Origin of the sequence: Streptomyces sp. NPDC045470 (assembly GCF_040646595.1) — a bacterium.
GTDB lineage: Bacteria > Actinomycetota > Actinomycetes > Streptomycetales > Streptomycetaceae > Streptomyces.
Window position 1 is genome coordinate 252,799 of record NZ_JBEZAN010000007.1, and the last position, 56,817, is coordinate 309,615.

The following is a 56,817-nucleotide window of genomic DNA, read 5'->3' on the forward strand; positions in this document are numbered from 1 at the left end:
GTCCTTGTAGTCGAAGGCGGCGGTGAAGCCGAGGGTGTCCGTCAGGTAGGTCACCTTCTCCGGTGATCCGGCGCTGCCGTACACCGCCGCGGCGCCGCGCAGCCGGGCGATCTGGCCGGCCAGGCTGCCGACCGCGCCGGCCGCGCCGGAGACGAACACGGTGTCGCCCGCCCGCAGACCGGCGATCTCGGTGAGGCCGACGTACGCGCTGAGCCCCGGCATCCCGAGCACCCCGAGATACGCGGAGTCCGGTACGTCCGCGATCCGCTCCCGTTTCGTGAAACGCGCGGCCGGCGCGACGGCCGCCGTGCGCCACCCGAGATCGCTGAGGACCAGGTCCCCCGGGGCGAGGCGGGCCGACCGTGACTCCACCACCTCGCCGACGGCGCCGCCGCTCATCGGCCGGCCCGGCCGGTAGGCCAGGGAACCGGAGTGTTCGGTGCCCATCAGGGCCCGCATGTACGGGTCCACCGAGAGGAACCGGTTGCGCACCAGGACCTCCCCCTCGGCGAGCGGTGGCAACTCTCGCTCCACCAGCCTGAAGTCGCCGGGCACGGGGCGTCCCACGGGCCGTGCGGCCAGCTGCCATTCCTGCGCCGTGGTCGGCATGTGCCGTTCCCCTCGTGAGCCGTGCGCGTGGCGGATGTCTGTCTCAGCCGGCCGCCGGCTGCGGCGCGCCCCGCTCGGCGCCTTCCTTCAGTACGAGAGTGAGCAGGCCCGGGAAGCGGCGGTCCAGTTCCTGCGCGCGCAACGAGTTGACCCGGCGGGTGCCTTCGTCCCGCTGGCTGATGACGCCCGCCTCGCGCAGCACCCGCAGGTGCCGGCTGAGCGCGGACTTGGCGATGGGCAGGTCGAAGGTGCCGCAGGGCACCGCCGACTCGGTGGCGAGCCGCAGGACGATGCTCAGCCGGACCGGGTCGGTGAGCGCGCTCATGACGGCGAACAGGTCGAAGTCCTGCTCGTCGGGGTGGAGCAGGGGGGAGGACGTACGGCTGGCCATGGCCTCAGTATCCCCCACCGGTCCCGTCCGTGACCGCCCCGGGATGCATGTTCACTTAAGCGTGAACATGGGTTACGGTCGTGAGTGTCGCTCGGTACCGAGCACCCCACCGCGTGACCGGTGAAAGGAAACCGCCATGCCCGCGCACCCTCCCTCCGCCGCCCCGATCGGCGTCGGCGTCATCGGCCTCAGCGCCTCCGGCGGCTGGGCCGCCCGCGCCCACCTGCCCGCACTCGCCGCCGTACCGGGATTCGAGCTGCGCGCCCTCTCCGCGACCACCCCGGAGTCCGCTCGCGCGGCGGGGGAGAAGTACGGCGTTCCGCTCGCCTTCGGCAGCGCCCGGGAACTCGTGCGGCGCGACGAGGTCGGCCTCGTGGTCGTCGCCGTGAAGATCCCGCACCACCGCGAACTGGTACGGGCCGCCCTCGAAGCCGGTAAAGCGGTGCTCAGCGAGTGGCCGCTCGGCAACGGCCTCGCGGAGACCGAGGAACTGGCCGCCGTCGCCGAGGCCCGGGGCGTCCGCACCTTCGTCGGACTCCAGGCCCGCTCCGCGCCGCCCGTCCGGTACGTACGGGATCTGATCGCCGACGGATACGTGGGGGAAGTGCTCTCCACCAGTGTCATCGCCTCGGGCCGCCGCTGGGGGCCGCGGTTCGAACCGGACGGCGCCTACCTCCTCGACCGCCGCAACGGCGGCTCCCTGCTCACCATCCCCTTCGGGCACACCGTCGACGCCGTGACCATGGCACTCGGCGAGTTCACCGACCTCGGCGCCGCCATGGCGACCCGCCGCCCGAAGGTGCACGACGAGGTGACCGGCGAACCGGCGCGGATGGACGTGCCGGACCAGATCGCCGTCAGCGGCGTGCTCGAAGGCGGCGCGGTGGCCTCGCTCCACTTCCGCGGCGGCCTGTCCCGCGCCACCAACTTCCACTGGGAGATCAACGGGACCGCCGGCGACCTGCTGGTCACCGGGGACTCGGGGCATCTGCAGTTCGGCCAGGTCACCGTGTACGGCGCGCGGGGAGAGGGGGCGCAGCCGGCGGAACTGCCGGTCCCCGGCTCGTACGGCGCGGCGCTCCCCGCGCTCGCCGGCCGCACCACGGAAGTCGCGTACACCGTGGCCCACGCCTACGAGCAGATCCACCGCGACCTCACGGACGGCACCCACCACGCCCCGGACTTCGCCCACGCCGTACGCCGCCACCGCCTGCTCGACCGCATCGAGCGCGCCGCCGGATTCTGACGGCGCGGCAGACCCGCCGGAGGTCCGGCGCCCGGGCGGTGGCGGCAGATCCGGACTCCGGGCGTCCGGGCCGCGGGCCGCTGTGTGTCAGCGGCTCTCCAGCTTCCACCACTGGCCCGGGCGGTCCCGGTCCTCCCACTGCTGGACGTTGGCCCCCGGCTCCGTGCTGTCGTCGGCGACCTCCAGCAGCAGCCCGCTGGCGTAGTTGGTCAGCGTGAACGTGCCGGGCACGGCCACGTCCTGCTCCAGCAGCCACTCCTGCGCGCCGTAGTTGTTGGCCTTCCACTGCTGGACGTTGGCGCCGTTCTCGGTGGAGGCACCGGTGACGTCCAGGCGCTTGCCGCTGCCCACGTTGGTCAGATGGCGCAGTCCGCTGCCGGGGTGGACCTCGGTGACCCGCCAGAGCTGGGCCGGTGAACCGTCCTCCGTGCCCTGTCGCACGTTCGCCCCGCTGCCCTTGCGGCCGTCCTCGACCTCCAGCAGCAGGCCGCTGCCCACATTGCGGAGCGCATACGCCCCCTCGCCGACCGCCGCAAGACCCTCGGCACCACTCACGTCCGCCCCTTTTTCCGCTGTCGCGGCCCGGTCGCCGCCATGTCGCTCAAGTGTACGAATACGGGTGGGGTGGACGGGGTTCCCGCGCCGGAAGGCCGTACGGGAGACGGCCGAACCATGATCATCGGGGGTGCCGGGAGGGCCGCTCGAAAATGGTCATGGTGCAGCCGCTGCGTTGACTGGCTCCGAGCCAATATACTCGGCATGGCTTCGGAGGCCCGTTCCCGTCGTGGGCGGGCTCCGGCCGAGGCTGCCTGGGTCGGGTGGTGCGGGGGATCGTCCGACTCGGGTCCAGCCGCTGCCCGGCCGCTCCTCCCGGCCCGCGATGAGCGGGTGGTGGGGGGAAGGGAGGAGCGGCGGGTGGAACGGCGCCGGGACAGGGGACTTGGCGCCGTTCCCCATGCCCGCGCGGGTGCGGAGCCGGTCAGGCCGGGAGGGCGCCCGGCACGCACGCCGCGCCTTCGAGGCGCAGCAGTTGTTCCTTGCGGCGCAGGCCGCCCGCGTAACCGGTGAGTGTGCCGTCGGCGCCGATGACCCGGTGGCAGGGGCGGACGATCAGCAGCGGGTTCCGGCCGATGGCGGTACCGACCGCGCGTACCGCCGCGCGCGGGGCGCCGATGCGGGCGGCGATGTCGCCGTAGGTGCACGTCTCGCCGTACGGAATGTCCTCCAGCGCCTGCCAGACGCGCTGCTGGAAGGGGGTGCCGCCGGACACGTACGCGATGCCGAAGCGGGTACGGGCCCCTTCGAAGTACGCGGTGAGCTGCGCGGCGATCTCGGTGAAGGCCGCGGGGTCGTGGGTCCACGCCCCGTCGACCGTGGCGCCGCCCTTCTGGTCCGGTACGGACAGCGAGGCCAGCGCGGTGCCGCCCGGCGCGGTGGCGGACGGCTCACCCACCAGCAGCAGGTCGCCCAGCGGGCTGCCGAGTGTCGTGTGGACCGTCGTGGCCGTCATCGTCCGGCCCCTTTCTCTGTTCTCCGTGCTCTTGAGCCGTTCACCGGCTCGTCCGTCACACCCACTGTGCCGCCGCGGTCACATGACGGCTGGCGGTATCCGGACGTCGCGTTCCCGCCGGTGGGGCGGGGGCGGAGGCTGTCGGCGTACCGCCTGTGGACGGCGCGTCCGGTCCACGGCGGCCGCGCGGGCGCTGCCGGAACCGGCCACCCGCCGGGCGGCCCCGCAGCGTATCGCGCCCTGGGCGGTGGCCGCCCGCGCCCGCGGCCCGCGGTCACCTGTCCGTCCCCGCGGCTCGGGTGGCGCCTGCCCGGGTCCCCGGCCCGGCCTCCGTTTCCGCTGCTCGCGGGCGCCATGACCGGCCCGCTTCCTGGGCATGATGACCATGCAGGACCCCGGCGGGCCGTGCGGCGGTGAGGCGGGGGAGCCGGGGCGCGGCCGGGCCGGGGACCGGTCGAGGGGCTCCGGCCCACCCGTTACGATCGGCGGCATCGTGGCCGTCGCCGGGAGGAAGAGATGGGCTTGTTCCGCCGTGGACCGAAGCGGGACCCGCGCGAAGCCCCGCGCGACGGGGAGTTCGCGTTCTTCTCGGAGCGGGAGGGCGGCGTCTTCCGCTCGCAGGTCCGGCAGGCGTTCGCCGAGCGCGGCCTGGAGGTCACGGTGTACGCGGGGGTCGTCGCCGACTCCGGCGGGCGGCAGTTCGGCCTGGGCAACCTCGCCGCGGTGTGCCACCGCGACCGGCGCGGCGAACGGGTGTGGCCCGCGATGATTCGCGACCACGTGGGCAAGGTGCTGCGCACCATGGACGGCCCGCAGCCGATGGAGACCCTGCCGGAGGACGAGATCCGGGCCCGGCTGTTCCCGCGGGTCGTCGCCGAGGAGACACTGCCGCCCGCCGAGTCCTTCCGGTACGGGCGGGCGCCGGCCCCCGGGCTGCGCGAGGTGCTCGCCCTGGACCTGCCCGAGGCGGTGCAGATGCTCGGCGAGGACTCCCTGGCCGACCTCGGTGAGGTGGCCGAGCTGCGCATCCGGGCGCTGAACAATCTGCGGGCGCTGCCGGTGGAAGGGCACGAGACGGTACGGCGCGGGGACGGCTCGTCCTTCGAAGTGGTGCTGGGCGACTCGTTCTTCACCGCCAGCCGGGTGCTGGTCCTGGACGACCTGGTCGAGCGGATCATGGGGACGCCGCTGACGGGGGACGGCGCGCTGGTCGCGATGCCGTTCCGCCACCAACTGGCCTTCCACCCCATCCACGACGCGCAGGTCGTCCCGGCGCTCCAGGCCATGGCGCAGTTCGCCGCGGCGGGCCACGAGGACGCGGCCGGGGCGATCAGCCCCCATGTGTTCTGGTGGCGGCACGGTGCGATGACGCGGCTGAGCGAGTCGGACGGGGACGGGCTGCGGGTGGTCGTGGACCTCGAATTCCAGGACATGCTGGAGCGGCTGGTGCAGGACGAGGCGTGAGCGCGGCGGACGGGCGGCTGTGCCGGGAGACGAAAACTTTTCGTAAAGTCCGCCTCGACGGGGAACCCCCTCCCCGGTCCGGTCGTTCAACGGGATGAGGCCCCGCGTCATCCCCCGTGCGCGGGGCCTCACCAGTTCCGTGGCCGGGGCCCGGCCGGTGCTCAGTCGCCGAGCCGCGCCCGCTCCTCCTCGCTGAACAGCCGCGAGCGGATCAGGAAGCGCACCCCTTCGGGAGCTTCGAGCGAGAAGCCCCCGCCGCGTCCCGGTACGACGTCCACCGTCAGATGGGTGTGCCGCCAGCGGGCGAACTGGTCCGCCGCCATCCAGAAGTCCACGGTCTCGGCGACGCCGGGCACGGGCAGCCGCCCCAGCAGCACGTCCGCCGCGCCGGTACGGAATTCGCCCGCCGGGTAACACATCGGGGAGCTGCCGTCGCAGCACCCGCCGGACTGGTGGAACATCAGCGGCCCGTGCGCCTCCCGGAGCCGCCGGAGCAGTTCTCCGGCCGCCGGGGTCAGGGCGATGCGCTCGGTACGGTGTCCGGTACCGTGCTCGGCCCCGGCGCTCATGGCGTCCTCCGGGACGGCCCCGGCCTCTCGGGCCCGTAGCGGTTCATGTGCCCCTCCTTCGCCGTTCGTCCGGACCAGGTGCGGTGCAACTCCGGGTGGATGCCGCGGAGACGGCCGGCCGGTGCTGCCGGGCCGGCGCTGCGAGCAGTGTAGTCAGGGGGTGGCCGGCCGCCCGGCAGGAGCGGCAAGCGACGGAGCACCGCTGCCGGGCCGCCCGTACCGCGCCTGTTCAGTGGACCGACAGGCCGCCGTCCACGAAGAGCGACTGCCCGGTGACGTACGCCGAGGCGCGGCTCGCCAGGAAGACCGCGGCGCCCGCGAAGTCCTCGGCGAGGCCGTTGCGTCCGGTCATGGTGCGGGCGGCCAACGCCGCCACCGTCTCCGGGTCGGACGACAGCCGGGCGTTGAGCGGCGTCATGACGAAGCCCGGCACGAGCGTGTTGCACGTGACGCCGTACGGTGACCATGCCTCGGCCTGGGAGCGGGCCAGCGACTCCAGCGCCCCCTTGGACACGCCGTACGCGCCGCTCTGGACGAACGCCCGGTGCGCCTGCTGGGACGTGATGTGGATGATCCTGCCGAAGCCCCGCTCGGCCATGCCGGGGCCGAAGCGCTGCCCCAGGAGGTAGGGCGCCTCCAGGTTCACCGCCATCGTGGTGTCCCACACCTCGTCGTCCAGTTCGCCCATCGGCGGCCGCAGGTTGACCCCGGCGCAGTTGACGAGGATGTCCGGTTCGCCGAACACGCCGGCCGCCCGGTCGGCGGCTTCGCGCACGCCCGCTCGCGTACCGAGGTCGGCGCTCACCCACGCCGCCCGGCAGCCGTCGGCCGTCAGCTCGTCGACCGTGGCCCGGAGTTCCGCCTCCTTGCGCGCCACGGCCACGACGCTCGCGCCGGAGCGGGCGAGCGCCCCACTGATGGAACGCCCGATCCCGGAACTGCCGCCGGTCACCACGGCGACCGTCCCGTCCAGCGAGAACAGTTCGGCGAGATAGGTGTGCGAAGTCATTGCCGCACCTTAGACGGGGACCGGGCGCCGGGGGCCGCCGGGGCGGCGGTACGGACCCGCCTCGGGCACGGCGGGACGGCGACGGCCCGGACACGCCCGGGAGCCGGGGCCGGACCGGCGGTCCGACGTCGTGGAACCGCGCCCTCGGCAGTGCGGAATCGGCCGCCGGGGATAGCGAACCAGCCGTTCTTGGCCCGGTTGACGACCGCAGCCCGGGCACGGCACGTATCAGGATGAAAGATGGAAGAACCTGTCGGGTGTAAGGACGTCCCGACATATTCATGTCTATGGGGAGGGCTGTCGATGCCGTTAACCGGTCGTGAAGCGGAGCTGGCCCGGCTGGACGGGTTGATCGGGCGGGCAGGCGGCGGCGTACCGGTGATCGTCGCGGTGCGGGGGGAGCGGGGCGTCGGCAAGAGCGCGCTGCTGGAGGCGGCTGCGGCCCGCGCCGCGGACGCGGGCTTCCGGGTGGGGACCGCCGCCGGGGGACCGGCCGTGCGGGACGCCCTGTTCGCCACGGCCCGTCAGGCCCTCGGCCGCCCGGACGACGGGACGGACACCCTGGACGGCTACGTCGCCCGCGGCCGGGAGGTCATGGCCCGCACGCCCCTCGCGCTGTGCGTCGACGACCTCATGGACGTGGACGCGTCGTCGGCACGGTGGCTGACGGCCCTGGCCTCGCTCGACCGGCCCGTACCGCTGCTGATCGTCGCAGCGGTCGGCGACGAACCGGCAACCGGCCGGACCGCCGGCGCGGCCGAACTCCTCGGCCGCGCCGAGCACCTGGAGCTGACCGGCCTGCCCGAGGCCGGGATCGCCGATTTCGCCGCGCGGCACTGCGGCCTCACCCTCGACGCCGCGGCCGCCGCCGTGTGCCACGAACTGACCGGCGGCAACCCCGGTCTGCTGCTCGCCCACCTGGCCGGCCGCCCCGGCACGGCCGTCACGGCGCGGGAGCTGCGCGGCGCGGCCGGACCGGAAGCGCTGCGATGTACCCGGCGGTGGCTCGACGACCTGCCCCGACCAGCCCTGGCCATGGCCAGGGCTGTCGCGGTTCTGGGCGACAGCGCGGAGGTCGCCCACGCCGCCGCGCTGGCCGAGCTGCCGGTGCCGGACGCCCTGCACGCCATCGACGCCCTCGTGGCCCGGCAGGTGCTCGCCAACCGGGTGCCGCCGGCGTTCCGGCACCCGCTGCTGGGCACCGTGGTGCTCGCCGGGATGCCCGTCGGCTCCCGGATCGCCGCGCACCTGAAGGTGGCCCGGTTCATGCGGGACGAGCAGTGGGGCGCGGAACGGGTCGCCCAGCAGCTCGCCGCGGCGGGCCCGACCGGGCTGGACTGGGCGGTCGAGCCGCTGCGTACCGCGGCACGCAAACTGCTGCACGAGGGGCGGGCCGAGGAGGCGAGCCGCTATCTGCGGTGTGTGCTGCGGGACCGGCTGCCCGCGGACGTCCGCTCGGCCGTCCGGCGTGAACTGGCCGAGGCCGAGACCTTCGTCGACCCGGACCACGCACTGAGCGAACTGGACACCCTGCTGCGCGAGTCCGAGGACCCCGAGGCTTGCGCCGAACTGGCCCTGGACGTGGCCGGCATGCTCATCGACCGGGCCAGGCCGGCGGACGCCGCCTCCGTACTGGACGAGACGGCCGAACGGATCGGCGCCGGCCACCCGGCGGCGGTGCGCAGACTCACCCTCCGGAAGGCGACCGTCTCCCTGCTCGACGCGGCCGGCCCCTCGGCCGAGGCCCGGCGGCTGGCGGACGCGGACACCGGCGCACCGGGGCCGGCCGAGGGCGGACGGAGCAGGGAACTGGCCAACCTGCGGGCCGCGATCGCCGCCGACCGGGGAGCGGACCGGGAAGCGGCCCTCGCGCCGGCGCGCGAGGCGCTGGCCGGCGCGGAGGGCGGCGACCTCGGGCGCCTCTGGCAGAGCTGCGCGACCCTGATCCGCGCCGACGAACTCGTCGAGGCGCGGGCCCACTGCTGGCGCACCGGCAGGCTCAGCCGCGCCATGTCGGGCCGGCGGGCCGGGCTGGCGGCGGACATCTTCCGCGCCCGGATCTGCCGGGTCGCCGGGGACCTGCCGGGTGCGGTGGCGATCCTGCGGCCGGTGGTCGAGGAGATCGGCCCCGGCAGCGCAGCGCTGCCGACCGTCACCGGCTTCGCGGTGGCCGGCCTGGTGGAGGCGCTGGCGCACTCGGGCGACCAGGACGAGGCCGCCGCGCTGCTGGCCGCGCACGGCCTCGCCGACCACGGCCCGGACGACGACCTGCGCGGCCGCTACGAGGGCCCGTACCTGCTCGCCGCCCGGGCGGCCCTGTGGCGGCTGCGCGGGGAGCCGGGCCGCGCGGCCGGGGACCTGCTGGCCGCCGGGCGGCAGTTGGTGCGCCGGGGCGCCGTCAGCCCGGCGGTGCTGCCGTGGCGCTCCCGCGCGGCGCTCGCCCTGGCCGCCGACGGCGCCACCGACCGGGCCGAGACCCTGGCGCGCGAGGAACTGGAGGCCGCCCGCCGCTGGGGGACGCCCCGCACGATCGGCGTCGCCCGGCACGCCCTGGCGATGACCCGGTCGGGGGAGCGCAGGCTGATCCTGCTGACCGAGGCGGTGCGCCACCTCGAAGCGTCGCCCGCCCGCCTGGAACTCGCCGTGGCCAGGGCCGACCTGGCCGCCGCGTTGCGTGCCGCCGGACGGCCGGCCGAGGCGGACCGCGAGTGTGCCGCGGCGCTGGCCCTGGCCGGTGAGTGCGGTGCCGCGCCGCTGGTCCGGCGGCTGCGCGCGGCGCCGGAGCCCGCACCGGCCCACGACAAGCCGGTCCGTACGCATCCGCTGCTGACCCCGCAGGAACTGAAGATCGCCGGGCTGGCCCGGAGCGGACACACCAACCGGCAGATCTCGCAGATGCTGTTCCTGACCATGCGTACGGTGGAGTTCCATCTGTCCGGTGTGTACCGGAAGCTGGGCATAGCAGGGCGCCAGGGACTGGCCGGGGCGATCCCGGCGGAGCCGTCCGCCGAGCCGCCGGAGGACCTGGCACGCCCGGCGGCCCAGCCGGCCGACGGCCGCACCCGTCACGCCGGACCCGAACCGTGCTCCTGTTCCCGGGCCCTGCCGCCCGGGCAGCCGTGCGCCGACGCCCCGGTCCGTCCGTCCAGGTGGCACGTCGTCCCCCGGTCCGCGGAGCTGCGGCCCAGCCCGTCGAGGTGACGGGCGGGCCCGCCGCACGGGAGCGGCGGGCCGATGGCGACCGGCGGGCCGGGAGGGTGCGGCGGGCCGATGGCGACCGGAGGGTCCGGAGGGGCGGCGGACCGTCGGCTTGCGGCGGGCCCGGGGGGTCAGCGCACCGGCAGCGACGGCAGGTCGGTGACGATCCGGCCTGCCAGGAAGCGCAGGTGGTTCTCCTCGCTCAGGGTCAGCCCGAGCCGGTTGTTCGCCAGGTGCGCGCAGCGCAGCAGGATCAGCGTGGTGGCCGGGTGCGGCAGCGCGGCCAGGTCCGGGCCCTGGTTCAGCGGCGAGCGGGCCCACTCGGAGGTGAACGCGCCGGAGTCCTCCCAGCCGCTGAGCCGGTCCCGCAGCTTGCGCAGCGACCGCAGCCAGTGCGCCTGCGGGGTCGCCCCGGCGGGGTCCGGGGCGAGCCGCCACACGCGGAGCGCGCGCTCCCGCAGGTGTTCCCGCCGGGCCAGGTAGTGCTCTTCGGTGGCGGCGGGTTCGGTGCCCTCGGCGAAGGGGATCAACGGCTGCCCGCTGTCCACCCACTGGGCGCGCAGTTCGTCGCACAGGGCCAGTACGGCCAGCATCAGGTCCAGGGCGATCAGCGCCCGCTGCTGATCGGTCGTACCGGCGGCGATCAGCGCCAGGGCCAGTTCGCTGGACTCCTGGAAGTGTTCCTCGGTCGCGGCCATGGCCGGGCCGTGCCCGTACACCGCGTGCTCGCGCTGGTACGGCAGGAACTCGACCGTGTTGTTGGGCCGCAGTTCCCGGTCGTGGTCCGGGAGGTCCTCCAGGGCGGCCAGTTCGCCGGCCAGCCCGGCGTACCGAGTGCGGTCCACCGTGCCGGGCGCCGGGTGGTCCCGCAGGTACGCGCCGATCGCCGTGGCGGACCGCTGTCGTACCTCGTGCGAGGCCGCCGTACCGGTGGGCAGGAACCGCAGCCGTACGTGCGGGCCGCCTTCCCAGTACCGCAGGAAGAAGTACCGGTGCAGCAGCCCGTCGGCGGACAGCTCCTTGACCAGCGGCCGCAGACAGCCGGTGAGCAGGGCGTCGTGGCCGGTGTCCTGGAAGACGTGGGCGCACACCCAGTCGGACGCGTCGGCGGTGCCGGGGTCCAGGGGACGGTCAGCTACGGCCATGGTGACCGACCTCCACGAGGTGTTCGGTGACGCGGACACCGGCGTCGCCGTAATGCGGCGCGGCGGACGGGTCGGGCAGGGCTTCCTGAAGGAACAGCAGGTTGCCCCGCTCGGCGAGCATCCGCTCGAACAGTCCGGTCAGGAGCAGGTTCGCGAAGTCGATGTACAGCGGTTTGCGTGACTTGAGCTGCCAGACGTTGCCGTCGGTCAGCATGGACGGGTCCAGCGCGCGCACGAAGCAGCGCTCGGGGATGCCGTGTTCGCGCAGCCAGGCGGCCAGCCGCAGCAGGTACGGGCGGTCCGCCTCGCCCTTGGCGCGTACCGGTGCCTCGTCGGTGCGGAACACCCACTGGCGGCGGCTGACCGTGACCGTGCCGATCGTGATCCTGGGCTCGTGCAGCAGACCCTGCTGCGTGGCGGGGGAGATGTCGCCGAACATCCGCCGCCCGGGGATCAGCAGCGTCGGTGTGTCGCCGAACGCCTGGATCAGCAGCCGCATCGCCGGCGGCAGCCAGAACTCCGCGATCAGGCTGGGGTGCACCGGCCGCACCTCGCGGTCGCGGGTGCGCGACCACAGCACGAGGAGGTCCAGCACCGGGTCGTGGCGCACCTCCAGGTCGCGCAGCGGGATGCGCCGCTCCGCCGGGCGCGGGCTCGCCGCGCCGGGGTAGTCGATCTCGTCGGTCATGGTCAGGTCGCGCAGGCCCACGTTGCTGCCGTAGTGGCGGCAGGTGTCCGCCAGGATGACGTCGCCGGGCGGGCCGGACGGTTCGCCCGCCACGGTGACACCGGCCTGGCCGAGCAGCCGCCGGATCCGGTCGCGGCCCCGCCCGTGGCCCGCGTTGACGGCGTTCACCACGAACCCGGCCGGGTCCTCGGGCCCGCCGGTCAGCTGACCGTAGAACGCGACCGAACCGGGCGGCCGCATCCACGCGGGCCAGCGGTCGGCCAGCGCGGCCAGCCGCGCGGGGTCGACGTGCACCACTCCGTCGGCGTCCGGCCGCGCGTTCAGGGCCGCGTCGGTGAGCCCGGCGCGTATCCGCAGCAGCTCCTTGATCCGGGGCAGCGGGCTGTCGGCGAGCGGCGCGTAGCCGTGCTGCGAGACGGACAGCAGGCCGGGCAACTGCGGGTCCGTGCGCATCTCTTCCTGGACGGCACGGTGGAACGCCAGGAACGGCACGCCCGCGCCGGCCCCGAAGCGCGTGGAGAACAGCCGGGCCAGCGCCACCCGTCCGGGCAGCGCCGGGTCGAGCGCCGCGTAGCAGCGGCGGACGGTGTCCAGGTCGCGCAGCACCGGTTCCCACGCCTGCCGGTCCTGGGCCGGAGGCGGCCCGACGAGCAGGGCGTTCTCGATGATGTAGTTCTTGGGCGGCACGATGACGTGCTCCGGGCCGACGAGTTCGGCGACCCGGCCCAGCGCCCGGTGGATCTCCTGGTTGCGCCGTTGGCGGGCGTCCGGGTCGGTCAGCTCCGGGTACCCGTCCAGCAGCGCGGCCACCTCCTTGAGCCGCGCCGACACCTCGGCCAGCTCCGGGCCGCCGGTGTCCACCCACGCCCGCAGCTCGGCCAGCGGGTCCGCCGCCTGCTCGGAGAACGGGGGCACGACCTCCAGCACACCGACTTCGGCGAGCCGCGCGAGATAACGCTCGGCCTGCTCCGGGGAGGCGCCGCTCCGTGCGGTCAGGTGGGCGGCCACCTCGTGCCGCGGGCGGGCGCCGTCGGAGAGGAAATCCAGGCACGCCTGGACCGGCGCGGACACCGGCAGGGTGCGCAGCGGCTCCTCCTCGCCGGGGCCCAGGAACTCCCAGTGGCCGTCGGCCGGGTGGGCGCTCGGGTTGACCCGCAGCCGGACGGCGGGCGCCAGGGCCGGGTGTTCGCGCAGCCGCCGTACGAGCTGCTGGACGAGCCACAGGTTGATCTCGACGGTGTCGCGCACCGCCGGTCCGCCCGCGTCCGGGCGCGGCCCGTCCCACCGGCCGAGGCCGCTGACGGTGAAGGTGCTGAACGGGCTGGTCTTGGCCGCCACCCGGGCGAGGTACTTGGCCAGCCGGAGCGCCAGCTTGCGGTCCGGCACGGCGCCTTCGGGACGCGCCAGCCACTTGCGCAGTTGTTCGTGGAGGACCGGGCTGCCCTGGATCAGGCCGTGCCGGAACACCGGCTGCGCGGCCGCCTCGCGCAGGACGGCGTGGCGGTCGGCCGCGTCCTGCGGGAGCAGGTCGTCCAGCGCGGCGGTGTCGGCCCGGTGGGCCGCCAGCAGTTCCGCCCACCGCTCGACGTCCGCCACCACCGCGGCGGGCAGGGCGGCGCGCACCTCGTCGTTCCAGCAGCGCTCGCCCGGCGTCCGCTGGTTGTGCACCGCCCGGCGCAGCGCGACCAGCGCCGGTTTGACGCCGGTGTCCTGTCCGATCAACGCGTAGAGCGCGTCGGAGAGTTCCGCGCCCCGCTCGGCCAGTTCCCGCGCGCCGTCGAGCAGCGCGCCGGTCCGCCGCCACACCTCGTCCGACCGCAGACCGTCCAGCACCGACACCGGCAGACCACCGATGCGTACGCCGAACGTGTCCGCGACGTGGAAGCCACTCATCGTTGTCCCTGCCTTCGCGTGCGGGTCGGTTCTGGTCGTGCGGAGAAGGGGCCCCGGCCGTACGGGGAGTTCGGGGAAGGGGACGGCCGGGGCGTCACGGGAACGGGTGCGGATGCGGGTTGACGTCGGCCGGCTCCAGCGGCCCGTCCCGGTACCCGAGCCGGGCCGGCAGGTCGTACAGTCGGGGCAGTCCGTGGGTACGGCGCATCCGGTGCCCGAAGGTCATCGGCAGCAGACCGGGAATGATCACCTTCGCGCAGGCGAAGCCGGCGGCGCGGTGCTCGTCGGTGGTCTGGTCGACCACGATCACGTCCAGGCCGCGGGCGGTGAAACGCTCGACCACCTCGGCGAGGTCGTCGCGGAGGTCCGCGTGGCGCGGCCGGCAGGTGGCGCGGGCGAACGCCTCGGCCACCGGCCGCGCCGTCTCCTCGCCGGGCAGGAAGGCGAACCGGTCGTAGGCGTCCGGATGGCAGTACAGCAGCGCGTGGTCGCGCATCTCCCGCACCTCGTGCGGATCGGCGACCATGCCCTCGATCCGGCGCAGCTCCTCGCGGTAGGCGGCGCGGTTCCAGCCCAGGTTCGCGGTCAGCTCCAGCAGACCGTTGAGCAGCGCCTTCTCGGGTTCGACATGGGCGCCGGCGGCACAGATCGCGGCGGGCTCCGACCCGTCACCGGGGTGTACGGCCATCACCCAGGACGTGGCGATGCCGTGCTCGGGCGTGGTGGCGAACGCGGCGACGCGGTGTCCGGTGTCCTGCCGGATGCGTTCCACCAGCAGCCGGACCGCCGGGTCGGCCACGGTGTCCAGGTCCACCCGCGGCACCGGCAGCCGGGCGTACCAGGTGAGCAGGAAGGCGTCCCGCTCGGCCAGCTCCAGGATGCCGTGCAGCGCGGCCTCCTCCAGGCAGCCGCCGAGGGCGCAGCCGTTGGAGACCTCGTACGCCAGCGGGCGGGCCGTGTCGTTCCCGTGCCGGGTGCGGTAGTAGGCGTAGTCCTCGGGCACCAGCACGGGGCCGCCGCGGCCGAAGGAGTGCCCCCACACCCAGTTGATCTCCAGGTCGGGGGTGAACGCCGGATAGGGGAACTCCGGGTCCGCGTAGCGGTCCGGCGGGTACAGGCCCAGGTCGGTGGGGCAGACAGCGCGGTCGGCGACCTGCTCGTAACCCGCGCGCACCGTCGTGCGCCGGCCACCGGGCCGGGCGCCGCCCAGCCGCTCCAACGCCTCGGCCAGCGCGGTGCGTTCGCAGCCGGTGTAGTCCAGGCCGCGGCCGAAACCCGCTTCCTGGATGCCGTCGGGCAGCCGCAGCGGTGCGGAGACCATGGGGTAGGCGTAGTCGGTCCGTACGTCGAGCTGCTGGACGATGCCGGTGTGCCCGTCCACGTAGGTCCGCAGCAGATCGTCCCAGCCGGTGTCGAGGCTGCGTACGCGGTAGGTGTCCCGGTCGAGTTTGGGCCGCGGTGTGTCCATCAGGACCGGCGGCCCGTCGTCGGGGAGGCTGCCGCAGCGGGGGCAGCAGGGGTCGGGCAGGAAGGGGTGGGAGTCGGCGGTGAGACCGGCCAGACCGATGAGGGTGATCGCGTTGCGGGTGCCGGCGCGCTCCGGGTCGTCGAGCACGGCGGTGGCTTCCGCCTCCACGAAGGCGGCGACGGTGTCGCGTGCCCAGGCGGACAGCAGCGGGGACGGCCGTCCGGCGAGCTGATCGCCGTGCCGGCGCAGCAGTTCGGCGCGCGGGCTGTCCTGCCCCAGGGCCCGCTGCCTGCGGGTACGGGCGCACTGGGCGCATCCAGGACGCCCCGGCAGTTCGAGCGGCCCGATGACCACGTTGCCCAGCTCCACCCGGACGGGCAGCCACGGCAGGTCCGGGCGGCGCGTCCGGTCGGCGTCCTGCCAGCCGTCGTCCACGGTGAGCAGCCCGGCGCACCGGTCGCTGTCCTCGGCGGCCGGCGGGTGCCGGCGGGAGACCGCTGCGCGGACCGCCTGGGCGAGCAGCCCCTCGCCCCGTACTGCGAGTCCGGTCGGCCGCTCCGGCACGATCGCCTCCTGCATCCTTCGCACGTCCCGTCTTCCCAGTCCCGTCAGTGGCACCGGGCCGTGCCCGACGCGCGGAACGCGCCGGACACGGCCCTGTCGTGCAGCCTGATCAGCAGCAGCAGCAAGAACAGCAGCTCGCGGGCGAGCCCTTCGAGGTGCAGTTCGAAGCGCCGATCTCGACCATGGCGTGGCCGACGTTGATCGACTCCAGGGTGGAGCCGGGCGCGGTCGGGAGAATGTCGAGCTGGTCCACGCTCAGGTCATCGAGGTCCAGCACCAGGTTCGCGTCCATGACGTGTCCCTCCTTCCTCTGTGGGTGACGACTGCGGGCGGCGGTCGCCCGCTGTCCGAGCCGATTCTGTGATCCACGGGGGTCCCGGGTCTCTACGGAGGACCCGTAGGGTCTGCCGGGCGCCCGCGGCCTACGGTGCCTGTGGTCACCAGGCCAGCGGGGGTTCGTACTGGGAGGTGGCCTGCCGCCGGCCCAGCACGATCGCGAAGATCGGTACGTGCGCGTCCCCGCCGCCCAGCAGCTCCCGCACGACCCGGTCGTCGTACCCGTTGGTGATCCGGGCCGAGAGGCCCTCGGCGGCGGCCAGCACGCTCAGCCGCTGGGCCACGATGCCGCCCTCGTGGTGCAGGACGCGGTAGCCGCGGTCCCCGAACCGGCGGGCGCCCTCGTAGCGGTCCACGGTGAGGAAGACGACCGCGTTGGCGCGCGCGGTGTTCACCGAGGGGGTGCGGTCGCACAGCATGGCCACCGTAGGCCGCCCGTCGCGTCCGGGTACGGGGACGAGTGCGGTGGACGGGTCCAGCCGGTACAGTCCTGCGGCCCGGCCCGTGGTGTTGAGGGCCAGTACGTGGCAGTCCAGCAACGGCCGCAGCGGCGTGCCGCCGTGGTCGGAGGGCACCGGGTCCAGCGCGTACCGCAGGAGGTCCGCGAGCTGCTGTTCCGGCAACGCGGCCCGGTCCGGCTGGAACATCCGCCCGCCCGAGTCCCTGCGCCGCAGCGCGTCGCCCAACTCGACGCTCCCCGGCGGCCGGCCGTCGTCGGCGAAGGGCTCCGCAGGGCCGTCGGCGGGCTGGTGGAAAGGGGCCGGGGCGACCGGTTCGAAGCGCGCCGCACCGGTCAGCCGGCTTCCGGCGTCCAGTGCGGTCAGCCGGGACCAGCGCGCCGCGTCCTCCTGGCTGGTACGGACATGCTCCGTCACGAGGGGCGCCAGGTCCTGCGCCGGAGCCGCGGCCCCGCCGCCCCGCGCCCCGATCTCCAGCACGGCGAACGCGGTCTCCTCCGTGCCGTCCAGGCCCAGCGCCCGGTTCACCGGCTCGTCCAGGAACCGGTGGTGGACCCGGGCGTCCAGGCCGAGTGCGCCGGCCACCAGCAGGGCGTTGCCGGCGACCATGCCGGACTCCTGCGCGCACAGCCGGTAGGCGTAGTCGCGGTACCGGAAGGCGGTCTTGCGGAAGTACGCGGAGAGCAGCACCAGCGCGACCGTGTCACGGCCCTTGCAGGCCACCGCCGCCCGCAGCTCCTCCGGGATGCCGCCGGGCCGCAGCGCGGTCAGCGCGTGGTGGAGCGGGTCGTAGTGGTAACACCCCGCCGGTACGCCCCCGGTGTCGCCGTCCAGCCACACGTACAGTTCCACCGGGTAGAAGCAGCGCGCCGACGCCACCAGCCGGTGGTACGGCCACGCGGCCTGCGGGCCCAGCTCCATCCGGCCGAGACCGTAGGTGTGGTGCAGCAGCGCGGACAGCGTGCTCCCGTCCCAGGGCCTGCGCGGCGGGCCTTCGGGGTGCCGGCCCCGGAAGCCGGGGAACGACCAGCGCGCGTCACCGATGCGCCGGGGCGGGGCGGCCAGCACGTGGCGGGGCAGCCCGCGGTAGGTCTTGCTCGGCAGCGGATCGTCCGGCCCGCCCTCGGAACCGTGGCCCTCGGCGAACAGCTCCCGTACGCCCTCGAAGGTGTCGTACCAGAACCGCAGCCCCAGCGCTCCGGCCTCGTCGGTGGCGGCCCCGGTCATCCGGCGAGCACCACCCGTACGACGTTCGGCAGCACCTCGTGCACGGCCGGGTCGTGATCGAGCGGTACCACGACCGGGGACCGCCCCCGCGAGGCCAGCGCCTCCACCAGCGCGGGCAGGTCCGCGTCCGCCGGTACGGCCGCGCCGCCCGGCCCGCGCGGCGGCGCGCCGAGTCCGGGGACCGGCTGCGGAGCGTACGCGGACTCGCCGGTCAGCTCGGACTGCCGGTCCAGCAGGACCAGTTCGAGGCCGTCGGTCACCGCGTCGGGGCCGCAGGTCACCCCGACCGGCCGGACACCCTGCCACCAGGCCAGGACCGGCACACCGAGCGCGGTACCGATGTCGGCGGCCGTGACCTCGCCGCCCGCCGGACGCAGCATGTCCAGGTGGCGGCGGCCCGCCTCGTCCAGCGAGGCGCCTGCCGCGTCCAGCCGGACCGGCTCGGCCGCGCCCGCCCGTACGTCCTCCACCGCGAGCCGCGCACACTGCTGTGCCACCGCCGCGGTGACCGCCCCGGTCCAGTCGAGCGCGGCGGCCACGCCGGGTCCTGGCGTGAACACGTCCCCGGCCGGCACCGTCGTGACCTCCTTGCCGGCGAGGTCCCAGCCCCGTACCGAGCCGTCCTCGGTGAAGCGCCGGGGGTCGGGCGCCGTCACCGCGTACCGGGCCAGCCCGCGCAGCGCCGCCCGCTGCCGGGCCTCGGCGAAGCCGGTGCCCCAGCCGAAGACCCGCTCGCCGGTCCCCTCGGGCCGTACCGCCTCGGTCACGTTCAGCGGAAGCTGCGTGAAGTCGCCCTCCTCCAGCGCCCGCAGCACTCCCGTGTACCGGTCGAAGCAGGCCGCGGCGCGTGCGGAGAACTCCGCCGGGAGCAGCGCCTCGGCCGAGCGGAGCCGTTCGACGCGCTGCCCGAACTCCTCGGCGCTCTCCTCCGGCGCTTCCACCGCCGACGGGTGGGGGAGGAAGGGGTGCGTCGAGGTGCGCAGGGTCTCCAGGTCGATCCGGGTCAGTGTCGGCGGCCCGTCGTCCCGTGCGCCCGTCAGCGCGGTGAAGCAGGCCAGGCCCAGGTGACCGGCGACCACCGCAGCGGTCGGCCCGGTGAGGAAGGCGCTGGGCCGCGACGGCTCCGGCGCCGCGAGGCGCTGCCAGGCCGACGCCCAGGCGGCGCCGGACGGCCCCAGCCACGCCACGTCGTCCAGCACGACCCCCTGGACCAGGAGCTGACCGGCCCGCTCGCACAGCCGGTGCAGCCGTACGGCCCGGTCCGTCACCGGCGCCGAGGACACGTGCAGCACGGCGTCGGCGCCCTCCAGCGCCGCCGCGAGTTCCGCGTCGGAATCTCCGGACAGTACCGTCCGGATCAGCTCCTGGTCCGGGTCGCGCCGCTCGGACCCACCGGTCAGTTCGGTCAGCCGGTCCTCGTCGGTGGGGAACTCCGGGGTGCACACGGCGCGCAGCCGCCGGACACCCGAGTGCAGCGCCGAAGCGATGAGCGCCGTGAACGCGGGTCCGGCTCCCAGCACCACCACCGAGCTGTTGCGGTACGTCTCGAAGCGCCGGGCCGCCGAACCGCGGTGGTACTCCACGAAGGCGATCTCCGGCGCGTACGTCTCCAGCTCGCGGTCGGTCAGGCCGTGCGGCTCGTCCGCTTCCGCGTCGGTCAGGCAGCCGCCGTCCTCCAGGCGCTTCAGCAGGGCCGCGACCACGGCCCGCTTGTCGTCCGGCAGGCCGCGCAGCAGGTTGTCCAGGGTGGTGGTGCCGTTCAGGTGCGGCGCCAGCCGGTCCACCCACTGGTAGATGGCGCCGCCCCGCAGTTCGAGGTTGGCGCCGGCGCCGAACAGGTGCACCCCGTCCGCGGTGGGCACGTACAGCACATCGGGCTTGAGTTTCGGTCGCATCGTCTGTCCTCGGGGTCGGCGGATCGCCCCCGAGTGTCACCACCGCCCGCGCGACACGTCTCTACGGCCGGACCGTAGACCGACCACAGTGATCGGTCCGCGGTCCGGCGGCGGGCCGCCGACAAAAAAACTCCGTACGCCGTACGCGGAAAGTGTGGGAGAGTACCCCGGCACGACGGGGGTCCGGGTCCGCTGCCCGCCTCCGCCGCGCCCGGCCGCGCGTGCCACCGCCGCCCGGCCGCCGTACCGCCGTACCGGAGGAGAAGAGATTCGACATGCCCGCCGATCCCACCCGCCCCCGGCCGGCCGCCGCGGATCTGCACCACGTCATCGAGGTACGCGGCGCACGGGAGAACAACCTGGCCGACGTCTCCCTGGACCTGCCCAAGCGGCGGCTCACCGTCTTCACCGGGGTCTCCGGGTCGGGCAAGTCCTCGCTGGTCTTCGGGACCATCGCCGCCGAGGCGCAGCGGCTGATCAACGAGACGTACACCGCGTTCGTCCAGTCCTTCATGCCGAGCCTGGGGCGCCCGGACGTGGACGCACTGCGCAACCTGAGCGCCGCGATCATCGTCGACCAGGAGCGGATGGGCGCCAACTCCCGCTCCACGGTGGGCACCGCCACCGACGCGTACACCATGCTGCGGATCGTCTTCAGCCGCCTCGGCACCCCGCACATCGGCACCTCCAGCGCCTTCAGCTTCAACAGCGCCGAAGGCATGTGCCCGCGGTGCGAGGGCATCGGCCAGGTGTCGACGATCGACGTCGACCAGCTCGTGGACCGCGAGCTCTCCCTCGACGAGGGCGCCGTCACGGTGCCCAACTTCGCCGTGGGCTCCTGGTACTGGCAGGTCATGGCGGGCTCCGGCTTCTTCCCGCCGGACAGGAAACTCAAGGACTACACCGAGCGGGAGTGGCAGGACTTCCTCCACAAGCCCGCGACCAAGGTGAAGGCCGCCGCCCTCAACACGACGTACGAAGGACTCGTCACCAAGGTCCGGCGGCTGTTCCTGGCCAAGGACCGCGACGCGTTGCAGCCCCACATCCGGGCCTTCGTGGACCGGGCCGTCACCTTCGCCGACTGCCCCGCCTGCGCGGGCACCCGGCTGAGCGCCGCCGCGCTCTCCTCCACCATCGACGGCGTCACCATCGCCCGTTGCTCAGCCCTGCAGATCAGCGACCTCGCCGCGTTCCTGCGCACGGTCGAGGACCCCTCCGTGGCGCCGCTCCTCGCCACCCTGCGGCACCTGCTCGACTCCCTCGTGGAGATCGGCCTCGGCTACCTGAGCCTGGACCGGCCCGCCGGCACCCTCTCCGGCGGCGAGGCGCAGCGCGTGAAGATGGTGCGGCACCTCGGGTCCAGCCTCAGCGACGTCACCTACGTCTTCGACGAGCCCACCGTCGGGCTCCACCCGCACGACATCCGGCGGATGAACGACCTGCTGCTGCGCCTGCGCGACAAGGGCAACACCGTACTCGTCGTCGAGCACAAGCCGGAGGTCATCACGATCGCCGACCACGTCGTGGACCTCGGCCCCGGCGCCGGTACGGACGGCGGGCGGATCTGCTACTCCGGTGACGTGCCGGGGCTGCGCGACTCCGGGACACTGACCGGGCGGTACCTGGAGCACCGGGCCCGGCTGCGCGACCCGGTGCGCGCGCCGCGCGGCACCCTGGCGGTCCAGGGCGCGGACCGGCACAACCTGCGGGACGTCAGCGTGGAGATACCGCTGGGGGTGCTGACCGTCGTCACCGGCGTCGCGGGCTCCGGCAAGAGCTCGCTGATCCACGGGTACGTCGCCGGGCGCGACGGCGTCGCCGTCGCCGACCAGTCGCCGATCCGCGGCTCACGCCGCTCCAACCCGGCCACCTACACCGGCCTGCTCGGCCCGATCCGTACCGCCTTCGCCAAGGCCAACGGCGTCAAGGCGGCACTGTTCAGCGCCAACTCGGAGGGCGCCTGCCCGCACTGCAACGGCATCGGGCTGGTCTTCACCGACCTCGCGATGACGGCGGGGGTGGCGTCGGTGTGCGAGGAGTGCGAGGGCAGACGCTTCACGCCGAAGGTGCTCACGTACAAGCTGCGCGGCAAGGACATCAGCGAGGTGCTGGCCATGTCCGTCGCCCAGGCACGGGACTTCTTCCCCTCCGGGCAGACCCAGGCCCTCCTCGGGCGGCTCGCCGGCGTCGGGCTGGGCTACCTGCGCCTGGGACAGCCGCTCAACACCCTTTCCGGCGGCGAACGGCAGCGCCTCAAACTGGCCGTCCACATGAACGAGAAGGCGACCACGTACGTCCTGGACGAGCCCACCACCGGCCTGCACATGGCCGATGTCGACCAGTTGCTCGCCCTGCTCGACCGGCTGGTGGACGACGGCAACTCGGTGATCGTCATCGAGCACCACTAGGCGGTGATGGCCCACGCGGACTGGATCGTGGACCTCGGCCCGGGGGCCGGACACGACGGCGGGCAGGTCGTCTTCACCGGCACACCCGCCGAACTGGTCGCCGACAGCGACACGCTGACGGCCCGGCACCTTCGGGAGTACGTCGGCCGGGCCCGGCCCGACGAGCACGGCCGCGCCGGGCACTGAGAGCCGGCGAGAGGGCCGGGGGCCCGGCGCGGCCGCCCGGCTCCGTACGGGCCGGGCCGCCCCCCGGTTATCGTTGCTGCCCATGACGGTCACCGAGACGGACATCACGGCGGAACTGATCCGGAACCTGCTGCGCGAGCAGCACCCGGACCTGGCGGACCGCCCGGTGACACTCGGAGCGCTCGGCTGGGACAACCAGGTGTGGCGGCTCGGTGACGACCTCGCCGTCCGGATGCCCTGGGCGACGGAGACCGCGGACGCGCTGCTGCGCAAGGAACACGCCTGGCTGCCCGCCCTCGCCCCGCACCTGCCGCTCCCGATCCCCGTACCGCAGCGCCTCGGTGAGCCCTCGCAACGGTTTCCGCGGTCCTGGCTCGTCACCACCTGGGTACCGGGCGAGCCCGCCGACCGCGCCCCCGCGACGCGTGGCGCGGAAGCCGCCGACACCTTGGCCGCCTTCCTGACGGCCCTGCACCGCCCCGCACCCGACGAGGCGCCCGACGGCCGGGACCGCGGGGGCCCGCTGGCCGACACCGCCCAGTCCTTCACCCAAGGGCTCGCCTCGGTCGTCGAACTGGGCCTGGTCCACGACCCGGACGCGGTCCGCGCGGTCTGGGAGGACGCCGCCGCCGCGCCCGAATGGCCGGGCCCGCGTCTCTGGCTCCACGGCGACCTGCATCCGGCCAACGTCCTGACCACGGACGGCACCGTCACCGGCGTGATCGACTTCGGCGACCTGTTCGCCGGCGACCCCGCCTTCGACCTCGCCGCCGCGTGGCTCCTGCTGCCGGACGGCGCCGCCGACCGCTTCCACGCCGCCTACCGGCCGGGCCCGGACGCCGCGACCCTGCGCCGCGCCCGGGGCTGGGCGGTGCTGCGCGCCCTCGGCGGTCTCCTCATCGGAGACGCCGGTGTCCACGGCCGTCCCGGCGGCAAGGCCACCTGGGGCCCGCCCGCCCAAGCCGCCCTGCGACGTCTCACCGCGTCCGGCCGGCGGTGATCACGCACCGTGCCAGGACCGCCCGAGCGCCGCGTACGGGCCGTCCGCGGCGATCAGGTCCGCGGGGGAGCCCAGCTCGACGATGCGGCCCGCCTCCATGACGGCGACCCGGCCGGCGTCGTGGGCGGTCTGCAGCCGGTGGGCGATGGAGATCACCGTACGGTCCGCGCGGGCCGCCGCCATCGCCCGCGCGGCGTGCCGTGCCGTCGACGGGTCCAGCAGCGAGGTGGCCTCGTCGAGGACGAGCGTGTGCGGGTCGGCCAGCTCCACCCGGGCCAGGTGAGCTGCTGGGCCTGCGCCGCGTCCAGGTGGACGCCGCCCGTGCCCAGTACGGTGTCCAGCCCGTCCGGCAGGGCGCCCGCCCAGTCGGCCCCGACCAGCGCGAGCGCCGTGCGCAGCGCGTCGTCGTCGGCGTCCGGCGCCGCCGCCGTCAGGTTGTCCCGGAGCGTGCCCGTGAACACGTGGTGCGCCTGGGTGATCAGGACGACCCGGTTGCCCAGCTCGTCCGCCGCGGCCAGCTCCGCCACCGGCACCCCGCCCGCCAGGACCGACCCCGACGACGGCACGTCCACGCCGGACAGCAGCTTGCCGAGGGTGGACTTCCCGGCTCCCGAGGTGCCCACCAGCGCCAGCCGCTCGCCCGGACACCCCGTCAGGTTGGCGTCGCGCAGGACGTCGTGGGCGCCCGACGGATAGGCGTAACGCACCCCGCGCACCCCGATACGGTCGTCGGCCGGCTGTCGCACGTCCGTCGCCGGTGCACCGGCGACCAGCCCGACGCCCTTGACGCGGGCCAGCGAAGCGCTACTGCGTTGCACCTGCTCCACCCAGGTCGGCGCTCGGTCGAGCGGGTCGACGAGCCGCCTCATGTAGAGGCTGCCGGTCACCACCACGCCGAGACCGACCTTCCCGTCGAGGTACGCGGCCCCGCCGACCAGCAGAATCAGCACCATGGGCAGCGCGTGCGCGAACTCCGTGACCGGGAACAGCACCGTACGCAGCGCCAGCGTGCGCCGCCCCGCCCGGTACGCGCAGCCCACGGCGCGGTCCGCCTCCCGTACCCGGCGCCCCCGCAACCGGAACGCCTCGACGGTGCGAGCGCCCTGCGCGGTGGCGTTCAACGACTCCGCCCTCCCCGCGGGTCCAACCGGCCGCGGGCAGAGGGCAGTAACGGCCCGCTCCAAGGCGCGGGCCGTTACGGCAAGGAGCCAGTGCGGTCCCCGTACGCAGTGCGCCCGGCACGCCCGCCGGACGTGGCGGGCGCGCCGGGCGCGCGGAAGTGACCGGCGTTACTTCACCAGGCGACGGGCAGGTCCTCCAAGCTGAACTGCCGTGTCTGCGAGCCCCGGAAGCGGACCTCCTCCGGCGGCACCGCGAGCCGCAGTCCGGGAAACCTCCGCAGCAGCGCCGGGTAGACGGCGGCCATCTCCCGCTTGACCAGCGGGGCGGCGACGCAGTGGTGGATGCCGTACCCGAAAGCCATGTGCGGTGCGGCCTCCCGGGTGATGTCGAAGCGGTCGGTCTCGTCCCCGCCCTGCGCGCGATTGACGGCGAACAGGGAACAGGCCACCTGCTCACCGGCCTTGATCACGTGGTTCCCGACGGCCACGTCCTCCCGGGCGGTGCGGGGCGCCACGGTGTGGATGACGGTGACGTACCGCAGCAGCTCCTCCACGGCCCGGTCGATCAGCTCCGGCCGCTCCCGGAGCAGCGCGAGCTGGTCGGGGTGGTCGAGCAGCGCCAGGGTGCCCAGTCCCAGCATGCTGGAGACCTGGAGGAAGCCGTCGGACACGAAGGTCGCGCCGATGCCGGCCAGTTCCTCGTCGCTGATGTCCGCGCCGTGCGCGCGCACCACCGAGCCGAACAGGCCGTCTCCGGGGTCGCGGCGCTGCCGGTTGGCGAGCGTGACCATGTACGCCCAGTACGCTTTCCCGGTGGCCGTCTGCTGCTCCGGCGACCCGGCGTCGTTCTGCGAGATGTCCAGGTAGCGGGCCAGTTCCGCCCGGTCGTCCCGGGGAATGCCCAGCAGCTCGCAGGTGATCAGTCCCGCCATGGGCCAGGCGAAGTGCCGCATGAAGTCGGCCGGCGGCCCGACCCGTTCCATGGTGGTCAGGCACTCCGCCACGATCTCGTGGAGGCGCGGCTCCAGCCTGCGGGTCCGCCGGGCCGTGAACTCCGGCGCCACCATCTTCCGCAGCCGGGTGTGGTCGGGCGGGTCGCACGTCAGCAGGTTCCCCGGCAGGGCCGGGGTGCCCGACCCGTCCTCGCCGTCGGGCAGTGCGGAGCTGAACCGCGTCAGGTCGCCCAGCACCTCCCGTATCTCGGTCTCTCCGGTGGCGAGCCATTTCACCCGGCCCAGGGGGCCGAAGTCGATGTCGGCCTCCGTCAGCGGCGCCTCCCGTGTCTGCCGCCGGAGTTCGGGGACCGGGTCGAACCGGTCCCGGCGCAGGTGTACGGGCATTTCCTGGGGCTGGGTCATCCTGACATCCCTTCTCCACCACCGCCGCGGTGGAACACCGGCGGCAGCGGGGCGAAAGCGTCCGCTCACCGCCGAGACGGCGCCGGCCCCGAAGAGGGGTGGCCGGTGGCCGGCGCCGGGTCCATTCCTCGGGCCCGTCCTTTCCGCGCCCGGGTCTTCCGCCTCGCGCCGGGAGGGACACGATCCGGCAGGGCACCGGACCGTTCATGCGTCCTTCTCCGAAAGGCCGCGGTAGGCCGCAGCGAGCGTGACGAGCCGAAATCTCCACGGCCGGGACACGACGCATGGCGTGCGCTTCGCATTCCGTGCTTTCGGCACGCTCCGCGAATTCCGCGCGTTTGCCGTGTATTCGCCATCGGCTGCCGGCCGGTGATTCCGGACAGTGATGAATCGATTTGCCTCACTCTGCTGTTCGCCGGAGCAGCGGGTCAACCGCGGCCAGTTGGACGGGCGGGCGGACAACGGGCCTGTCCAACCGGCGGGTTGCCCGTGTTGGACATCGCCGGTAGAAGCTGCCGCCCGCGTCGGCCGCGCCGCCGTGTCGACCCGTGGACGTCCTTCCGTACGGCATGTGCAAGCGGACTGGCCAGCGGGCATATCTCCTCCGCAAGGTGCAGGAGAGGTCAAGGCCGGTCGGCAATGCCCCTTACGTGATCTGCGTCCGTCGATTCCGTTCGGTTGCCGACATCCGGCCCGGATGGACCGGACGGTGGCGCGCATGCTCACGGTGACCTTCCGCGCCGCGAGGCAGGAGGAGCAGGAGGAGGGTGTATGCGCCTGGACCGCGACCGCAGCGGGCTGCTGTTCGCGCTGCTGCCGGGCGTCCCCATAGCCGTCGGTGATCTCGTACTGGGTCCGGCGCAGAGTCTGGTCGGACTGCTGATGATCTGTACGCTGCTGGCGGCCACCCGGCTCGACGGCCCCCGCACCGGCTCCGTCGCCCTGTACGTGGTGCTGCTGGCCGCCGGTGTCGCGGTGTGGGAGGGCGACATCGGTGGACAGGGCGTGCTGGTGCGCCTGACCGTGCTCGCGCTGGGCGGCGCGTACGCCACCTGGAGCGCCGCCCGGCGGGTGGCTCACGAAGGCGAGCTGACCGAGACCTCGTCCGTCGCCCAGCGCGCCATCCTCCAGCCCACCACCTTCCGGCTAGGCGACGTGGCCGTGTGCGCCCGCTACCGCTCCGCCTCACCCCAGGCCCTGCTCGGCGGAGACCTGTACGCCTTCGCGCACACCCCCGCCGGCCTGCGCCTGCTGATCGGCGACGTCCGCGGCAACGGCCTGCGGGCCGTACGCCTGTCCGCCGCCGTCATCAGCTTCTTCCGCGACAGCGCCTACACCCGCCCCGACCTGCCCGCCGTGCTGGACGCCACCGACCGGCGCCTGGCCGCCCTGCTCGGCGCGGAGGACTTCGTCACCGCCCTGGCCGCCGAGTTCCGCACCACCGGCCGGCCCGCCGGTACCCGGGTCGGCCTGGCCAACTGCGGCCACCACCCGCCCCTGCTCCTGCCCGCCGACGCCCCGCCCCGCCTGCTCGCCCCGGCCGAACCGACCACCCCGCTGGGACTGCACCCCGCGCCGGTCGTCCAGGACGTGGTCCTCGGCCCCGGCGACCGCCTGCTGTTCTACACCGACGGCCTGGCCGAGGCCCGCAGCCCCGAGGGCGACATGGTCGACCTCGCCGGTCTGCGGTCCGCCTGCTCACGGGCGGCGCTCGACGACGCGGCCGACGCGGTCCAGGAGGCCCTGCTCCGCCACACGGACGGCGCCCTCGCCGACGACGTGGCGTTCATCCTGGTCGAGTCCTGCCCGCCGGTGCCCTCGCCGGACGTCCGGGGCGCGTCCGGTGCGCGGGGCCGGTCCGTCCCGGCGTCCGGCGCGACGACCGCGCGCGACCCCCTCCGCCCGTACCGCAAGGAACGGCGCGGTCCGCGGCTGCCGGGACCGGAGACCCGTCCCAAGCCCGACCGCTGAGGAGGCCGGAGCGCGGCCGGGTGACCCGCGTCTCACCTGCGCGGTGCCGCTTGTCTATGCAACTCGTTGCATAGCAGGATCGGGGCATGGCGCTCGAACACGCGATCCTCGTCTCCCTGCTGGAGAAGCCGGGCTCCGGCTATGAGCTGGCCCGCCGGTTCGAGCGGTCCATCGGCTACTTCTGGACCGCCACCCACCAGCAGATCTACCGCGTCCTCAAGCGCATGGAGACCGACGGCTGGGTAGACGTCCGCGAGGTGCCGCAGCAGGGGCGACCGGACAAGAAGGAGTACTCCGTCGCCGCCCTCGGACGGACCGCCCTCTCCTCCTGGCTGCACGAGCCGATCGAGCCGGAGAGCGTACGGCACGACCTCGCCGTCAAGATCCGCGGCGCGGCCTTCGACGACCCGGCCGCGCTGATCCACGAGGTCGAACGGCACCACCAGGTGCACACCGACCGGCTCGCGCACTACCTGGCGGGGGAACGGCGCGACTTCACCGGCCCCGACGCACCCGCCGCCCTCGACGCCGGGCAGCAGCTCCAGCACGCCGTGCTGCGCGGCGGCATCGCCTACGAGCGCATGACGATCACCTGGCTGGAGGACGTGCTCGACACGCTCCATGCCTTGCGGCCCTAGGCACTGAGCCTCCTGGGCCCTGAACCGGAGCACCACAGCGCCGAGCCGGTCGCCTGCCCGTCGCCGACGGCCCGGGCCCGTGACCCGGCTCTCTCCACCCACCCTCACCCCGAAAGGCGGACCCCATGGCCGACCCGCTGCTCTTCAACCCGCGCACCTACGACCCGGCGCACTTCGACCCCGAGACGCGCAGGCTGCTGCGCGCCACCGTCGACTGGTTCGAGGACCGCGGCAAGCGCCGGCTGATCGAGGACTACCGCTCCCGCGCCTGGCTGGCCGACTTCCTCGCGTTCGCGGGCAAGGAAGGACTGTTCGCCACCTTCCTCACCCCGGCCGCCGCCGCGGGCGGGCAGCAGGACAAGCGCTGGGACACCGCCCGGATCGCCGCCCTCAACGAGATCTTCGGCTTCTACGGGCTCGACTACTGGTACGCGTGGCAGGTCACCATCCTCGGGCTCGGCCCGGTCTGGCAGAGCGACAACGCCGCCGCCCGCGCCCGCGCGGCCGAACTCCTCGCGGACGGCGAGGTGTTCGCCTTCGGTCTGTCGGAGAAGACGCACGGCGCCGACATCTACCACACCGACATGCTGCTGGAGCCCGACGGCGACGGCGGCTTCCTGGCCAGCGGCGCCAAGTACTACATCGGCAACGGCAACGCCGCCGGACTCGTCTCCGTCTTCGGCCGCCGCACCGACGTCGAGGGCCCCGACGGCTACGTCTTCTTCGCCGCCGACAGCCGCCACCCGGCGTACCACCTGGTGAAGAACGTCGTCGACTCCTCGAAGTACGTCAGCGAGTTCCGCCTGGAGAACTACCCGGTCGGGCCGGACGACGTCCTGCACACCGGCCGCGCCGCCTTCGACGCCGCGCTCAACACCGTCAACGTCGGCAAGTTCAACCTCTGCACCGCCTCGATCGGCATCTGCGAGCACGCGATGTACGAGGCCGTCACCCACGCCCGCAACCGCATCCTGTACGGCCGCCCGGTCACCGCCTTCCCGCACGTGCGCCGTGAGCTGACCGACGCCTACGTCCGCCTGGTCGGGATGAAGCTGTTCAGCGACCGGGCCGTCGACTACTTCCGCTCCGCCGGCCCCGACGACCGCCGCTACCTGCTCTTCAACCCCATGACGAAGATGAAGGTGACCACCGAGGGCGAGAAGGTCATCGACCTGATGTGGGACGTCATCGCGGCCAAGGGCTTCGAGAAGGACACCTACTTCGCGCAGGCCGCCACCGAGATCCGCGGGCTGCCGAAGCTGGAGGGCACCGTCCACGTCAACCTCGCGCTGATCCTCAAGTTCATGGGCAACCACCTGCTGAACCCGGCCGAGTACGCGCCCGTACCGACCCGCCTCGACGCGGCCGACGACGCCTTCCTCTTCCGCCAGGGCCCGGCCCGCGGCCTGGGAGCCGTACGGTTCCACGACTGGCGCGCCGCCTACGACGCGTACGCCGAGGTGCCCAACGTCGCCCGCTTGCGCGAGCAGGCGGACGCGCTGTGCGCGTTCGTCACCACCGCCGCCCCCGACGAGGAGCAGAGCCGCGACCTCGACCTGCTGCTCGCCGTCGGCCAGTTGTTCGCCCTGGTCGTCCACGGCCAGCTCGTCCTCGAACAGGCCCGCCTGACGGACCTCGACGCGGACGTCCTGGACGAGCTGTTCGCCGTCCTCGTCCGCGACTTCTCCGCGCACGCCGTCGAACTGCACGGCAAGGACTCGGCCACCGACGCCCAGCAGACCTGGGCCCTGTCCGCGGTCCGCCGCCCCGTCGTCGACGAAGCCCGCTCCGCGCGGGTCTGGGAGCGCGTCGAGGCGCTGTCGGGGGCGTACGAGATGGCGCCGTAGGACGATGGCCGTGCGGACGCGAGGTGATCAACGGTCACCGGGGGAGGCACACCGGGAGCACTCAGGAACTAGCCCCTCCAGTGCGACTTCTGGCCAGATGTCCCTCGCGTCCCGCACATCTCTCCCGGGCACGCCATGCTCAGTGCAACCGGGCCGGCCGTACGGGCGCCCGCCGAGCAAGGGGGAAGACCATGACACTGAAGAAGCGCGCGAGACTCGCCGCGGCCATCGCCGCACCGCTGCTCCTGTCAGGTGCCACGCTCACCGTCACCGCGCCGTCCGCCAGCGCCGCGCCCACCGGTGCGGACGCGTGTACCCACCCCGGCTGGTCGAACAAGTCCTCCGGCAAGGGCACCGCGAAGGGCGACAGCGTCAAGGTCCGCACCGGCCCCAACAAGGAATGCGGTGTGGTCGCCACGGTCGGCACCGCGCGCACGCTGTTCTACCACTGCTGGGTGAAGAACTCCGCCGGCAACAAGTGGACGCACGTACGGATCGACGGTCTCAACGTCGACGGCTGGGTCTACAACAAGAACCTCGACGACGGCGGTTCCGACCACCCGGACAACAAGTGCTGATCTGACGCATTACCCGTACCTTCCGCACGACCTCAGGAGCGGGCCCGTCGCCACCGCGGGCCCGCTCCTCGGGCTGAGCGCGCCTTTCCGGGCCGCGGCCACCCCTTCCATGCCACTCCATGCCCCCTCCACGCCGCCTCTCGAACCGGTGCGCGGATTATTGGATGATCGGGCTGCGTGATCTGATCGAACTGCGGCGTTGGATGGGCGAAAACGATCGCTGGACGATCAGTAGAAGTCTTTCATGAAGTTTTCATTGATGAGTGAACATTCGGCTTCGTCTGCGCGTGTGGTGTCCGTAAGCTGCCAGCAGTCCGCCGCAGACCCGGTCGTGCGGGCCGCGCCGCGCAGTCCCCGAGGAGTTGGCCGCCATGAACACCCGGTGTCCCGAGCTGAGGGAGGGCTGCCGGGTGGTCTGCCCGGTGGGCGAGATCGACCTGGCCACGGCGTCGGCGTTCCGGGACCAGCTCAGAGGGAACGATGCTGCACTCCCGGCCTTCGTCGTCGCCGACCTGCGGCAGGTGGTCTTCATCGACAGCAGCGGGCTGCAGGAACTGATGAAGGCCCAGGCGCGCTGCGAGGCGGTCGGCGGCTGGGTGCGGGTCGTCTACGATCACGAGGCCGTCGACCTGCTGTTCCGGCTGACCGGCTACGCCGAACAGTTCCCCCGCTACGCCAGCGTCGAGGACGCCTGGGGCGGCCGGGCGCCGGAGGCCGCCGGGGGATGAACCGCCTGCGGGTGTACCGGTGACGGGTGGTCCCGTGACGGGTGTGCCGATGACGCCGGCCCGGCCCGGAGTCAGGCCCTGGAGTCAGGCCCCGGGGCCGGCGCCGACCGGGTGCGGGGGCGGCCAGGCGGGACGGTGGTGCACGGGCAGGCTGGCCAGCGCCCGGGTCACGGTGGGGAAGACGGCCAGCACCTCCTTGCTGCCGGTGTGCTCCAGCATCCACAGCACCCGGCGCCCCACACAGGCGAGCAGGAGACGGCCGCGGCGACGGCTGAGCAGCCAGTGCAGCCCGAGCAGGCAGTTCAGGCCGCGGGAGTTGCAGTAGACCAGCGCCGCGCAGTCCAGGACCACATAGCGGTAACCGGCGTCGACGTGGCCGCCCATCGTCGTACGGAAGAACTGTTCCCCGGCGTGGTCGAGAGCTCCGCTGACGCGTACCACCGCACACGCGTCACAGTCGGCGACCATGTTGACCAGCAACCCGTCAGCGTGCGGCATGTCGCACCTCCGAGCGCGTTCGCACCAACACCCATGGGGCCGGGCCGACCACGCTATCCGTACGCAGGCACCGGTACCAGGCGTGTCCGGCCCGGAGGCGGCGAGTTGCGCCACCTCCGGGAGAAGGGTCCGGATGCCGGACGCGGGCCGGATGCCGCCCGGCGAACGGGCCCACCCAGCATCCTTAGCTGCGGTGCGGCCGCGTGGCCCCGTACGCGGCCCGCCGGCGCCGCACGGCGAGGCGGCGGGAACCGCTGCCCACCGAACGGCTGCTTCCCGCCGCCCCCGCGGGGCGGGCGGCGGGGGCGGCCGGAAGCAAGGCGAACGGCCGGGACAGCGGCGCGAGTTGCAGTACGCGGTACACGCAGCGCGGCGGCTGGCGCAGGTAGGTCTCCCCGCCGTGCGCGGCCACCCGGGACCGCACCTCGCACAGCCACCGCAGTCCGCTGCAGTCGAAGAAGGTGACCCGGCTCAGATCCAGCACCACCGTGTGGACGGACCGCGAGGACACCTGGGACAGGGCCGGGCCCAGGCGCCGGGCGAGCTCCAGGTCCAGGTCGCCGCAGACCGACAGCAGCAGCGTCCCGCCGTCCCGCCGCGCGCGCCAGCAGGGGCCGTCACTGTTCGGGTACGAGTCCGAGGGCCGCCTGCGCGGCCGGCCCTCGTACCGCCACCAGCGGGCGCCGGTACGGACGAGGCGGCGGGGAGCGACGCGGCCACGGAAGCAGCGTGAGAGACCAGACACAGGCGTCTCCTCCGTCGGTGGACGAGTCCCGGCCCGCAGGGAGGTGGCCGGGCAGTCGTGGCCGAGCGTGTGGGCGGTCCGATGCGGTGCAGGGCGTTCGCCGCGGCCCGCCCGTCGGCCTCAACCGGTGTGATGCCCCGTTTCCGCACGGACAAGCACGCGCCGGGGGAGCGTCCCACCGGAGGCACGCGGCCCCCGGACACCTGAACGGCCACCCCGTCACTGTGCGAGGCCGGTGCCGGCCGACAGCCGCGGCGCCCGCGGACCGGACGGACGGCCGGTGCGCACGGCCGGGACCGCCGGCGTTCGCCGTCCGGTCGGGCAGGCGGCGTCCGCAGACGGTGGTCACGCCACCGTATGACCCGTACTACGGCGGAACCGTGCGTGGCTGTCACCCGAACGGGGCATGGGTGGTACAGACCAGCCGCCGCGATCCGGCCACCGAGGCGTAACCCAAGGGGGCCGACCGGCCCTTGGGGGGAGTGAGCCGAACGTTGCGTACCCGTCGTCGCGCCCGCGTCCGGACGACGCGGGTCGAATACCTCTTACCCCACGCCCACGAAACCGTCTTCTGGGCCCGTTGGCTGACCGCCGCCTTCCTGACCCGGGACGGGAAAGCCGCGCCCTGCCCCGCCGATCCGGCGGACGCCTTCCTGATCGTCACCGAACTGGTCGCCAACGTCACCCGGCACACCCGCAGCAGTTGTCGGCTGCGCCTGTGCGTCCAGGACGGCACCCTGACCGTCGAGGTGAGCGACGACTGCCCGGACCGGCCCCGGCTCCACCCGGCCGGCGACGGCGACGAGAGCGGCCGCGGACTGCTGATCGTGCACGCCCTCGCGCACACCCTCGACGTCCTCGACGGCCCGGCGGGCGGCAAGACGATCCGGGCCACCCTGAACGCCGGATGAGCGCGGACCGTACGTCGGCAGGCGGGACGCGGGCCGCGCACCGGGAGCCGCCCACCGCTCGGCGGGCGCCGCGGCGGCAGGGCGGTTCGGCGGCCCGGTGCTGTCCGCCCCGCAGGCGCTGCTGTACGGCGGCCCGGCGGTCCGGTACGGCGGACGGACCACCCGCCGACCACCGAAGATCACCGCGGGTGCAGAATGACCGGTGTGCCGATAACGAACACCCCGCAGAGGGCGACGGTCGACGACGCCCGACTGGTCAGCAGTACCCTGGCCCGCGCCTTCGACGACGACCCGATGATGCGCTGGTTCTTCCCCGACGACGCCTCCCGCGAGGCCGGACTGGGCCGTTACTTCACCACGCTGTTCACCCGGCAGTACGCCCACCACGGCGTCTGCGAGCGCACCGACGCGGCAGCCGCCTTCTGGGTACCGCCGGAGGGGCAGGCGAAGGCCGTCCCCGACGCGGAGACCGTCCAGGAACTCCAGGACATCCTCGGCGACCGGGCTCCGCTGTTCCGCGACACCGTCATGGCAGCGGCCGAGCACGCACCCCAGGAGCCGCACTGGTACCTCGCGGTGATCGGCGCCGACCCCGCCGCCCAGGGCCGGGGACACGGCGCCGCGCTGCTGCGCTCCGGCCTGGCCCAGGCCGACGCGGCGGGCCTGCCCGTCTACCTGGAGTCGTCCAAGCCGTCCAACGTCCCCGTCTACGAGCACTTCGGTTTCGTCGTACGCGGGGAAATGGAACTCCCGGGCGGCGGCCCGGTGCTGTGGTCCATGCGGCGCGACCCCCGCACCCCTGACAGCGCCTGAGCACTCAAGGACGGACGGCGGAGCGCGAGCGTCATCCGGAGCCGAGCGCTCCGCCGTCACCGTCCGCCGCCTGCGGACGGGCGTACCACCGGTCGAACTCCTCGCGGCGTACGGACATGTGCCAGGTCGGGCCGGCGGTCGGGCTCGTCCACGCACCAGACGCCCAGGGTCCACCGCCGCCCGGCCACGGAGCGGCAGTCGACCTTGAGGTACAGCCCGTCCGGGTAGCCGGGATCGGTGTTCCAGCGCCCGGTGTCGTCGCGGAAGCACACCTGCCGCTCGCGGTCGTGCACGGCCAACCGGGCGGCCCCCAAGCTGCAAGCTGTTCATCACCCAGCGGACGGTCGCTGTCCACCGACGCGTGCCCGCTCATCCTCTCCCCGGTACCTCGACCGGTGGCCTGACCGGTCCGTACTACACGAAGCCGACGAGGCCGGCCGCGCTCGGAACAAACCGGCCTGCGCGCCCTACGCCTACGGCGCTCGCCCGCCTTCCACCGGGCGCGGACAGGAGATCCGTACGCTCACCTCGTCCGGGCCGCGCCAGGTGTCGGCCCGCACGCAGGACCACACGGCCCGGCCGGCTCCCCCGGGAAGGGGCTGTCCCGCGAAGTCCGATACGTTCACCGCGCGTACGCCCTCGGGCAGCCCGGCCAGGTGGCAGGCCGTGTGTGCCCAGCTCGCCAGTGCGGCCGCGCCGGTGGCCTCGCGGGGCTGCCGGGCCGGGGTGCCACGGCCGGGCAGCGGGGTGTAGGTCAGGTGGGCGGGTACGAGGTCGCCGAGATCGGTGACGAGGAAGGCGCGCTGCCCGACGGCCCGGGCCGAGGAACGCAGTTGGAGGGCGGGCCAGGAATCGCAGGGGCCGGAAGCGGCGGGACCGCGCAGCGGTTCGGTGATGCCTTCGGCCGAGACCCGCACCGGCCGTGCGGGCACGTCGGGCCGCAGCAGATCACGCGTCGCCGAAGCCGCGATCCACGGGGCGGTCAGGTAGCGCGCCGCGCCGCGCGTCCGGCTGACGACGAGTGCGGCGGCCGTCGTCGCGTCGCTGCTGTCCGTACGGGCGAAGTGGAGCTTGGCGTGGCCGCCGGGGGAGAGGGGTTCGCTGTAGCGGACGGTACGCAGGCCGTCGTGGAGCAGTACCACGGCGTCGCCCGCCACCTCTCCCGCGTACAACAACTGCGTACCGTGCGGGGGAGGGCCGGTGAAGGTGTCGGGCGTACGGCTGAGGCGGGTGCCGCGCGGCGGCCGGGACCAGGTCGCGAGGGCACGGTCGAGCAGGTCCCGGTCCCGGGTCCGTACGCCGCGGGGCGGCCAGGCGGTGAAGTCGGCCCGGGAGGCGCCGGCCCCTGTCGTGCGGGGTGCCCGTACCAGGTCCGCGGCGGTGACCGGACCGAGGGCCGGGCGCGCGGTCCGAGGGTCCGGCGCCGAGCCTGTGGCGGTCAGGACCACGGCACCGACCGCCACCACCGCGGCCACGGCCCCGGCGAGGCGGCACCGCTGTCTGCGGCGCAGCAGGTCGGTGGGCCGGGTCTGCACCGAGCAGGCGTTGAACTCCGCCGACCGCAGGAGCGTCTGGGCGGCGGCGACGGCCGGGGCGTCGAGCTGCCGCGCGACCCGCAGGGACCGGTCCGGATGGCCGACGCCGGCGGCTTCGAGCAGCGCCCGGACCTGGGCGTCGGGCAGTTCGTCCGCCCGGGAGAGCACGAAGGCCGCCCGGACGTCGGCGGACAGTCCGGACAGCGCCTGCCCCAGGGCGATCTCCTCTCGTCCGCCCGCGCGCGGGAACAGCCGCAGCCCCCACACCACCGGCAGCATGGGCCGCAGCGCGCGCGGCGGCGGCAGGCTCTTCGGCCACCTGCGGGGACGGCGCTCGTACGCCAGCGCCGTGCGCAGCACCCGCTCCCGTACCCACGCGGGCCCGAGCCGTTCGGGCCCGAGCCGCGTCGGCCCCGGGCGCTGGGCCGGGACCCGCGGGGCGGCTTTGCGGAGCCGGAAGCCGGGCAGGGCGCGTTGCACCAGGCCGTGAGCTGTCAGCACTCTGCGGTGTCTGCTGAGCGTCGGCGGCAGGGTGAGGTAGGCGAGACGGACCAGCGCGGTGTAGTGCTCGACGAGGCCCGCCTCGGCTTCGCGGAGCGTGATCCGTTCACGGCCGTCCGGGGAGCGGCGCTGCGACGTGACCATGGGGCGGAGCGCCTCCCGAAGGCTGAGGGCTGCAGGGCACCTGTCCCCTTCAAACGAGTGAACGTCGACGGGGTCACCGCACGGGCCCGTGCACAGGCCCCGTTCGGCGCGGCGGCGGCTGACGTGTACGCCGGTCGATCCCACGGGGAGCCGGTACGGACCGAGGTGTCCCCGCCGAGGACCTGCCCGAAGACGCGCTCGGCGATGCGGGTCGCGAGGGCCTGCGTGATCAGGATCGGGTCGGGGCCGCCCAGGGAGTCGGCGAGCGCGGAGTTGTCGGCGACGTACAGCCGGTGGGTGGTGCCCATCCGGGCCGTCCGTACCGGCAGGGTCGCCTCGACCCACCTGCGATACGGCACCAATTCGGCGTACAAGAACAGGAATCGGTGCGCGAGGTCGTACGCGCCCACGTCCGGACCCGCGTATCCGGCGAAGGCTCCCGGACGGGCGCGCGGTGCATCGGCGAAAGAGCGCTGGGTCGTTCCGCCGACGCCGAAGAGCTGCCAGACGAGCGAACTCCGCGGTGTTCTCCCTGAACCATCCGCCTTTCGACCGGTCCGACCCCCCTCAAGGGGCGGTTGCCACCTCGCTGTCGGGGTGGCAGGTGAAGATCTGGTCGAGGCCGACGTAACGCAGGACGCGCAGCGTGTTGGCGGGTACGGCGGCCAGGGCCACGTCCGCCTCGGCGGCGATCGCGTGGTGCCGGGCCGCCAGCAGGGCGGTGATGCCGCTGGAGTCGCAGAACTCCATCGCCCGCAGGTCCAGCACCAGGCGCTGACCCGGCTCCAGCGTGAGGCCGGAGACGACGGAGCGCAGCTCGTCGGCATGGTCGTAGTCGAGGTCCCCGGCGATTTCCAGTACAGGACCGGTCGCGGCGTCCCGGGGGGTTATCTTCAGTGCGCTCATCTCTGGGGTGGGGTCGAAGGGGCAGGGGCAGGGGCGGGCGGAGCGGAGGCGCCGGGGTGGGCGCCGGCCGGAACTCCCAGGGCGAGCAGGGCGGTGTCGTCGTCCAGACCGTCACCGAAACTGTCCAGCAGCCCGGTCAGCGCCTGGATCACGGTGTGCGGTGGCGACCCGCTGTGGCCGGTGGCGAACGTGCGCAGGGCGTCGTCCCCGTACAGCGCGCGGTCGGGGCCCGTGCGGGCCTCGGTGATGCCGTCGGTGTAGAGCAGCAGGCTGTCGCCCGGCGCGAGGGTGGTGACGGCGGTGGTGAACCGCGGGTCGGGCAGGATGCCGACGAGCAGCCCGCCCGGGGTGGGCAGGAAGTCGCACGTGCCGTCCGCGCGCAGGACCAGCGCCGGAGGATGGCCGCCCGAGGCGAGCCGTACGGCCACCTCGCCGGTGTCCGGGGCGGGTTCCAGCACGCCGAATATGGCGGTGCAGTAGCGCGGGTCGCCGCCGCTGCAGCGCTCGTGCAGCACCGTGTTCAAGGTGGCCAGGGTGGCCACCGGGTCCGGGTCGTGCAGGGCGGCGGCACGCAGGGTGTAGCGGGTCAGTGACGTCAGGGCGGCGGCCCTGGGCCCCTTGCCGCTCACGTCCCCCAGGAAGAACGCCCAGCGCTTGCCGTCCAGGGCGAACAGGTCGTAGAAGTCGCCGCCGAGCCGGTCGGGGGAGGCGGTGTGGTAGTACGTGGCCACTTCGAGGCCGGGTATGTCGGGCAGTACGGCGGGCAGCAGGCTCTGCTGGAGAACGGCCAGCGCCTCCTGCAACCGCGCGCGGTCCGCCTCCGCCCGCTTGCGGGCCTCTTCCGCCTCCCGCTGCCGCCGCAGCAGCTCCTCCTCGTACGCGCGGCGGTCCCGCGCGTCGAAGAGGGTGGTACGGATCAGCAGCGGCTCGCCCTCGCTGCCGTACTTGACGGTCGAGGAGACCAGGACCGGTATCCGCGGGCCGTCGGCGCGCCTGACCTCCAGCGCGATGCCGTTGATCTCGCCCTGCATCCGCAGCAGCGGGGCGAAGTGCGTCTCGTGGTAGAGCTTGCCGCCCACGGTGAGCAGGTCGGTGAAGCGCATCCGCCCGACCACCGCCTCGCGGGCCAGGCCGAGCCAGTCCAGCAGCGTCGCGTTGATCTTCGCGATGGTGCCGTCCATCAGCGTCGAGACGTAGCCGCACGGGGCGGAGTCGTAGAGCTCCTCGGCGCTGTCCTCCAGCAGCGCCGCGAACGCGGCGTTCGTGGTGCTGTCGCCGCCCGCCCGGTGCGGGTCGGGTTCCTCCTGTCCGGCGCGGCTCATGACCGCAGCCCCGCGAGGAAGCCGGTGATCGCTTCGTTGGTGGCCTGGGGCGCGGACAGGTGCGGGCAGTGGCCGGTGGCGTCCAGGGTGACCAGCGTCGAGCCGGGGACCTGGGCGTGCACGTACGCGCCGACCTCGCGCGGGGCGATCACGTCCTGGGTGCATTCCAGGACGAGCGTGGGCACCTCGACCGTCTTCAGGTCGTCGCGGGAGTCGGACAGGAAGGTGGTACGGGCGAAGACGCGGGCCATGTCGGGGTCGGTCGCGCAGAAGCTGTTGGTCAGCTCCTCGCCCAGCTCGGGACGGTCCGGGTTGCCCATGATCACCGGGGCCATGGTGGCCGACCAGCCCAGATAGTTGGAGTCCAGCGAGGCCAGCAGCTCGTCGATGTCCTCGGCGGTGAAGCCGCCGCGGTAGCCCTCGTCGTCGATGTAGCGCGGGGAGGGGGCGACCATCACCAGGGAGCCGACGCGCTCCGGGGCCCGCCGGGCGGCGAGCACACCGGTCATGGCACTGACCGAGTGCCCGACGAAGGTGGCGTCGCGCAGGTCGAGGGCCTCGGCCACCTCCACCACGTCCTGGGCGTAGCCGTCGAGGGAGGCGTAACGGTCCTCCTGGAACGCCGACAGGTCGGAGCGGCCGCAGCCGACGTAGTCGAACAGCACCACCCGGTAGGCGTCGGTCAGGGCAGGCACGGTCAGACGCCACATGTTCTGGTCACAGCCGAAACCGTGCGCCAGCACCACCACCGGCCCCTCCGGGTTACCGGTGACGGTGACGTTGTTCCTGCGCAGGATGTCCATACGGCCCATCCTTGCATTCCTCGACGACCGGTCCGGGACGCGCCCGGCGGCGGGACGCCGGACCCGTGCGGGAGCGGTGTCGGCGGTGTGTCGGTCACCTGTCGGAAGCCGCCGCGATCTTGGCGTACGGGACGGCCCGGCGCCGCAGCGGACGGCCGGGGCACCCGCGGCCACGGCCGCCTGCCGCACGCGATCGAGGAGCCATGATGTCCGACGAAGCCCAGCCCGCCGCCCGGAACGCCGCCCGGTCCTCCGCCCCGCCCCGGCCCCCGCGCCGGTCGCCGTCCCCGCCGTGGGACGTGCGGCGGCTGCCGCCCGCCGAGGGGAGAACCTTTCTGGTCACCGGCGGCAACGCGGGCATCGGCTACTTCGTCGCGGAACAGCTCGCCGGAACCGGGGCCACCGTCGTCCTCGGCAGCCGGAACAGCACGAAGGCGGCGGCCGCCGCGGCCTGCATCCGCTCCCGCGTCCCCGACGCCCGTGTCCGCCACATCCTGCTGGACCTGGCCGACCTGCCGTCCCTCGAAGCCGCGGCCGGCTCGCTCGCCCTCGGACACCTCGACGCGGTGGTCCACAACGCCGGGGTGGCGCTCGACGATCCGCCCCGGCGGACGACCGAGGACGGCCATGAGCTGATGTTCGGTACCAACCACCTCGGCCACGTCGCCCTGACCCGGTGGCTCGCCCCCCTGCTCGCGGCCGCGCCGGCCGCCCGCGTCGTGACCGTCGGCAGCTTCGCGGCGAAGACCGAACGGCTCGACCTGGCCGACCTGCAGTCCACCGGGGACGACTACCGTCCGAAGCGGACCTACGGCCGGTCGAAGCTGGCGCAGATGTACTTCGGTCTCACCCTCGACCGCCGTCTGCGCGCGGCCGGCAGCCCCGTACGCAGCCTGGTGGCCCACCCCGGCGGCGCACTGGACTCCCTCACGCCCTCGCGTCCGCCGGTGCACGTACGGACCTCCGGCGAGCGGCTGCGCGGGCTGCCCGCCGGTCTCCTCGTCCAGGGCAAGGACGCGGGGGCCTGGCCTGTCGTACGGGCCGTGCTCGACCCGCTGGCGACCGGCGGCCGACTGTGGGGCCCGAGGATTTTCGGACTGCGCGGGGAGCCCCGTGGGGAGCCGGTGTGGGACCACCTGAAGGACACCGCCGTCGCGGAGCGGCTGTGGGACGTCAGCTGTGAGCTGATCGGCGCGGAGCCGGATCTGGGCTTCGGGTGAGCGGCCGGGCGGCCCGTTCGGCGCGCAGGACCTGGTTGACCCGCGCGCTGTCGAGGGCGCGCTCCCAGCGGGCGACGACGAGGGTGGCGACGCTGTTGCCGGCGAGGTTCGTCAGGGCGCGGCACTCGGACATGAACTTGTCGATTCCGAAGATCAGCATGAGGCCGGCGGCCGGTACGGTCCCCACGGTCGAGAGGGTGGCGGCCAGGGCGATGAACCCCGCGCCCGTGACACCGCCGGAGCCTTTGGAGGTCAGCAGCATGACGGCGAGCAGACCGAGCTGTTGGCCGAGGCCGAGCGGTGTGTCGGTGGCCTGGGCGATGTAGACGGCGGCCAGCGAGAGATAGATCGAGCTGCCGTCGAGGTTGAAGGAGTAGCCGGTGGGCACGGTCAGGCCGACGATGTCGCGGCGGATGCCGAGTCCTTCGAGCTTGGCCATGAGCCGGGGGAGGGCGCTCTCGGAGGACGAGGTGCCCAGGACCAGCAGGAACTCCTCGCGCAGGTAGGACAGCAGCCGGAAGAAGCTGATCCTCAGCAGCGCGGTGACACCGCCCAGAACCACGACGACGAAGAACAGCGACGTGCCGTAGAAGAGGGCGATGAGCCGGCCGAGGCTGGTGAGGGTGGAGATGCCGTACGTACCGATGGTGTACGCCATCGCGCCGAACGCGCCGACGGGGGCGGCCAGCATGACGTAGTGCAGGATCTTGAACACCACGGCGCCGAGCCGCGCCACACCGTCCACGATCGGCTGCCCGACCGCGCCCACGGTCTTCAGGGCGACACCGAAGAGCACCGAGAGGAAGATGACCTGGAGGACGTCGCCCTCGGCGAAGGCGCCGGCCGCGCTGCTCGGCACCAGGTCGGTGAGGAAGTGCCACCAGCTCTGGCCCGACCCGCGTTCCGCGTACCGGGCGGCGTCGCCCTCCAGCCGCAGACTGCCGGGGTCGGCATGCACGCCGGCGCCGGGCTGGAAGACGTTGACGGCGAGCAGCCCCAGGAGGAGGGCGAGCAGGGTGCCCGCCTGGAAGTAGGCCAGCGACTTCAGACCGACGCGGCCCACCCGGCCGAGGCTGTCGACGCTGCCGATCCCGGCCACGACGGTCAGAAAGACGATCGGCGCGATCAGCATCTTGATCGCGGACACGAACGTGGTGCCGACCGGCCCCAGCGCCGCTCCGGCCGACGGCCACAGCCAGCCGGTCACGATGCCGGCGACGATGGCGGTCAGCACCCAGAAGTAGAGCTGCCGGTACCAGGGTTTGGCCGGTGGCCCGGCCGGCACGGCGGACTCGGGTGGTGCCATGGCGTATCACCTCGTCGGGGAACGGACACAGCCGGGCGCGGACCGGTCAGGGGAGAGTCGGGTCAGGGGAGAGTCGGGTCAGGGAAGGGACGGGCGGACGAGAGAACGGGATCGGGAAGAGACGGGTTCGCGAAGAGGTGGACAGATCACAGGAGTTCGAGGAGCGCTTCGGTGAACTCCGCCGTCGTGGCGGTGCCGCCCAGGTCGGGCGTGCGGACGTCCGTCTTGGCCAGGACCGCCGCGATGGCGTCGGTGACGTCCTTGGCCGCACCGGGGTGTCCGAGGTGGTCGAGCATGAGGGCGGCGGACCAGATCGCCCCCAGGGGGTTGGCGACACCGCGCCCCGCGATGTCGGGTGCCGAACCGTGCACCGGCTCGAACATCGAGGGGAACTCGCGTTCCGGGTTGAGGTTGGCGGCCGGCGCGATGCCGATGGAGCCGGCCACGGCGGCCGCCAGGTCACTGAGGATGTCGCCGAAGAGGTTGGAGCCCACCACCACGTCGAACCGGGCCGGTTCCAGCACGAACTTGGCGGCCAGCGCGTCGATGTGCTCCTGGTCCCAGGCCACCCCGGGGTGCGCGGCGCCGCGTTCGGCCACCAGCTCGTCCCAGAAGGGCAGGGTGTGCACGATGCCGTTCGACTTGGTGGCCGAGGTCAGCCTGCCCCCGCGGCTCGCCGCCAGCTCGAAGGCGTAGTCCAGCACCCGGGTCACCCCGGCGCGGGTGAACACCGACTCCTGCACGGCCGCCTCCTCGGGGAACCCGCGGTTCAGGCGTCCGCCGATCTCGCTGTACTCGCCTTCGACGTTCTCGCGTACGACGACGAAGTCCACCTCTCCGGCCGCGGCGCCCCGCACCGGGCTGTCGATCCCCTCGAAGACGCGCACCGGCCGCAGGTTGACGTACTGGCGGAAGCCGCGGCGGATGGGGATCAGCAGCCCCCACAGCGAGACATGGTCCGGTACGTCCGGGCGGCCGACCGCGCCGAGCAGGACGGCGTCCTTGTCGCGCAACTGGTCCAGGCCGTCCGCGGGCATCATCGCGCCCTCTCGCAAGTAGCGTTCGCAGGACCAGTCGTCGTACGAGGTGCAGGAGAACGCGAAGCCGTGGCGGCGGCCGACGGCGTCGAGCACCTGCTGCGCCGGGGGCAGGACCTCGGTGCCGATGCCGTCGCCGGGGATCAGGGCAATACGGTGGTTCGTCATGGGTCCGATTGCAGCAACGGGGCCTGCCGGCGGTCCAAGACGCAGTTCCGATCTGCCTGATCAGCGGGGGCTATCAGCGGTGGTGGGGGCTCCCAGCGGTGGTGGGGGCGGACCGGAGCCGGCGCTCGGACGGTGGTACGCCGTGGGCGGGTCCGCACGTGCGTCGTCAGCGCCCTGCCTGGGGCAGTGCCGCCGTCACGAAGGCCCGTGCGGCCGGGGACATCCCCGTACGGCGGCTGACCAGCCCGATGTTCAGCGTGCTCCGCGGTGCGATCTCCAGCACCCGGGCGCCGGCCTGTTCGGCCATGGCCCGCCAGGCCTCCGTCACCACCGCCGATCCCACCCCCGCCAGGACCAGGGGGAGCAGGGCGACCCGGTGCTCGGTCTCGGCGGCGACGGTGTACGCGACCCCGCGTTCGCGCAGGCCGTCCACGTAGGCGCGCATCCCGGTGCCCCGCTGCCCGACGATCAGCCGCTGCCCCGCCAGTTCCTCGCAGGCCACTTCGCGCCGCCCGGCGAACGGGCCGTCGGGGGCGACCACGAGCACGAAGCGCTGTTCCCCCGCGGGCAGCGACACCACCTCCTTGTCCGGCAGCGGGCCCGTGGTGGCCAGCAGTCCGAGTTCGACGGTGCCGGTGCGGACCATCTCGACCACGTCCCGGGAGGTGAACGCGGCCTTGATGACCACGGACACCCCCGGGTGGCGTCCGCTGAAGGCGCGGATCATCGTGGTCAGCGGCTCCACTGCCTGGGAGGGCATGGCGGCCACGTCCACCCGGCCGGTACGCAGTTCGTGCACCGCCGCGACACTGGCCCGCGCGGTGGCCAGGCTCCGTACCGTCGCACGGGCCGGTTCGATCAGGGCCCGGCCCGCCTCCGTGAGCACCGCCCGCCGGCCGACGCGGTGGAAGAGGTCGCTGCCCAGGTCTCGTTCGAGCGCCCGGACCGACTGCGACAACGACGGCTGGGAGACGTACAGGGCCGCGGCGGCCCGGTGGAAACCGCCCTGGTCGACGATGGCGAGGAAGTACTCCAGCTGCCGGATGTCCATCCGCCGATTCTCACCCGTACGTCCACCGGGTCCCACCCGTACGCCCACCGGGCCCGTTCGCCCACCGGGCCTGGACGGCCCCTCCTTCCGCGCCGCTCAGCCGCCCTCCGCGGGCTGGGGTAAGGCGCTGCTGCAGCCCGGCGCCAGTTCGGTGACCGTCCACGGCCGCCCGGAGGCGGGCAGGGACGCCACCGCCGCCTCGACGTCGCGGTGGGCGGGCAGCAGCCAGGCGGTGCCGGTACGGGCGGTCAACTGGCGCGCCACGGGACTGGCGCCGACCAGCACCACTCCGCCCCCGACCGAACGCAGCAGCATCGAGAGGCGGGCCAGCGCGCCCAGCGCCTCCACGTCCAGGTCACCGGTCGCGGTCACGTCCACCAGCACCGTCGGGGTCGTCGCCCCGGACCGGACTGCCCTGACCAGGCGTGCGGCGGCCGTCGGCGGATGGCCGGTGAGGGTGAGCAAGTGGTAGTGGGAACCCGCGGCGGGCGAGGTCATGGCCGGCCACCTTTCGTCGGAGCGGTTCGGGAAGCGCGCTGCGCGAATGTCCGGGTTCTCCGACGACGCGCGTGTTACGCCTCCGCCGACGTACGCGAAAATTAGTGCCCATGGCGCGGTCGCACACTTGCGCGTGGTGCCGGCGGGCGAGGAGTAATTCGAACCGGAATGTCAGACCTATGCATTACTCTGCGTTGCGTAGATAACAGGAATGACCCGGGTGGCGTGTACGCAGCACCGTCACGGGTGGAGCAACAGGGGTGGGACGTGCAGAAGCACATCGCGCGGCGCGCGGGAGTGACGCTGGCGGCCGTGGCCGTGACGGCGAGCCTGACGAGCTGCCAGGACGGCGGCGACAAGACCAAGGCGGGGCAGAGCGCCGAGCAGGGCGCGGGGCAGAGTGCGTCGGTGCAGGCGCTCACGGCGGCGTACAAGAAGACGGCGGCGGCGAAGACCGCCAAGGTCTCGATGACCATGTCGGTGCCCATGTCGCTGAAAAACGGCGGCGAGACCCGGGTGGCCGGCGTCATGGGCTGGCACCCGCTGGCCATGGACGTGACGGTGAGCGAGAGCAAGCCCGGCGCCGCGGCCGGCGACGCCGAGAAGAACCATGTGATCTGGGCCGACGACGCCATCTACACGGACCTGCGCACCGGTAAGGGCACGCCGGCCGACGGTTACGGTGACAAGAAGTGGGCCAAGATCGACCTGAAGGCGGCCGCGGCGGACGCCGGCGGCAAGGCCGCCCAGCAGATGACCGCCGGCCTGCAGGACATGCAGCAGGACCCGTCCCAGCAGCTCGCCATGCTGCTCAACTCCCGGGACATCAAGGACCTCGGCCCCGCCGAGGTGGACGGCCGGAAGGTGCGGCACTACCGGGGTTCGCTGACGGTCCAGGAGGCCGTCAAGGGCCGCAAGACCGTGGAGCTCCTCACGCCCGCCGAGCGCGAGAAGCTGGTCGCGAACATGGAGAAGACCGGCATCAAGGGGTACGACTACGACGTCTGGGTCGACGGTGACCAGTACCCGGTGAAGATGGACTCGCAGATCAAGACGCCGCAGGGCACGATGCGTGTCACCTCGACCTACTCCGACTACGGCACCACGGCGTCGGTGAAGGCTCCGGCCGCCGGCGAGACGGCCGACCTGCTCCAGATACTCAAGGAGATCAAGGACCAGGCGAAGGGCGGTAGCGGCACCGCCTGACGTGTGGACGCGCCGGGCCGGGGCGCAGGCGCTCTCGCGGGCGCCACGTTCCGGCCCCCGTGGGCCCGGTGGGCGGATGTGCAGCCGTGGGAGCGCCGAAGAAGCCGGTGACACGTTCGGTCGTATCTCGCCCCATCGGCGTGCACCGGGCGATTCCGGGGGTACCGGTCCAGCCTCGACGTCGTCGTAGGAGGCAGCATGGCAGTCAACCCGCGCCCCGAAGAAAGCGGGCCCGGCGGCCCGGAAGCGGAGGAGGTGCCCCTGCGGGGCTACGCCGTGCTGTCCGGGGCCTATGTGACGGCCACGGCCCTGTTCGCGCTGGGCTTCCGGAGGTCCGGACGTACGCTGCCCGCCCGTGTGCCACCGTGGGACGTGCTGCTCCTGGGGGCCGCGACGTACAAGGCGTCGCGGCTGCTGGCCAAGGACAAGATCACCAGCCTGGTGCGGGCGCCGTTCACCCGGCGTACGGGAACCATCAGCGCCAGCGAAGTCATGGACGAGCCCCGAGGTCACGGGCTCCGCCTGGCCACCGGCGAACTGCTCGCCTGCCCCTTCTGCCTCGCCGCCTGGGTCGGCACTTCGCTGGTCTGCGGTTACGCCGTCGCCCCGCGTGCCACCCGGCTGGCCGCCTGCGGACTGAGCGCCGTCACGATCTCGGACTGGCTGCAGTACGCCTGGAGCATCACGCAGGAGCGGGCCGAAGGGTGACGTCCTGCCCGGGCCGAAGATGACGTCCTGCCCGGGAGTTCAGAGTGTCGGCGGCTCCAATGCATAGGTGGTGCCGCAAGCGCCGCAGGCGAAACGGCCGTTGAGGCCGTCGTTCGCGCTCTGGCACTCCGGGCAGGTGGCGGAGGTGAAGTACACCGACAGCGGTTCGCCGGCGCTCACACTTTCCTCCGTCGGGACACCATGGTTCTCTGTCATCCGGCTGCTCCGCAGTTGCATGACGATCTGCCGTCGGGCCCGTGGATGACCTGGGCGCCGTACCGGCTGTCACACATGATGCCCTCCCCCCGGCCCCCGAAGTCCATGACTCCCCCAAGCACAGAGTGCGCCTACAAAAACATCACAAAACCCCCTAGGAACGGTTACGCCGAGGCCACGGACGCGCGGCACCGGCGCACGAAGCGCATACCGGAGCACGGGTCGTCATCAGGGGGCGCAGAAATCATCCACGGCGCATCCCGCCACTGTTCAGCCGCCTCAGAGACCGCCGCACGACCGGGCCCTGGACGGTCACCCGCCCGGAACCCGGCCCACTGCTCCGCCTGCTCCGCCGCACAGCCGCACTCCCCCGAAGAGCGCTGCTCCACCGGCGGAGCGCTGCTCCATCCGTGACGCTCGGCTCCGCCCACAGCGCTTCACCGCCCCGGCGAAGCCGCACGCCGCCCCCGGCCCTCCCGCCCCTCCGCATCGCACACCGTCCACAGCTCGACCGCGGCGACACCCCCGACCAGTGACCCTGCCACGGCGAGGTGATCCTCGATGCCCCCGCCGCGGTCGTCGCCCGGGTCGCCGGTCAGTTTCCGTGCGCCGTGATGGCGTACCCCTCGGGGCCGGCGAAGGTGAAGGCCCGGCCGAACGGAGTGTCCCGCGGCGGGCTGAGGACGGTCACCCCGGCGGCGGTGAGCTGGTCGTGCAGTTCCTGGGCGTCCGTGGTGCGGAACCACAGGGCCACGCCGAGGCCGGGCCGGTCGGCCCCGTCGAGGTCCACGCCCGGCAGCGGCTCGCGGACGGCGAACGCGACGGGCTCGGTGGCGAACACCACCGCGCCGGGGGGCGACGCGGGGGCCCGGCGCAGACCGAGGTGCTTCTCGCAGAAGGCGGCTGCCGCTTCGACGTCGCGTACCTGCAGAGCGACGAAGTCGGGGCCGAGGAGGGTGGCGGTCATAGGTCTTCCCCATTCCGTGGTGTCCGGCATGCCGGGACCGTGATGTCAGGGCTCTGACATCACGGAATGTACGTACGGCGGGAAGCTGTGTCAAACTCCTGACATGGAAGACCGGAAGCCCGCAGCACACCCGAAGCCCGCGGAGGGCGGGAAGCCCGCACAAGGCGGGAGGCCCGCACAAGGCGGGAGGCCCGCGGAGGGCCGGAGTCCCGTGCGACTGCCGCACCCCGCCCAGGACATCACCGAGCACGTGGGGTACCGCCTCAAACGCTCCGCCGCCGCCCTGCGCGGAGCCATGGACAAGGCCCTGCGCGAGTACGGCCTGACGGTGCCGCAGTACTCCTGCCTCGAACTGCTCGACCACCGGCCCGGTCTGTCCAACGCCGAACTCGCCCGCGGCACGTTCGTCACGCGGCAGTCCATGAACGTCGTACTGCGCGGCCTGCAGGACGCGGAGCTGGTCTCCCGGCCGCGCACCACGGACCACGGCCGCGCCCTTCCCGCCCATCTGACCGACGCGGGCCGCGACCGCCTCGAACTGGCCCGCGGCGCCGTCTACGCCGTCGAACGGCGGATGGTCGCCGCCATTCCGCAGCAGCGTCTGACCGCCCTCCTTGCCGACCTCGACCGCATGGCGGAGGCCCTCGGCGACTGAGGCGCCAGGTACGGATCGGGTACTGGCCGGGTACTGGCCGGGTACGAGCGGTCGGGCTCCCCGCCGGTGGCCGGGGGTGTTCGGACGGCAGCCGCCACACGGCGCAAGCCCCCGCCGCCGCTGGATCGCGGAACTCGGCAGGGGCCCGGTTCGCCGTACCGGTACGCGGTGTCAGCCCGCGGTGTTGGTCTGCCAGATCGGGCGGCCGTCGGCGTTGTAGATGACGACGTTGCCGTCGTCCTGCACGGAGAACAGGGCTCCGTGGTTGCCGCTGGTGTCGGAGTGCCAGATCTGCCGGCCGCCGGAGTCGTAGACGACGAGGTCGCCGTCCATCTCGAAGGAGGCCGTGTCGCCGTTCGGGTACACGTTGTCCGCCTGCCAGGCCGCCTTGCCTTGGCGGTAGACGACGAAGTTGCCGTCCTCCTGCAGGCGCAGAAGGGTGTTGCCGTCACCGGATGTCCAGGCCTGGTTCCGGCGGATCGACGTCCTGGCCCGGAAGTCCGCGTTGGCCATGTCTTCCCCCTCGCTACGGCTCGGGGCCGCTCCCCGGGCCGTCAGTCAAGGTAGCCCCGCGGGGGCCGGGTTCCGCAGGGCGAATGACGCCGACTGGTTCGCTCGGTGCGCAGGCCGAGGATGTGGCCATCCGCCGCTCCACGGCACGTCGCGGCGTGGCCTCGTGCGGGAACGGCGCCGGTGGGAGGTGGGGGACCGCTGCGTCGGCAGCGTCGCCGGAGGAGCAGGTTTTCTGGCGGAATCCCGCCCGTGCCGGAGCGCCGGAATCCCCGTGGGCCGCACGGGACAGCCGCACCCCGGCCAATTGCTTCCGTCTTCGGCCGTCCGGTCTGGCGCACCTGACACCTTGCGGGCGGGGCCGGAGGCCCGGGTGGTCCGGGTGTTCGCGGGCCGGTGTGGGCGACGGCACCTGGTGCTGTGGATTCAACCAGGTGAAGGTGGGGGCAGATGGTGGGACGGGGCTCGTGATGTGGGTTCTCGTCGTATGTGTCCGTAATGATGGTTGTTCCTGGAGTTGTCGTGTCGCTGACGCACCGTCCGTTGTTCCCGTTGGTCCCCCAAGCCGACCCCGCGAAGGAGGCGAGACAGCTCCACGCGGAAGGGGGCCTGGTGCCGGTGAGACTTCCGGGTGACGTGGCGGCCTGGGCGGCGGTGGACCACCCCACCGCCCGGCTGGTCCTCGGTCACCCGGAACTGACCAAGGACGCCGCGCACTGGCCGGACCTGGTCTCCGGCCGGGTCCCCGACCACTGGGAACTGATCGCCGTCATCCGCGGTGCCGGCATGCTGCACGCCGGCGGTGACGATCACCGGCGGCTGCGGAAACTGGCGAGCAGCGCGTTCACCCGGGCGCCGATCGCGGCGCTCGAAGGCCGGATCACGGAGATCGCCGAGCAACTGCTCGACGACCTCGCGGAGGCGGACCCGCGGGAACCGGTCGACCTGCGCGACCGCTTCGCCTACCGGCTTCCGGTACGGGTCATCTGCGAGGTGCTGGGCGTACCGGACACCGCGGTGTCCGGGCTGCGCAGCGCCTTCGAACGCCTGGTCACCCCGCAGGAGGACGGCGCGGAGGACATCCGGGTCGCCCAGGCGGAGATCCACCGGTCGCTGACCGCGCTGATCGCCACCAAGCGGACGGCGCCGGGCGACGACCTGACCAGCGCCCTGATCCAGGCACACGACGACGGCGACCGGCTCAGCGAGGAGGAACTGGTCGAGACGCTCTTCCTGATCCTCATCGCCGGACACGAGACCACGCTCAACCTCATCAGCAGCGCGGTGCACGCGCTCCTGGAGCACCCGGACGCGCTGGCGAACGTCCGCGAAGCGGCCCGACGGGGGAGTGGAGGGGGCGCGTGCCCCTACGCTCACGGCGGCGGCCGTGGCGCCCGTACCGAAGTGGGCACCGACGACGGCAGCACGGGCGCCGGGACCGCGGATTCGGGCACCGGGCCCGCGGACGCCGGGGCCGACGACACGGACGACGACGTCTGGACCGCGCTGGTCGACGAGACCCTCCGGTTCTCCTCGCCGGTGCGGCACGCCCTGATGCGATACGCCGTCGAGGACGTCGACATAGCCGGTGTCCGGGTGGCCCGGGGTGAACCCGTCCTCGCCGGCCTGTACGCGGCGGGCCGCGACCCGGGCCGGCACACGGACCCCGACGTCTTCGACCCGGCCCGCCCCACGCGCCGTGACCACCTCGCGTTCGGTCACGGCGCGCACTACTGCCTGGGAGCGCGCCTGGCGCGCCTGGAGGCGAGGATCGCGCTGAAGGCGCTCTTCACCCGCTACCCGGACCTGGATGCCGCCGGCACCCCGGAGCGGCTCGCGTCCATCTCCGTCCAGGGCGTCCGTGCCCTGCCGGTCCGGCTGAACGCCGGGCGGCCGCGCAGTTGACGGTACGTCCGGGGGCTGTGACCGCGGCGGTGACTCCACCGGTACGCGGTCCCAGCCCCGGGCTCCTGACCTGCCGCTCTTCGTCTACCGCGGAAGAATCCGCTTCCGCCACGACCCGCGGTCCGGTGCCGTGGCCGTCGTGGCAGCCGTGCCGGCCGTGCCCCGGGACTCGACGCGGGGCTGCGGCTGGGCGCCCGCGGACGCCCCCTGCTTGGGCCGCTGCGGGGTGAAGTGCACGGGAAGGGTGTTCAGCCGGCTGGACACCATCGACGTGGTGACCGACAACTCGGACTCCGGCACCGCCAGTTGAATGTCGGGCAGCCGCGCGAGCAGCGTGTCGATGGCCGTGTCGGCGATGGCCCGTCCGATGTCCATGCCGGGGCACTCGTGCGGGCCCTTGCCGAACGCCAGATGCGAACGGTTGCCGTGCACGGGCGTGGACAGGTCCGGGCGTACGGCGGGGTCGCGGTTGCCGGCGGACAGGCCGAGCAGCACCATGTCGCCGCCGTTGATCCGCTGTCCGCCGAGCACCGTGTCGCCGGTGGCCCAGCGGTTCGGGATCAGCGAGAGCGGCGGCTGGTCCCACATCACCTGGTCCAGCGCGTCCGGCAGCGTCATCTGACCGCCCGCCAGATGGCCGCGGAAGCGGCGGTCGGTGAGCACCATCCGCAGCGTGTTCGCCACCAGGTTGGCGGTGTTCTCGTTCGCGGCGACCAGCGCGTGCCGCAGGTGCTGGAGCACCTCGTCGTCGGACAGGCCCGCCTCGTGGCGCAGCAGCCAACTGGTGAGGTCGTCGCCGGGCGCGGCCTTCTTGCGCCGGATCAGCTCTTCCATGGTCTCGACGACGATCTGGTTGCTCTTCACGGCGGTCTCGGTGGGCCGCACCAGGTCGCGTACGGCCTCGCCCAGCGGCAGCGCGTCCTGCTCGGGTATGCCGAACTGCCGGCTCAGCACCAGGATCGGCAGCTTCTCCGCGAAGTCGGTCACCAGGTCGGCCTGGCCGGCCGCGGCGAACGCGTGGAGCAGACGGTCCGTGTAACGCACCACGTAGCGGCGGTTCCCGTGCCGGTTGATGCGCGCCAGGCTGTCGGTGACCGCGCTGCGCAGCCGCGCGTGCTCGTCGCCGTCGGCGAAGGCGATGACCGGCTGGTACGCGGTGATGGGCAGCAGCGGCGAGTCGGGCGCCAGGCGGACGTTCCAGCGGCGGGAGTCCGCCGAGAACAGCAGCGGGTTGCGCAGGACCTCCAGATTCTCCTGGTGTCCCAGGACGAGCCACGCCCTGATCTCGCCGGGCAGCAGTACGGGCGCCACCGGCCCGTGCTCCTGGCGGAGCCGCTCGTACAGATCGTGCGGTGCGCGTTCCGCCTCGGGCCCGTACAGCCGCCGCAGTCCGCCGGCTCCCTGTGCGTGAGCAGGGCACTGCGCGGGCGGGGACGGCAGGGACGGGGTGCTGGGGGAGCCGGGAAAGGGGCTGGTCACAGGTCCTCCGAGAAGCAACGGCGGGGCAACGCGCAGCATATCGCCGGGGCATGGCGCTCCCGCACGCAGCCCGTACGCGGTCCGCACGCGACCCGTGCGCGGTCCGCACGCCCTGCGGCCGGTGCTGCACCGGGCCAAACGGAACGGGCCGGGAAGGGCACGGAAGGAGAAGGTGAACGGTCCCTTCGGGGCGGAAACCGGCCCGGGACGCCCCCTTTACGGGACCTGCCGGACAATTGATCATGATGGATGGCCGGTCGTACCGGAACGGAGGGCCAGCGGTGTCGGTGCGGCACGACAGATGCGCGGCGGGCACAACGCCGCCGTCCCGCGCCGCCCCTGACGGTGCCTCTTCCGCTCCGGTCCGCCGGCGTGCGCCGTACCTCCCGGTGCGGCGCTCCGCCCGAGCAAAGGACGAGTCGTGGCAGTAGCGGAGCAGTCGGTCGGTTCGGAGTCGGTCCCGCGCGCGCCCGGGGCGGTGCCGCTGCTCGGGCACGCGGTGAGCCTGTGGCGCGACCCGTTCGGGTTCCTGACGTCCCTGCGGGCGCACGGCGAACTCGTACGCCTGAACCTCGGCACGATGCCCATATACGTCGCGACGTCCGCCGAGGTCGTGCACGAGGTGACGGTGCGCCAGGCCCGCTCCTTCGAGAAGGGACGTTTCTTCGACCGGCTGCGGCCCCTCGCGGGCAACGGCCTCGCCAACGCCAACGGCGAACTGCACCGCGCACACCGGCGGCTCATCCAGCCGATGTTCGCCAAGGACCGCATCGCGGCCTACTCCGACACGATGCGGCGCAACGCCCGCGCCGTCTCCGACCGGTGGACGGCCGGTCAGGAACTCGACGTGGCCCACGAAATGGCCTCCTTCAGCATCGAGACGCTGGCCTCCACCATGTTCTCCTCGGACATCGGCCGGCCCGCGGTGGAGGCGATCCGCAGGAACCTGCCGATCGCCCTGAAGAACCTGCTGCTCCGCGCGGCCTCCCCGAAGATCCTGGACCGGCTGCCGATCCGCCCCAACCGCGAGTTCGACGCCGCGGTGGCGGAGCTGCGCCAGGTCATCGACGAGGTGATCAGGACCGCCCGTACCGAGCAGCACACCGGCCACGACGACCTGCTGTCGCTGCTGCTCGCGGAGGGCGACCGGCTGTCCGACACCGAGGTACGGGACGAACTGAGCACCATCCTCTTCGCCGGCGCCGAGACCACGGCGGGCACGCTCGCCTGGGCCTTCCACGAACTGGCCGGGCACCCCGAGGTGGAGCGGCAGATGGTGGCGGAGATCGCGGAGGTCGTCGGCGACCGCCCGGTGACCATCGAGGACGTACCCCTCCTGCCGACCGTCCGCCGGGTCCTGGACGAGGTGATCCGCCTGCACGGCGTCACCCTCCTCATGCGCCGGGCCACCGAGCCGGTGGTCCTGAACGGCGTGCGGCTGCCCGCCGGCACCGAGGTCGCCTTCAGCCTCTACGCCCTGCACCGCGACCCGAACGTCTACGCCCACGCCGACCGCTTCGACCCCGACCGGTGGCTGCCCGAACGGCAGCGGGAAGCCGGTCTCGGCCGCGAGACGTTCATCCCCTTCGGAGCCGGCAACCGCAAGTGCCTCGGCGACCAGTTCATCTACACCGAGGCGACCATCGCCCTGGCCACCTGGCTCCCGCGGTGGAAGCTCGTCCCCGTCCCCGGCCACACCCCGAAGGAGATCGCCTCGGCAGTGGCGGCGGCCGACCGTATCCCCATGACGGTCACGGAGCGCCGTCCCTGACGTGGCCGGAAAGCCACCACGCAAGATCGCGCCGTGAGGAACTCCGATAGGTTCGCGGCGCGGCCCCGGGGCCCCGGCCCGGGCAGCTCCGGCCCGGCCGCCCCGGCCCGGTCCCGGCCCCGGCATGAGGAACCCCCTGATGAACATCTCGGAACGCGTCGACGTCCCGGACGCGCTGGTCACGTCGTACGGCAAGAGCGACGCCGGACGAGCCTGGCTCGCCGCCCTGCCCGCCCAGGTCGCGCAGTTCCTGGAGCGCTGGGAACTGAGGCGGGACGGCGCGGCCCGGTCCGGGATGGCCTCGCTCGTCCTGCCGGTCCTGCGTACGGACGGGACGCACGCCGTACTGCGGTTCCAGCCGCCCACGGAGGAGACCGACGCCGCGCTGGTCGGACTGCGCACCTGGAACGGTGACGGCGCCGTACGGCTGATGGCGCACGACCGGACGGGCGGCGTCATGCTGCTGGAGCGGCTGGACGGGACCCGTACGCTCGCGTCCGTCGCGGACGACGACACCGCGATGACCATCCTGGCCGGACTGCTGCGGCGCCTCGTCGCCGTGCCCGCCCCGGCGGGTCTGCGCGGACTCGGCGACATCGCCGCCGGCATGCTGGAGCAGACGCCCGCGGCGGTGAAGGCGCTGTCCGACCCCGCCGACCGGCAGCACCTGCGGCGCTGGGCCTCGGTGGTGGCCGACCTGGCCGCCGAGCCGGGGGACCGGTTGCTGCACTGGGACCTGCATTACGGCAACGTGCTCGCCGGGCAGCGCGAGCCGTGGCTGGCCATCGACCCGGAACCGCTGGCCGGTGACCCCGGCTTCGACCTGTGGCCCGCCCTGGACAGCGGGTGGGAGGACATCGCCGCGACGGGCCGGGCGCACCGCGTGGTACGCCGCCGGTTCGACCTGCTCACCGAGGCGCTCGGGCTGGACCGCGAGCGGGCGGCCGGCTGGACGCTGGGCCGGCTGCTGCAGAACTCCCTGTGGGACATCGAGGACGGGGCGACGGCACTCGCCCCGTCGCAGGTCACCGTCGCGGAGGCGTTGCCGCTCCGGTAGAGCGGGGCGCGCGCACGGTGCTCATGCGCGGGGCCGCGCACCGGGCCGGCCGTGCGACGGGATGACCGTACTGCGGGGCCGTACAGCGGGGCGCCCGCTCCGTGACTCACACCACAGCGGCAACGCCCGAATGCCGGGTGTAAGGCCGGTCGGCCGGGACACACGAGCGGCAGTGCTTCGGAACCGTAGGCACCCTTCCCTTATTTCTGCCGAGGGGCTCGTCTGTCGTTTTCCGGACCGGCCTCTCGCCTGCCTGTGACCACCCCACGTGAACCCGAGTGAAGCGGTAAAGGAGAGCCGGCGATGGCCACCCCCGCGACCGCGCGCCCCCATGAGCGCGGTGCCAAGGATGTCGACACCAGTGACGAGTTCCGTCTGCTGGCAACGCTGGAGGACGGGCCGGTCAAGGAGCAGATACGCCGGCGCATCATCACCGCCTGGCTGCCGATGGCCCACCGTCTCGCGTACCGGCTGCGGGAGCGCGGCGAGCACCTCGACGACCTCAAGCAGGTCGCCGCCCTCGGCCTGGTCAAGGCCGTCGACCGGTTCGACCCCGACCGCGCGGACGCGTTCGAGCAGTTCGCGGTGCCCACCATCACGGGCGAGCTCAAGCGGCACTTCCGCGACCACACCTGGCACGTGCACGTGCCGCGCCGCATCCAGGAACTGCGCAACAAGGTCCGTCCGGCGATCAAGGAACTCGGCACCACCCTGGACGGGCGTACGCCCAGCACCGAAGAGATCGCCGCGTACACCCGGCTGCCCGAGAAGGATGTCGCGCTGGGGCTGCGGGCGCTGGAGAGCTACCGGTCGCTGTCCCTGGACGCCGCCCTCGACCACGGTGGCGAAGGCGGTGACGCGCACACCCTGCTGCACGTCCTCGGCGCGCTCGAAGACGCCTTCGCGCTCGTCGAGGACCGCGAGACGGTCAAGCCGGTGCTGGCCCGGTTGCCCGAGCGGGACCGCCGCATCCTGTACCTGCGGTTCTTCGAGGACAGGACGCAGAGCGCCATCGCCGCCGAACTGGGTGTGTCACAGATGCATGTCTCCCGCCTGCTCAACCGGGCGCTGGCCCGGATACGTACGGAGGCGACCCGGGCCCCGGCGGAGCAGTACCGCAAGGCGGCCTGAGCCACCGTACGGCTGCGTACGCGGCCACACCTCTCACGCCCGGCTTCCGTCCGGGTTCGGCCAGGGTTCCGCCCTGTTTCCGCGCTGTCGAGACGGACGAGGCAGGAGGTGTGACCGCGCCGACGGGGTACCGAGTGAAAACGTACGGTCCACCGACAGAAGCGGACCGGAAGAGGAACGGAGCGTGCATGGCCGGTCAGGCGCGGAAGCAAGAGTCCGTACGGCGCGGGTCCGCACGGCAGGCGACCT

Annotated in this window: 48 protein-coding genes and 2 pseudogenes (2 of these 50 cut by a window edge); 21 read left to right on the plus strand and 29 right to left on the minus strand. The window is 73.4% G+C overall.

Annotated features, from left to right (window positions below):
* Positions 1-609, minus strand: partial view of an NADP-dependent oxidoreductase gene (locus AB0A97_RS22040; RefSeq protein ID WP_361152512.1) — the 5' portion only. It extends 399 nt beyond the left edge of the window; 609 of the gene's 1,008 nt are visible here — the first part of the coding sequence; it begins with the start codon at positions 607-609; its stop codon lies beyond the left edge, outside the window.
* A gap of 43 nt (positions 610-652) precedes the next feature.
* The gene (locus AB0A97_RS22045) at positions 653-1,000 is read right to left on the minus strand and encodes a helix-turn-helix domain-containing protein (protein WP_361152515.1); all 348 of its coding nucleotides are present in this window, start codon (positions 998-1,000) and stop codon (positions 653-655) included.
* 136 nt (positions 1,001-1,136) lie between these two features.
* On the opposite strand from AB0A97_RS22045, the gene AB0A97_RS22050 reads away from it, so the two are divergent.
* Entirely contained in the window at positions 1,137-2,246 is a 1,110-nt protein-coding gene (locus tag AB0A97_RS22050) for a Gfo/Idh/MocA family oxidoreductase (RefSeq protein ID WP_361152517.1), read from the plus strand.
* Positions 2,247-2,333: 87 nt separating this feature from the next.
* On the opposite strand, the gene AB0A97_RS22055 is transcribed toward AB0A97_RS22050, so the two are convergent.
* Both AB0A97_RS22055 and AB0A97_RS22060 read right to left on the minus strand, forming a co-directional pair.
* Positions 2,334-2,801, minus strand: a complete 468-nt coding sequence (locus AB0A97_RS22055; protein WP_361152520.1) for an RICIN domain-containing protein — start codon at positions 2,799-2,801, stop codon at positions 2,334-2,336.
* 424 nt (positions 2,802-3,225) lie between these two features.
* A complete protein-coding gene (locus AB0A97_RS22060) occupies positions 3,226-3,756 on the minus strand; it encodes a methylated-DNA--[protein]-cysteine S-methyltransferase (protein WP_361152522.1) in 531 nt (176 codons plus the stop codon).
* Positions 3,757-4,272: 516 nt separating this feature from the next.
* Here AB0A97_RS22060 and AB0A97_RS22065 point away from each other — a divergent pair.
* Positions 4,273-5,220 (plus strand): hypothetical protein, encoded by a 948-nt coding sequence (locus AB0A97_RS22065; protein ID WP_361152524.1) that lies wholly within the window; start codon positions 4,273-4,275, stop codon positions 5,218-5,220.
* 161 nt (positions 5,221-5,381) lie between these two features.
* Here AB0A97_RS22065 and AB0A97_RS22070 read toward each other — a convergent pair whose 3' ends face one another.
* The gene (locus tag AB0A97_RS22070; protein ID WP_361152527.1) at positions 5,382-5,789 is read right to left on the minus strand and encodes a DUF779 domain-containing protein; all 408 of its coding nucleotides are present in this window, start codon (positions 5,787-5,789) and stop codon (positions 5,382-5,384) included.
* A 229-nt stretch (positions 5,790-6,018) separates the two neighbouring features.
* Entirely contained in the window at positions 6,019-6,798 is a 780-nt protein-coding gene (locus AB0A97_RS22075; protein WP_361152529.1) for an SDR family oxidoreductase, read from the minus strand.
* 303 nt (positions 6,799-7,101) lie between these two features.
* Between AB0A97_RS22075 and AB0A97_RS22080 the strand changes: the two genes are divergently transcribed.
* On the plus strand, positions 7,102-9,999 hold the full coding sequence (locus tag AB0A97_RS22080) for a LuxR family transcriptional regulator (RefSeq protein ID WP_361152532.1): 2,898 nt from the start codon (positions 7,102-7,104) through the stop codon (positions 9,997-9,999).
* A 128-nt stretch (positions 10,000-10,127) separates the two neighbouring features.
* Here the strand turns inward: AB0A97_RS22080 and AB0A97_RS22085 are convergent, their stop codons facing one another.
* The 6 genes from AB0A97_RS22085 to AB0A97_RS22110 all read right to left on the minus strand — a co-directional run bounded on the left by AB0A97_RS22085 (position 10,128) and on the right by AB0A97_RS22110 (position 19,670).
* Positions 10,128-11,141, minus strand: coding sequence for a lantibiotic dehydratase C-terminal domain-containing protein (locus AB0A97_RS22085; protein WP_361152535.1), 1,014 nt, complete (start codon positions 11,139-11,141; stop codon positions 10,128-10,130).
* Complete coding sequence (locus tag AB0A97_RS22090; RefSeq protein WP_361152538.1) at positions 11,128-13,722, minus strand: lantibiotic dehydratase; 2,595 nt, start codon at positions 13,720-13,722, stop codon at positions 11,128-11,130. The genes AB0A97_RS22085 and AB0A97_RS22090 overlap by 14 nt, the downstream gene beginning before the upstream one ends.
* Before the next feature lie 94 nt (positions 13,723-13,816).
* Positions 13,817-15,769: a TOMM precursor leader peptide-binding protein gene (locus AB0A97_RS22095; RefSeq protein ID WP_361152721.1), complete on the minus strand. Its 1,953-nt coding sequence runs from the start codon at positions 15,767-15,769 to the stop codon at positions 13,817-13,819.
* Between the two features lie 94 nt (positions 15,770-15,863).
* On the minus strand, positions 15,864-16,046 hold the full coding sequence (locus tag AB0A97_RS22100) for a hypothetical protein (RefSeq protein WP_125043509.1): 183 nt from the start codon (positions 16,044-16,046) through the stop codon (positions 15,864-15,866).
* Between the two features lie 145 nt (positions 16,047-16,191).
* Positions 16,192-17,775 (minus strand): SagB family peptide dehydrogenase, encoded by a 1,584-nt coding sequence (locus AB0A97_RS22105; RefSeq protein ID WP_361152541.1) that lies wholly within the window; start codon positions 17,773-17,775, stop codon positions 16,192-16,194.
* Complete coding sequence (locus tag AB0A97_RS22110; RefSeq protein ID WP_361152543.1) at positions 17,772-19,670, minus strand: hypothetical protein; 1,899 nt, start codon at positions 19,668-19,670, stop codon at positions 17,772-17,774. Before AB0A97_RS22110 ends, AB0A97_RS22105 begins: the two co-directional genes overlap by 4 nt.
* Before the next feature lie 275 nt (positions 19,671-19,945).
* Between AB0A97_RS22110 and AB0A97_RS22115 the strand changes: the two are divergent.
* Both AB0A97_RS22115 and AB0A97_RS22120 read left to right on the plus strand, forming a co-directional pair.
* Positions 19,946-22,264, plus strand: a pseudogene (locus tag AB0A97_RS22115) (excinuclease ABC subunit UvrA).
* A gap of 82 nt (positions 22,265-22,346) precedes the next feature.
* The gene (locus AB0A97_RS22120; RefSeq protein WP_361152545.1) at positions 22,347-23,264 is read left to right on the plus strand and encodes an aminoglycoside phosphotransferase family protein; all 918 of its coding nucleotides are present in this window, start codon (positions 22,347-22,349) and stop codon (positions 23,262-23,264) included.
* On the opposite strand, the pseudogene AB0A97_RS22125 reads toward AB0A97_RS22120, so the two are convergent.
* Both AB0A97_RS22125 and AB0A97_RS22130 read right to left on the minus strand, forming a co-directional pair.
* Positions 23,265-24,394, minus strand: a pseudogene (locus AB0A97_RS22125) (ABC transporter ATP-binding protein); the annotation flags it as partial.
* A gap of 164 nt (positions 24,395-24,558) precedes the next feature.
* Entirely contained in the window at positions 24,559-25,743 is a 1,185-nt protein-coding gene (locus AB0A97_RS22130) for a cytochrome P450 (protein WP_361152547.1), read from the minus strand.
* A 771-nt stretch (positions 25,744-26,514) separates the two neighbouring features.
* Between AB0A97_RS22130 and AB0A97_RS22135 the strand changes: the two genes are divergently transcribed.
* From AB0A97_RS22135 to AB0A97_RS22155, 5 genes are all read left to right on the plus strand, one after another.
* A complete protein-coding gene (locus AB0A97_RS22135; RefSeq protein WP_361152549.1) occupies positions 26,515-27,714 on the plus strand; it encodes a PP2C family protein-serine/threonine phosphatase in 1,200 nt (399 codons plus the stop codon).
* 86 nt (positions 27,715-27,800) lie between these two features.
* A complete protein-coding gene (locus AB0A97_RS22140) occupies positions 27,801-28,352 on the plus strand; it encodes a PadR family transcriptional regulator (RefSeq protein ID WP_361152552.1) in 552 nt (183 codons plus the stop codon).
* 125 nt (positions 28,353-28,477) lie between these two features.
* A complete protein-coding gene (locus AB0A97_RS22145) occupies positions 28,478-30,199 on the plus strand; it encodes an acyl-CoA dehydrogenase family protein (protein WP_361152554.1) in 1,722 nt (573 codons plus the stop codon).
* A 191-nt stretch (positions 30,200-30,390) separates the two neighbouring features.
* Positions 30,391-30,777 (plus strand): SH3 domain-containing protein, encoded by a 387-nt coding sequence (locus AB0A97_RS22150; RefSeq protein WP_361152556.1) that lies wholly within the window; start codon positions 30,391-30,393, stop codon positions 30,775-30,777.
* 371 nt (positions 30,778-31,148) lie between these two features.
* On the plus strand, positions 31,149-31,505 hold the full coding sequence (locus AB0A97_RS22155) for an STAS domain-containing protein (protein ID WP_361152558.1): 357 nt from the start codon (positions 31,149-31,151) through the stop codon (positions 31,503-31,505).
* A gap of 84 nt (positions 31,506-31,589) precedes the next feature.
* Here the strand turns inward: AB0A97_RS22155 and AB0A97_RS22160 are convergent, their stop codons facing one another.
* The gene (locus AB0A97_RS22160) at positions 31,590-32,003 is read right to left on the minus strand and encodes an STAS domain-containing protein (protein ID WP_361152561.1); all 414 of its coding nucleotides are present in this window, start codon (positions 32,001-32,003) and stop codon (positions 31,590-31,592) included.
* 184 nt (positions 32,004-32,187) lie between these two features.
* The gene (locus AB0A97_RS22165) at positions 32,188-32,748 is read right to left on the minus strand and encodes an STAS domain-containing protein (protein ID WP_361152564.1); all 561 of its coding nucleotides are present in this window, start codon (positions 32,746-32,748) and stop codon (positions 32,188-32,190) included.
* Positions 32,749-33,242: 494 nt separating this feature from the next.
* Here AB0A97_RS22165 and AB0A97_RS22170 point away from each other — a divergent pair, with 494 nt between their 5' ends.
* Entirely contained in the window at positions 33,243-33,659 is a 417-nt protein-coding gene (locus AB0A97_RS22170; RefSeq protein ID WP_361152567.1) for an ATP-binding protein, read from the plus strand.
* A gap of 195 nt (positions 33,660-33,854) precedes the next feature.
* Positions 33,855-34,472: a GNAT family N-acetyltransferase gene (locus AB0A97_RS22175; RefSeq protein ID WP_361152569.1), complete on the plus strand. Its 618-nt coding sequence runs from the start codon at positions 33,855-33,857 to the stop codon at positions 34,470-34,472.
* Positions 34,473-34,528: 56 nt separating this feature from the next.
* Here AB0A97_RS22175 and AB0A97_RS22180 read toward each other — a convergent pair whose 3' ends face one another.
* The 5 genes from AB0A97_RS22180 to AB0A97_RS22200 form a co-directional block, all read right to left on the minus strand.
* Positions 34,529-34,771 carry a hypothetical protein gene (locus AB0A97_RS22180; RefSeq protein WP_361152572.1) on the minus strand — a complete coding sequence of 81 codons (243 nt, stop codon included), beginning with the start codon at positions 34,769-34,771 and terminating at the stop codon, positions 34,529-34,531.
* Between the two features lie 174 nt (positions 34,772-34,945).
* Complete coding sequence (locus tag AB0A97_RS22185; protein WP_361152574.1) at positions 34,946-36,652, minus strand: hypothetical protein; 1,707 nt, start codon at positions 36,650-36,652, stop codon at positions 34,946-34,948.
* Positions 36,653-37,219: 567 nt separating this feature from the next.
* Positions 37,220-37,558 (minus strand): STAS domain-containing protein, encoded by a 339-nt coding sequence (locus tag AB0A97_RS22190; RefSeq protein ID WP_361152576.1) that lies wholly within the window; start codon positions 37,556-37,558, stop codon positions 37,220-37,222.
* Positions 37,555-38,880, minus strand: a complete 1,326-nt coding sequence (locus AB0A97_RS22195) for a SpoIIE family protein phosphatase (protein ID WP_361152579.1) — start codon at positions 38,878-38,880, stop codon at positions 37,555-37,557. Before AB0A97_RS22195 ends, AB0A97_RS22190 begins: the two co-directional genes overlap by 4 nt.
* Positions 38,877-39,683: an alpha/beta hydrolase gene (locus AB0A97_RS22200; RefSeq protein ID WP_361152581.1), complete on the minus strand. Its 807-nt coding sequence runs from the start codon at positions 39,681-39,683 to the stop codon at positions 38,877-38,879. The genes AB0A97_RS22195 and AB0A97_RS22200 overlap by 4 nt, the downstream gene beginning before the upstream one ends.
* 203 nt (positions 39,684-39,886) lie before the next feature.
* Between AB0A97_RS22200 and AB0A97_RS22205 the strand changes: the two genes are divergently transcribed.
* Positions 39,887-40,903, plus strand: coding sequence for an SDR family NAD(P)-dependent oxidoreductase (locus AB0A97_RS22205; RefSeq protein ID WP_361152584.1), 1,017 nt, complete (start codon positions 39,887-39,889; stop codon positions 40,901-40,903).
* On the opposite strand, the gene dctA is transcribed toward AB0A97_RS22205, so the two are convergent.
* The 4 genes from dctA to AB0A97_RS22225 all read right to left on the minus strand — a co-directional run bounded on the left by dctA (position 40,857) and on the right by AB0A97_RS22225 (position 44,963).
* Positions 40,857-42,209, minus strand: a complete 1,353-nt coding sequence (dctA, locus tag AB0A97_RS22210) for a C4-dicarboxylate transporter DctA (RefSeq protein WP_361152586.1) — start codon at positions 42,207-42,209, stop codon at positions 40,857-40,859. The two genes, AB0A97_RS22205 and dctA, sit on opposite strands and share 47 nt — an antisense overlap.
* A gap of 146 nt (positions 42,210-42,355) precedes the next feature.
* On the minus strand, positions 42,356-43,414 hold the full coding sequence (locus tag AB0A97_RS22215; protein ID WP_361152588.1) for a tartrate dehydrogenase: 1,059 nt from the start codon (positions 43,412-43,414) through the stop codon (positions 42,356-42,358).
* 166 nt (positions 43,415-43,580) lie between these two features.
* Positions 43,581-44,465 (minus strand): LysR substrate-binding domain-containing protein, encoded by an 885-nt coding sequence (locus AB0A97_RS22220; protein WP_361152591.1) that lies wholly within the window; start codon positions 44,463-44,465, stop codon positions 43,581-43,583.
* A gap of 96 nt (positions 44,466-44,561) precedes the next feature.
* Positions 44,562-44,963, minus strand: a complete 402-nt coding sequence (locus tag AB0A97_RS22225) for an STAS domain-containing protein (protein ID WP_361152593.1) — start codon at positions 44,961-44,963, stop codon at positions 44,562-44,564.
* 267 nt (positions 44,964-45,230) lie between these two features.
* Here AB0A97_RS22225 and AB0A97_RS22230 point away from each other — a divergent pair, with 267 nt between their 5' ends.
* Together AB0A97_RS22230 and AB0A97_RS22235 are read left to right on the plus strand one after the other, a co-directional pair.
* Positions 45,231-46,169 (plus strand): hypothetical protein, encoded by a 939-nt coding sequence (locus AB0A97_RS22230; protein WP_361152595.1) that lies wholly within the window; start codon positions 45,231-45,233, stop codon positions 46,167-46,169.
* A 198-nt stretch (positions 46,170-46,367) separates the two neighbouring features.
* Positions 46,368-46,877: a DUF1360 domain-containing protein gene (locus AB0A97_RS22235; protein WP_361152597.1), complete on the plus strand. Its 510-nt coding sequence runs from the start codon at positions 46,368-46,370 to the stop codon at positions 46,875-46,877.
* A gap of 39 nt (positions 46,878-46,916) precedes the next feature.
* Here AB0A97_RS22235 and AB0A97_RS22240 read toward each other — a convergent pair whose 3' ends face one another.
* Complete coding sequence (locus tag AB0A97_RS22240; protein ID WP_361152599.1) at positions 46,917-47,093, minus strand: hypothetical protein; 177 nt, start codon at positions 47,091-47,093, stop codon at positions 46,917-46,919.
* A 595-nt stretch (positions 47,094-47,688) separates the two neighbouring features.
* Positions 47,689-48,060, minus strand: coding sequence for a VOC family protein (locus tag AB0A97_RS22245; protein WP_361152601.1), 372 nt, complete (start codon positions 48,058-48,060; stop codon positions 47,689-47,691).
* Between the two features lie 211 nt (positions 48,061-48,271).
* On the opposite strand from AB0A97_RS22245, the gene AB0A97_RS22250 reads away from it, so the two are divergent.
* A complete protein-coding gene (locus AB0A97_RS22250; protein WP_361152602.1) occupies positions 48,272-48,715 on the plus strand; it encodes a MarR family transcriptional regulator in 444 nt (147 codons plus the stop codon).
* A gap of 171 nt (positions 48,716-48,886) precedes the next feature.
* Here AB0A97_RS22250 and AB0A97_RS22255 read toward each other — a convergent pair whose 3' ends face one another.
* Complete coding sequence (locus AB0A97_RS22255; RefSeq protein ID WP_361152604.1) at positions 48,887-49,228, minus strand: hypothetical protein; 342 nt, start codon at positions 49,226-49,228, stop codon at positions 48,887-48,889.
* Between the two features lie 609 nt (positions 49,229-49,837).
* On the opposite strand from AB0A97_RS22255, the gene AB0A97_RS22260 reads away from it, so the two are divergent.
* The gene (locus tag AB0A97_RS22260; protein WP_361152606.1) at positions 49,838-51,130 is read left to right on the plus strand and encodes a cytochrome P450; all 1,293 of its coding nucleotides are present in this window, start codon (positions 49,838-49,840) and stop codon (positions 51,128-51,130) included.
* Between the two features lie 84 nt (positions 51,131-51,214).
* On the opposite strand, the gene AB0A97_RS22265 is transcribed toward AB0A97_RS22260, so the two are convergent.
* The gene (locus AB0A97_RS22265; protein ID WP_361152608.1) at positions 51,215-52,609 is read right to left on the minus strand and encodes a cytochrome P450; all 1,395 of its coding nucleotides are present in this window, start codon (positions 52,607-52,609) and stop codon (positions 51,215-51,217) included.
* A 421-nt stretch (positions 52,610-53,030) separates the two neighbouring features.
* Between AB0A97_RS22265 and AB0A97_RS22270 the strand changes: the two genes are divergently transcribed.
* From AB0A97_RS22270 to AB0A97_RS22285, 4 genes are all read left to right on the plus strand, one after another.
* Positions 53,031-54,380, plus strand: a complete 1,350-nt coding sequence (locus AB0A97_RS22270; RefSeq protein ID WP_361152610.1) for a cytochrome P450 — start codon at positions 53,031-53,033, stop codon at positions 54,378-54,380.
* Between the two features lie 139 nt (positions 54,381-54,519).
* Positions 54,520-55,437, plus strand: a complete 918-nt coding sequence (locus AB0A97_RS22275) for an aminoglycoside phosphotransferase family protein (protein WP_361152613.1) — start codon at positions 54,520-54,522, stop codon at positions 55,435-55,437.
* Positions 55,438-55,740: 303 nt separating this feature from the next.
* On the plus strand, positions 55,741-56,568 hold the full coding sequence (locus AB0A97_RS22280; protein ID WP_361152615.1) for a SigB/SigF/SigG family RNA polymerase sigma factor: 828 nt from the start codon (positions 55,741-55,743) through the stop codon (positions 56,566-56,568).
* Positions 56,569-56,756: 188 nt separating this feature from the next.
* A protein-coding gene (locus AB0A97_RS22285; RefSeq protein ID WP_361152617.1) for an aromatic acid exporter family protein crosses the window boundary here: on the plus strand, positions 56,757-56,817 show its 5' portion. The gene runs 1,187 nt beyond the window's last position; the window shows 61 of its 1,248 coding nt (coding positions 1-61); it begins with the start codon at positions 56,757-56,759; the stop codon falls past the right edge of the window.

Coding starts and splice junctions, on each gene's coding strand:
- AB0A97_RS22140 (WP_361152552.1), top strand. CDS start 27,801: ATGGCGCTCGAACACGCGATCCTCGTCTCCCTGCTGGAGAAGCCGGGC.
- AB0A97_RS22135 (WP_361152549.1), top strand. CDS start 26,515: ATGCGCCTGGACCGCGACCGCAGCGGGCTGCTGTTCGCGCTGCTGCCG.
- AB0A97_RS22200 (WP_361152581.1), bottom strand. CDS start 39,683: ATGGACATCCTGCGCAGGAACAACGTCACCGTCACCGGTAACCCGGAG.
- AB0A97_RS22145 (WP_361152554.1), top strand. CDS start 28,478: ATGGCCGACCCGCTGCTCTTCAACCCGCGCACCTACGACCCGGCGCAC.
- AB0A97_RS22280 (WP_361152615.1), top strand. CDS start 55,741: ATGGCCACCCCCGCGACCGCGCGCCCCCATGAGCGCGGTGCCAAGGAT.
- AB0A97_RS22160 (WP_361152561.1), bottom strand. CDS start 32,003: ATGCCGCACGCTGACGGGTTGCTGGTCAACATGGTCGCCGACTGTGAC.
- AB0A97_RS22240 (WP_361152599.1), bottom strand. CDS start 47,093: ATGACAGAGAACCATGGTGTCCCGACGGAGGAAAGTGTGAGCGCCGGC.
- AB0A97_RS22110 (WP_361152543.1), bottom strand. CDS start 19,670: ATGCGACCGAAACTCAAGCCCGATGTGCTGTACGTGCCCACCGCGGAC.
- AB0A97_RS22150 (WP_361152556.1), top strand. CDS start 30,391: ATGACACTGAAGAAGCGCGCGAGACTCGCCGCGGCCATCGCCGCACCG.
- AB0A97_RS22155 (WP_361152558.1), top strand. CDS start 31,149: ATGAACACCCGGTGTCCCGAGCTGAGGGAGGGCTGCCGGGTGGTCTGC.
- AB0A97_RS22080 (WP_361152532.1), top strand. CDS start 7,102: ATGCCGTTAACCGGTCGTGAAGCGGAGCTGGCCCGGCTGGACGGGTTG.
- AB0A97_RS22050 (WP_361152517.1), top strand. CDS start 1,137: ATGCCCGCGCACCCTCCCTCCGCCGCCCCGATCGGCGTCGGCGTCATC.
- AB0A97_RS22045 (WP_361152515.1), bottom strand. CDS start 1,000: ATGGCCAGCCGTACGTCCTCCCCCCTGCTCCACCCCGACGAGCAGGAC.
- AB0A97_RS22185 (WP_361152574.1), bottom strand. CDS start 36,652: ATGGTCACGTCGCAGCGCCGCTCCCCGGACGGCCGTGAACGGATCACG.
- AB0A97_RS22085 (WP_361152535.1), bottom strand. CDS start 11,141: ATGGCCGTAGCTGACCGTCCCCTGGACCCCGGCACCGCCGACGCGTCC.
- dctA (WP_361152586.1), bottom strand. CDS start 42,209: ATGGCACCACCCGAGTCCGCCGTGCCGGCCGGGCCACCGGCCAAACCC.
- AB0A97_RS22190 (WP_361152576.1), bottom strand. CDS start 37,558: ATGAGCGCACTGAAGATAACCCCCCGGGACGCCGCGACCGGTCCTGTA.
- AB0A97_RS22220 (WP_361152591.1), bottom strand. CDS start 44,465: ATGGACATCCGGCAGCTGGAGTACTTCCTCGCCATCGTCGACCAGGGC.
- AB0A97_RS22195 (WP_361152579.1), bottom strand. CDS start 38,880: ATGAGCCGCGCCGGACAGGAGGAACCCGACCCGCACCGGGCGGGCGGC.
- AB0A97_RS22060 (WP_361152522.1), bottom strand. CDS start 3,756: ATGACGGCCACGACGGTCCACACGACACTCGGCAGCCCGCTGGGCGAC.
- AB0A97_RS22090 (WP_361152538.1), bottom strand. CDS start 13,722: ATGAGTGGCTTCCACGTCGCGGACACGTTCGGCGTACGCATCGGTGGT.
- AB0A97_RS22245 (WP_361152601.1), bottom strand. CDS start 48,060: ATGACCGCCACCCTCCTCGGCCCCGACTTCGTCGCTCTGCAGGTACGC.
- AB0A97_RS22205 (WP_361152584.1), top strand. CDS start 39,887: ATGATGTCCGACGAAGCCCAGCCCGCCGCCCGGAACGCCGCCCGGTCC.
- AB0A97_RS22235 (WP_361152597.1), top strand. CDS start 46,368: ATGGCAGTCAACCCGCGCCCCGAAGAAAGCGGGCCCGGCGGCCCGGAA.
- AB0A97_RS22075 (WP_361152529.1), bottom strand. CDS start 6,798: ATGACTTCGCACACCTATCTCGCCGAACTGTTCTCGCTGGACGGGACG.
- AB0A97_RS22120 (WP_361152545.1), top strand. CDS start 22,347: ATGACGGTCACCGAGACGGACATCACGGCGGAACTGATCCGGAACCTG.
- AB0A97_RS22070 (WP_361152527.1), bottom strand. CDS start 5,789: ATGAGCGCCGGGGCCGAGCACGGTACCGGACACCGTACCGAGCGCATC.
- AB0A97_RS22100 (WP_125043509.1), bottom strand. CDS start 16,046: ATGGACGCGAACCTGGTGCTGGACCTCGATGACCTGAGCGTGGACCAG.
- AB0A97_RS22130 (WP_361152547.1), bottom strand. CDS start 25,743: ATGACCCAGCCCCAGGAAATGCCCGTACACCTGCGCCGGGACCGGTTC.
- AB0A97_RS22065 (WP_361152524.1), top strand. CDS start 4,273: ATGGGCTTGTTCCGCCGTGGACCGAAGCGGGACCCGCGCGAAGCCCCG.
- AB0A97_RS22105 (WP_361152541.1), bottom strand. CDS start 17,775: ATGACCGGGGCCGCCACCGACGAGGCCGGAGCGCTGGGGCTGCGGTTC.
- AB0A97_RS22225 (WP_361152593.1), bottom strand. CDS start 44,963: ATGACCTCGCCCGCCGCGGGTTCCCACTACCACTTGCTCACCCTCACC.
- AB0A97_RS22175 (WP_361152569.1), top strand. CDS start 33,855: ATGACCGGTGTGCCGATAACGAACACCCCGCAGAGGGCGACGGTCGAC.
- AB0A97_RS22275 (WP_361152613.1), top strand. CDS start 54,520: ATGAACATCTCGGAACGCGTCGACGTCCCGGACGCGCTGGTCACGTCG.
- AB0A97_RS22255 (WP_361152604.1), bottom strand. CDS start 49,228: ATGGCCAACGCGGACTTCCGGGCCAGGACGTCGATCCGCCGGAACCAG.
- AB0A97_RS22095 (WP_361152721.1), bottom strand. CDS start 15,769: ATGCAGGAGGCGATCGTGCCGGAGCGGCCGACCGGACTCGCAGTACGG.
- AB0A97_RS22215 (WP_361152588.1), bottom strand. CDS start 43,414: ATGACGAACCACCGTATTGCCCTGATCCCCGGCGACGGCATCGGCACC.